Origin of the sequence: Thalassobacterium maritimum (assembly GCF_031127805.1) — a bacterium.
In the GTDB taxonomy this organism is placed as follows: domain Bacteria; phylum Verrucomicrobiota; class Verrucomicrobiia; order Opitutales; family Coraliomargaritaceae; genus Thalassobacterium; species Thalassobacterium maritimum.
Genome location: NZ_JARXHW010000032.1, coordinates 1 through 54,879, shown reverse-complemented (window position 1 = coordinate 54,879; position 54,879 = coordinate 1). Strand labels below are relative to the sequence as shown.

At 53.6% G+C, this 54,879-nt stretch carries 49 protein-coding genes; 40 read left to right on the top strand and 9 right to left on the bottom strand.

Going from position 1 to position 54,879, the window contains the following annotated elements; all coding sequences use genetic code 11:
• The first annotated feature begins 181 nt into the window (after positions 1–181).
• The 3 genes from QEH52_RS20555 to QEH52_RS13400 all read left to right on the top strand — a co-directional run bounded on the left by QEH52_RS20555 (position 182) and on the right by QEH52_RS13400 (position 2,998).
• Positions 182–430, top strand: a complete 249-nt coding sequence (locus tag QEH52_RS20555; RefSeq protein ID WP_345785473.1) for a type II toxin-antitoxin system RelE family toxin — start codon at positions 182–184, stop codon at positions 428–430.
• A gap of 444 nt (positions 431–874) precedes the next feature.
• A complete protein-coding gene (locus QEH52_RS13405) occupies positions 875–1,525 on the top strand; it encodes a hypothetical protein (RefSeq protein ID WP_308951124.1) in 651 nt (216 codons plus the stop codon).
• Positions 1,526–1,813: 288 nt separating this feature from the next.
• Positions 1,814–2,998, top strand: coding sequence for an MFS transporter (locus QEH52_RS13400; RefSeq protein WP_308951123.1), 1,185 nt, complete (start codon positions 1,814–1,816; stop codon positions 2,996–2,998).
• An 89-nt stretch (positions 2,999–3,087) separates the two neighbouring features.
• On the opposite strand, the gene QEH52_RS13395 is transcribed toward QEH52_RS13400, so the two are convergent.
• Positions 3,088–6,186, bottom strand: coding sequence for a response regulator (locus QEH52_RS13395; RefSeq protein ID WP_308951121.1), 3,099 nt, complete (start codon positions 6,184–6,186; stop codon positions 3,088–3,090).
• Positions 6,187–6,340: 154 nt separating this feature from the next.
• On the bottom strand, positions 6,341–6,742 hold the full coding sequence (locus QEH52_RS13390; RefSeq protein WP_308951119.1) for a DUF4112 domain-containing protein: 402 nt from the start codon (positions 6,740–6,742) through the stop codon (positions 6,341–6,343).
• Between the two features lie 245 nt (positions 6,743–6,987).
• Between QEH52_RS13390 and QEH52_RS13385 the strand changes: the two genes are divergently transcribed.
• A complete protein-coding gene (locus tag QEH52_RS13385) occupies positions 6,988–8,175 on the top strand; it encodes a hypothetical protein (RefSeq protein WP_308951117.1) in 1,188 nt (395 codons plus the stop codon).
• Positions 8,176–8,347: 172 nt separating this feature from the next.
• On the opposite strand, the gene QEH52_RS13380 is transcribed toward QEH52_RS13385, so the two are convergent.
• Positions 8,348–8,851: a hypothetical protein gene (locus QEH52_RS13380; protein ID WP_308951116.1), complete on the bottom strand. Its 504-nt coding sequence runs from the start codon at positions 8,849–8,851 to the stop codon at positions 8,348–8,350.
• 51 nt (positions 8,852–8,902) lie between these two features.
• Positions 8,903–11,926 (bottom strand): preprotein translocase subunit SecA, encoded by a 3,024-nt coding sequence (gene secA / locus QEH52_RS13375; protein WP_308951115.1) that lies wholly within the window; start codon positions 11,924–11,926, stop codon positions 8,903–8,905.
• A gap of 172 nt (positions 11,927–12,098) precedes the next feature.
• Here secA and thrH point away from each other — a divergent pair, with 172 nt between their 5' ends.
• The 5 genes from thrH (at position 12,099) to QEH52_RS13350 (ending at position 14,561) form a co-directional block, all read left to right on the top strand.
• Positions 12,099–12,698: a bifunctional phosphoserine phosphatase/homoserine phosphotransferase ThrH gene (thrH, locus tag QEH52_RS13370; protein WP_308951114.1), complete on the top strand. Its 600-nt coding sequence runs from the start codon at positions 12,099–12,101 to the stop codon at positions 12,696–12,698.
• A 21-nt stretch (positions 12,699–12,719) separates the two neighbouring features.
• Positions 12,720–13,019: a Dabb family protein gene (locus tag QEH52_RS13365; protein ID WP_308951113.1), complete on the top strand. Its 300-nt coding sequence runs from the start codon at positions 12,720–12,722 to the stop codon at positions 13,017–13,019.
• 17 nt (positions 13,020–13,036) lie between these two features.
• Positions 13,037–13,657 carry a nicotinamide riboside transporter PnuC gene (gene pnuC, locus QEH52_RS13360; protein ID WP_308951112.1) on the top strand — a complete coding sequence of 207 codons (621 nt, stop codon included), beginning with the start codon at positions 13,037–13,039 and terminating at the stop codon, positions 13,655–13,657.
• Between the two features lie 2 nt (positions 13,658–13,659).
• Positions 13,660–14,175 (top strand): AAA family ATPase, encoded by a 516-nt coding sequence (locus tag QEH52_RS13355; protein ID WP_308951111.1) that lies wholly within the window; start codon positions 13,660–13,662, stop codon positions 14,173–14,175.
• Between the two features lie 65 nt (positions 14,176–14,240).
• Entirely contained in the window at positions 14,241–14,561 is a 321-nt protein-coding gene (locus QEH52_RS13350; protein WP_308951110.1) for a nuclear transport factor 2 family protein, read from the top strand.
• Positions 14,562–14,606: 45 nt separating this feature from the next.
• On the opposite strand, the gene QEH52_RS13345 is transcribed toward QEH52_RS13350, so the two are convergent.
• Together QEH52_RS13345 and QEH52_RS13340 are read right to left on the bottom strand one after the other, a co-directional pair.
• Complete coding sequence (locus QEH52_RS13345; RefSeq protein ID WP_308951109.1) at positions 14,607–17,633, bottom strand: PAS domain S-box protein; 3,027 nt, start codon at positions 17,631–17,633, stop codon at positions 14,607–14,609.
• Positions 17,634–17,830: 197 nt separating this feature from the next.
• Entirely contained in the window at positions 17,831–18,250 is a 420-nt protein-coding gene (locus QEH52_RS13340; RefSeq protein WP_308951108.1) for a secondary thiamine-phosphate synthase enzyme YjbQ, read from the bottom strand.
• A 292-nt stretch (positions 18,251–18,542) separates the two neighbouring features.
• On the opposite strand from QEH52_RS13340, the gene QEH52_RS13335 reads away from it, so the two are divergent.
• From QEH52_RS13335 to QEH52_RS13320, 4 genes are all read left to right on the top strand, one after another.
• Positions 18,543–19,916, top strand: coding sequence for a class II fumarate hydratase (locus QEH52_RS13335; RefSeq protein WP_308951107.1), 1,374 nt, complete (start codon positions 18,543–18,545; stop codon positions 19,914–19,916).
• 67 nt (positions 19,917–19,983) lie between these two features.
• Positions 19,984–20,397 carry a rhodanese-like domain-containing protein gene (locus QEH52_RS13330; RefSeq protein ID WP_308951106.1) on the top strand — a complete coding sequence of 138 codons (414 nt, stop codon included), beginning with the start codon at positions 19,984–19,986 and terminating at the stop codon, positions 20,395–20,397.
• Positions 20,385–20,855 carry a MauE/DoxX family redox-associated membrane protein gene (locus tag QEH52_RS13325; protein WP_308951105.1) on the top strand — a complete coding sequence of 157 codons (471 nt, stop codon included), beginning with the start codon at positions 20,385–20,387 and terminating at the stop codon, positions 20,853–20,855. Before QEH52_RS13330 ends, QEH52_RS13325 begins: the two co-directional genes overlap by 13 nt.
• Before the next feature lie 32 nt (positions 20,856–20,887).
• The gene (locus QEH52_RS13320) at positions 20,888–21,556 is read left to right on the top strand and encodes a DUF1573 domain-containing protein (RefSeq protein WP_308951104.1); all 669 of its coding nucleotides are present in this window, start codon (positions 20,888–20,890) and stop codon (positions 21,554–21,556) included.
• Positions 21,557–21,568: 12 nt separating this feature from the next.
• Here QEH52_RS13320 and QEH52_RS13315 read toward each other — a convergent pair whose 3' ends face one another.
• Together QEH52_RS13315 and QEH52_RS13310 are read right to left on the bottom strand one after the other, a co-directional pair.
• The gene (locus QEH52_RS13315; RefSeq protein WP_308951103.1) at positions 21,569–23,248 is read right to left on the bottom strand and encodes a gamma-glutamyltransferase family protein; all 1,680 of its coding nucleotides are present in this window, start codon (positions 23,246–23,248) and stop codon (positions 21,569–21,571) included.
• Positions 23,249–23,279: 31 nt separating this feature from the next.
• The gene (locus QEH52_RS13310) at positions 23,280–23,963 is read right to left on the bottom strand and encodes a type II secretion system protein (RefSeq protein WP_308951102.1); all 684 of its coding nucleotides are present in this window, start codon (positions 23,961–23,963) and stop codon (positions 23,280–23,282) included.
• 196 nt (positions 23,964–24,159) lie between these two features.
• On the opposite strand from QEH52_RS13310, the gene QEH52_RS13305 reads away from it, so the two are divergent.
• The 26 genes from QEH52_RS13305 to QEH52_RS13180 all read left to right on the top strand — a co-directional run bounded on the left by QEH52_RS13305 (position 24,160) and on the right by QEH52_RS13180 (position 52,500).
• Positions 24,160–25,500 carry a sigma-54-dependent transcriptional regulator gene (locus QEH52_RS13305; protein WP_308951101.1) on the top strand — a complete coding sequence of 447 codons (1,341 nt, stop codon included), beginning with the start codon at positions 24,160–24,162 and terminating at the stop codon, positions 25,498–25,500.
• 269 nt (positions 25,501–25,769) lie between these two features.
• Entirely contained in the window at positions 25,770–26,816 is a 1,047-nt protein-coding gene (locus QEH52_RS13300) for an NAD(P)H-dependent amine dehydrogenase family protein (RefSeq protein WP_308951100.1), read from the top strand.
• A gap of 30 nt (positions 26,817–26,846) precedes the next feature.
• Entirely contained in the window at positions 26,847–27,656 is an 810-nt protein-coding gene (locus QEH52_RS13295) for a hypothetical protein (RefSeq protein ID WP_308951099.1), read from the top strand.
• An 85-nt stretch (positions 27,657–27,741) separates the two neighbouring features.
• Positions 27,742–28,476, top strand: a complete 735-nt coding sequence (locus QEH52_RS13290; protein ID WP_308951098.1) for a hypothetical protein — start codon at positions 27,742–27,744, stop codon at positions 28,474–28,476.
• Between the two features lie 8 nt (positions 28,477–28,484).
• Positions 28,485–30,185: a Na+/H+ antiporter NhaC family protein gene (locus QEH52_RS13285; RefSeq protein WP_308951096.1), complete on the top strand. Its 1,701-nt coding sequence runs from the start codon at positions 28,485–28,487 to the stop codon at positions 30,183–30,185.
• A gap of 50 nt (positions 30,186–30,235) precedes the next feature.
• Positions 30,236–32,080, top strand: a complete 1,845-nt coding sequence (ggt, locus tag QEH52_RS13280) for a gamma-glutamyltransferase (protein ID WP_308951094.1) — start codon at positions 30,236–30,238, stop codon at positions 32,078–32,080.
• A gap of 63 nt (positions 32,081–32,143) precedes the next feature.
• The gene (locus QEH52_RS13275) at positions 32,144–32,530 is read left to right on the top strand and encodes a hypothetical protein (RefSeq protein ID WP_308951093.1); all 387 of its coding nucleotides are present in this window, start codon (positions 32,144–32,146) and stop codon (positions 32,528–32,530) included.
• A 169-nt stretch (positions 32,531–32,699) separates the two neighbouring features.
• On the top strand, positions 32,700–33,809 hold the full coding sequence (locus QEH52_RS13270) for a transporter (RefSeq protein WP_308951092.1): 1,110 nt from the start codon (positions 32,700–32,702) through the stop codon (positions 33,807–33,809).
• A 239-nt stretch (positions 33,810–34,048) separates the two neighbouring features.
• Positions 34,049–34,540, top strand: coding sequence for a hypothetical protein (locus QEH52_RS13265; RefSeq protein WP_308951091.1), 492 nt, complete (start codon positions 34,049–34,051; stop codon positions 34,538–34,540).
• A 23-nt stretch (positions 34,541–34,563) separates the two neighbouring features.
• Positions 34,564–35,061: a DUF5069 domain-containing protein gene (locus QEH52_RS13260; protein ID WP_308951090.1), complete on the top strand. Its 498-nt coding sequence runs from the start codon at positions 34,564–34,566 to the stop codon at positions 35,059–35,061.
• A gap of 163 nt (positions 35,062–35,224) precedes the next feature.
• Positions 35,225–36,817, top strand: a complete 1,593-nt coding sequence (locus QEH52_RS13255; RefSeq protein WP_308951089.1) for a bifunctional GNAT family N-acetyltransferase/carbon-nitrogen hydrolase family protein — start codon at positions 35,225–35,227, stop codon at positions 36,815–36,817.
• 799 nt (positions 36,818–37,616) lie between these two features.
• Positions 37,617–38,936: a cytochrome ubiquinol oxidase subunit I gene (locus QEH52_RS13250; protein ID WP_308951088.1), complete on the top strand. Its 1,320-nt coding sequence runs from the start codon at positions 37,617–37,619 to the stop codon at positions 38,934–38,936.
• Positions 38,937–38,938: 2 nt separating this feature from the next.
• Positions 38,939–39,946: a cytochrome d ubiquinol oxidase subunit II gene (locus tag QEH52_RS13245; protein WP_425607160.1), complete on the top strand. Its 1,008-nt coding sequence runs from the start codon at positions 38,939–38,941 to the stop codon at positions 39,944–39,946.
• Positions 39,947–40,016: 70 nt separating this feature from the next.
• On the top strand, positions 40,017–40,382 hold the full coding sequence (locus QEH52_RS13240) for an ArsR/SmtB family transcription factor (protein ID WP_308951085.1): 366 nt from the start codon (positions 40,017–40,019) through the stop codon (positions 40,380–40,382).
• 38 nt (positions 40,383–40,420) lie between these two features.
• Positions 40,421–42,910, top strand: a complete 2,490-nt coding sequence (locus tag QEH52_RS13235) for an FAD-dependent oxidoreductase (protein ID WP_308951084.1) — start codon at positions 40,421–40,423, stop codon at positions 42,908–42,910.
• Complete coding sequence (locus QEH52_RS13230) at positions 42,891–43,247, top strand: c-type heme family protein (protein ID WP_308951083.1); 357 nt, start codon at positions 42,891–42,893, stop codon at positions 43,245–43,247. The genes QEH52_RS13235 and QEH52_RS13230 overlap by 20 nt, the downstream gene beginning before the upstream one ends.
• A 213-nt stretch (positions 43,248–43,460) precedes the next feature.
• Positions 43,461–43,691: an AbrB/MazE/SpoVT family DNA-binding domain-containing protein gene (locus QEH52_RS13225; RefSeq protein WP_308951082.1), complete on the top strand. Its 231-nt coding sequence runs from the start codon at positions 43,461–43,463 to the stop codon at positions 43,689–43,691.
• Entirely contained in the window at positions 43,688–44,077 is a 390-nt protein-coding gene (locus QEH52_RS13220; protein ID WP_308951081.1) for a type II toxin-antitoxin system death-on-curing family toxin, read from the top strand. The genes QEH52_RS13225 and QEH52_RS13220 overlap by 4 nt, the downstream gene beginning before the upstream one ends.
• A 99-nt stretch (positions 44,078–44,176) precedes the next feature.
• The gene (locus tag QEH52_RS13215; protein WP_308951079.1) at positions 44,177–44,602 is read left to right on the top strand and encodes a hypothetical protein; all 426 of its coding nucleotides are present in this window, start codon (positions 44,177–44,179) and stop codon (positions 44,600–44,602) included.
• Positions 44,603–44,617: 15 nt separating this feature from the next.
• Positions 44,618–45,553, top strand: a complete 936-nt coding sequence (nadC, locus tag QEH52_RS13210; RefSeq protein ID WP_308951077.1) for a carboxylating nicotinate-nucleotide diphosphorylase — start codon at positions 44,618–44,620, stop codon at positions 45,551–45,553.
• A 1-nt stretch (position 45,554) separates the two neighbouring features.
• Positions 45,555–46,571, top strand: coding sequence for a biotin--[acetyl-CoA-carboxylase] ligase (locus QEH52_RS13205; protein ID WP_308951075.1), 1,017 nt, complete (start codon positions 45,555–45,557; stop codon positions 46,569–46,571).
• A 66-nt stretch (positions 46,572–46,637) separates the two neighbouring features.
• Positions 46,638–47,405 carry a type III pantothenate kinase gene (locus QEH52_RS13200; RefSeq protein WP_308951073.1) on the top strand — a complete coding sequence of 256 codons (768 nt, stop codon included), beginning with the start codon at positions 46,638–46,640 and terminating at the stop codon, positions 47,403–47,405.
• A 98-nt stretch (positions 47,406–47,503) separates the two neighbouring features.
• Positions 47,504–48,385 (top strand): NAD(P)-dependent oxidoreductase, encoded by an 882-nt coding sequence (locus QEH52_RS13195; protein ID WP_425609289.1) that lies wholly within the window; start codon positions 47,504–47,506, stop codon positions 48,383–48,385.
• An 84-nt stretch (positions 48,386–48,469) separates the two neighbouring features.
• Entirely contained in the window at positions 48,470–49,216 is a 747-nt protein-coding gene (locus QEH52_RS13190; protein ID WP_308951071.1) for an alpha/beta hydrolase, read from the top strand.
• A gap of 72 nt (positions 49,217–49,288) precedes the next feature.
• Positions 49,289–50,161 carry a formate dehydrogenase accessory sulfurtransferase FdhD gene (gene fdhD, locus QEH52_RS13185; RefSeq protein ID WP_308951070.1) on the top strand — a complete coding sequence of 291 codons (873 nt, stop codon included), beginning with the start codon at positions 49,289–49,291 and terminating at the stop codon, positions 50,159–50,161.
• Positions 50,162–50,229: 68 nt separating this feature from the next.
• Positions 50,230–52,500 carry an FdhF/YdeP family oxidoreductase gene (locus QEH52_RS13180; protein WP_308951068.1) on the top strand — a complete coding sequence of 757 codons (2,271 nt, stop codon included), beginning with the start codon at positions 50,230–50,232 and terminating at the stop codon, positions 52,498–52,500.
• Here QEH52_RS13180 and QEH52_RS13175 read toward each other — a convergent pair whose 3' ends face one another.
• Positions 52,501–53,067, bottom strand: a complete 567-nt coding sequence (locus QEH52_RS13175) for a TetR/AcrR family transcriptional regulator (RefSeq protein ID WP_308951066.1) — start codon at positions 53,065–53,067, stop codon at positions 52,501–52,503.
• A gap of 209 nt (positions 53,068–53,276) precedes the next feature.
• Here QEH52_RS13175 and miaB point away from each other — a divergent pair, with 209 nt between their 5' ends.
• A complete protein-coding gene (miaB, locus tag QEH52_RS13170; protein ID WP_308951065.1) occupies positions 53,277–54,650 on the top strand; it encodes a tRNA (N6-isopentenyl adenosine(37)-C2)-methylthiotransferase MiaB in 1,374 nt (457 codons plus the stop codon).
• Positions 54,651–54,879 lie beyond the last annotated feature (229 nt).

The window sequence follows — 54,879 nt, the reverse complement described above, 5'->3', positions numbered from 1 at the left end:
GCTTGGGTAGTTTTCTCGCATCCAAACTATATGCGAGATTCGAGCACTTTCGTACAGCCCAAATTACGCATTTAAGCTTTTATTGGACGTCCTCTGAGTTAAAGCCGAAGGCGATCAAAGATCTGAAATCGATTCCGCGCAATAGAGGGAGACGAGTTCTTAAAGATCCCGCATTGAGCAAATGGAGGAGGATTTACAGGGTGACGTGAAGAAATTAACCAACCACACCCCGGAATACCGGATGCATTCAGGCAATTATCGAGTGTTATTCGAGGTTGAAGGCGAAAGAATAGTAGTCTACCGTGTCCTACATCGAAAAGGAAGCATACATCCACAAGTCATTGTAAAAGAAGAAAAAAGGAATTTGTCATACTTCCCGATGAAGAGTTTCTGGCCACCAAGGAGAACTTGGAGGATTACGAAGATCTGAAGGACTTGAGAGAAGCGAAAGCTGCGGAGGGCGATGCACCGACGACCCCACTCAACGATATCCGAGCTGAACTGCTCGCTAACTGAGCATAATCGGGTAGACGGGAGCATTAACTCTCCCGTCCCCCGCATCACCCCCGATTCGCTATGCTAATTCCCCTTCGGCGGGACTTGAAACATCAGCTCGCCGGTTGCTATTCTGCGCTGCGCTGGTTGAGGTGTCATCGTGGACTCCTCGGTAGAGCCGCACTGCTTCCGCGCGAAATCTCGCGATTACACACACTTGTGCTTCTCTAGTGATTGATTTGTTATTCAGGTCTTTCACAATGGACTTTAACGATATAAGGTTATCAACATGCCGGGCATACCTAAGGAGTGGTATGAATTCTTTTCGCGCTCCGCGCTTCAGTCTCGATAGTGCTTCACGTTAGCTAAAGCAAAAAATATGAAACTTAATATCAAATACCTAACACTCTTACTAGTCAGTTGCCGCATCGCTCAGGCTAGTCTAATGACAGTCAACATAACCGAGAAATCCAATGATCTATTAGTTTCCTACTCCGGATCAATAGACTTGGGCACAATGATGCCTTCTTTCCCTGGAACGTTCGGAAGCAATAGTGGCGGGATTAATCCTGGATTCCCAAGTTATGGAAGTCCTGGATATGGATACCAGTATCGTATATTTGAGCAAGTTGATGGAGAGTTTGGTCCTTATACTACTGGAAATACGAATGATAACCTTGCATTTCGCCCCGACCAAAGCTCAGGTGACCTTTTTTCATTTTCCTACAGCAGTAGCCGATACATAAGCCTCATTCTGCCGGTAGATTATATCTCTGGTTCAGAACTCTCAGGACTATTGATTTTTGAAAACCGAATAGCACCAGACGTCAATCTGGAGCGCGGAAGATTCGAGTGGGAGTTTCAAATTGAGGGTGCTGTCGATACTCAACGCATAGTGGTTGAAGCCTCAACCGTATCAGTACCCGAAGCGAATCGCGTCGGATTAATTCTTGGTATTTCTAGTTACGTGATCGTCTTCCGTAGACGATATTTGTGTAAAGAGCTAACAATAAAGGTTCACGTCGATTGAGCTCGCGAAAATCGAACTGGAACCATGGTTGAACAAGCCGCTGAATGTCTGTTGCTATCGACCTGATGTGATTTCCATTTTTCGCTTTAGTTTAGATTGAGGGCTGGGGGTGAGCTCGATCTGATCGAAACGAGGATTTTTTCATCTCGGCCAAGCCCACTGGGGTGCATAAAGATGACTTAATCACAGCCTGCTCTCGAAGGCGAGCAATCGCTGGGGCTACTATATATCCACCTTCACCCCTATAAGCACTTGCCGCACACACCGACCAGATCACGTCCGCAGCCAATGCACTTTGGTCGCTACGACTACGCAGCCTTTTTAACTTTCTTCGCTTACGCGGCAGGCTCGGTGATCGTGCCTGTCAGCTTAGTCGAACTGACGCATGATCTGGGTTTCTCGCTCGAAGATGGGGGGATGACTGCAGGCGGCGCACTCCAAATTGGGCGCACGATTCCGATGGTACTCGCGATGCTGGTAGTGGGCTTTATCGCCGGACGCTGGGGCAACCGAACCACACTCGGAACTTCCGTGCTACTAATGAGCTCAGGTATCGCGCTCTGTTCAATCGCTCCAAGCTACGGTATCTTATTTTGCGCACTGGTGCTCGCTGGATTCGGCGAAGGCGTGATTGAAGGGATCGCCACGCCTTTTGTGCAAGACCTACACCCGAAAGAACCTGGGCGCTATATCAATCTGACGCATTCCTTTTGGTCCGTCGGCGTGCTGGCCACCGTCTTACTTTCTGGCGGCCTGTTAAGTCTCGGTGTCTCTTGGCGAATATTAACAGCGGCCGTGGCACTGATCGGTTGTGTCGCCGCAAGCTTGATCTTAATCCCAGCTAAACATGGGGCACATGCCGTCGTCCACCAAACTCTGTCACTAAATAACGTCTGGACACAAGCACTGCAGATACTGAGATTTCCGCTCTTCTGGAGGTTTTATGCCGCCATGTTTCTGGCAGGTGGCGGGGAGTTTTGCCTGACATTTTGGAGCGCCAGTCACATACGCCTACATTTCAACGCCTCGGCATGGGCGAGTGGACTTGGAGTCGCATGTTTCGCCTTGGCCATGGTGATCGGGCGCATGGCGAGCGGCTATTTCGTGCCACAAAATGGCCTGAGAAAACTCATACTAATTGCCGCAGCACTTGGAACGATGGTCTGTATTTTGCTGCCACTCAGCCCCAATATTTGGATCTTCGACGGCCTACTTTTTTTAGCCGGCCTCGCCACGGCCCCCTTCTGGCCCAGTATACAAAGTTATGCCACGCACCGCATGCCAAAGTTGGACAGCACGATGCTATTGATCCTGCTCTCTTGCGCAGGTGTGCCGGGCTGCGGCGTGTTCACCTACTTCATGGGAGCCATGAGCAACCAGTCAGGCAGTTTGACACTGGCATTCTACCTGGTGCCAGTGGCCTACATACTGATAACAGTATTGATAGCAACAGATCGAGCGCGCAAAGGCTAGCGTTGCGAGTCTCTAAAAAAGAAGATCAGACGAAGATGTGGTCACAGTCGATGCAGTCGTCGAGATAAGACGTGGCACTGTAACAAAAACTACAGTTGCGCATCAATGGCCCGCTCGATTGCCTGGGCCAATTCTGGTAAACGCGCGGGCTTGGAAACGTAATCGTCCATGCCGACCTCCAGGCATTTGTCGCGATCATCCTCAAATGCGAAGGCTGTAGCTGCAATGATCCAAACCCGGCGTTCGGCATACACCCCCTCGGCTTCGCGCTGCCGAATTAGTTGAGTCGCCTCATAACCGTCCATCTCGGGCATATTACAGTCCATTAGAATCACATCAAAGACGCTCGCTTCCATGCGTTTTAGCAATTCTTCAGCACTCTCGACCGTAACCACGTTCATGCCAATCGAACGGAATTGCAGTCCGAGAACCATACGATTGGTCTCGTTATCATCGACCATAATCATTCGCAACTCGCGACCATTCAAACGCTTGTTCAGACGCGCCCTAATTTCTACAGCAGAATTTAGTTTCTTTCCCAGGTTAACGGCACCACGAACGAGTTGATCGTTTAAGACTGAGTGCAACTCACGCTGCGAAATCGGCTTGGTCAAATATGCATCGATTCCAGCTGAAGCTCGCTCTTGTTGATCGATCACTACTTGCGAAGAACTCAGCATCACGAGCTTCGCCTTTGTCCCCTCTCGGCTGCGCTTCAAACGACGCGCCAACTCCAGACCATCCACCTCTGGCATCAAATAATCTAAGACTAACAAGTCATAATCTGAATTATTGACGAACTCTAAATAGGCATTATTGGCAGACTCAAAAGTCTTCACCTTAAAGCCCAAATTCGATAGCTGCCCTTGAATCACCAACAAGTTGGTCAAATTATCGTCGACCACTAAGGCGCGCTTACCGACGAAGGAGTTGCGCTCTAGAATCGGACTGTACTGATCTACATTCTTAAAATCAGGTGAAAATGGGATATCGATATAAAATTTAGTCCCCACATCCAGCTCGCTCTCAACGCGAATATTACCATTCATCATTTCGACCAATTGTGTGGTAATGGCGAGCCCCAGCCCGGTGCCACCAAATTTACGCGTGGTGCTAGCATCTGCTTGGATAAAGGGCTGGAAAATCTTTTTCTGAGCGGACTCATCCATGCCAATCCCGGTGTCAGACACCACGAAGTGCACCATGATGACATCCTCGGCCACTCGACTGGATTGTGCAGAAAGGCAGATCTCCCCACCATCTGAAGTAAACTTGACCGCATTCCCGACCAAATTTGAAAGTATCTGAGTGACTCGATGCGAATCCCCCCACAGCGCATAATCAATCATCGGAGCGGTTTGATTGATCAACTCAACGCCACGCGATTCCGCATCCGCGGCGAACAAAGTAAGCGTGTTATCAATTGACTCTCTTAAATCGAAAGAGGCTTCCTCCAGCGCCAAGGCGCCTGCCTCGATCTTGGAAAAATCTAGAATATCATTGATCACGATCATCAAGGAATCGGCACTGCGCACCAAGGTCTCCACCAGCTTGCGTTGCTCCTGACTGAGATCATCCGTCAGCAATAAATTTGCCAGGCCAATCACACCATTCATCGGAGTCCGAATCTCATGGCTCATATTAGCCAAAAACTGAGACTTCATTTTGACTAAGGCTTCCGCATGCTCGCGCGCTTCCAATAGCGCACTTTCTACCTTCTTCTGCTCGCTGATATCTACGACCACTAGGAGATAAGCACTGACTGCGTCCTCTGTATCCCGAATCACAGAGACCGCCGTGATCACGGGAATCTTGCTCCCATCCTTACGTGTAAAAATCCACTCGCGCACGTCACGCCCGGTCGCCGACGACGCAGTAGAAAATACTGCAAAGTCTGGCGCGACTTCTGCCCCCAGATGCTCACCAATTTCTTGTGCACGCTCCTCAAGCTGAAAAGGCTCATAGAAAATAAGCGCCGACTCTTGGTCGACCAACTCCTCCGCATCCCAGCCCGAGAGTAGCTGCGCGAACTCATTAAAGGAGGTAATCTTACCTGTCGGATCCGTTGAGATCACAGCCACTTGAGCATTTTCTAGGATTTTCGTATTTAGCTGATGTAGTGCGTTCAACTTCTTCGTATAGCGCTCACGTAGCACCAAGTAAACGATGACCGCGATACCGAGCAGGATGGGGATCATGCCGAGAATCAGATATTTTGACACAATTGGTTGCAGCATTGCCCGCCATACCTCGCTCTCATAACGCAAGCCCATGGTCCAATACTGCGTGGCGACCTGCTGCCCCGGCCTATACTTAAGCCCTACCGTGTTTTGTATAGGAATCTTACGCCAAAATAAGACACTTCCCTCACTCTCTAACATGCCCGAAGCTTGCGCCAGGATCTGCTGCCAGAACTGAGGATACAACTTAGCCATGGTTTGGGCCGATCCCTCAGTAAACATAAAGCCCCACTCCATCGACGGGTCGGGGTGTAGCAGCCAATAGCCTCCCTCATTGATCAACTCGACATTCGAATCTGCCTCATTCCCCATCAAACGTAGGCGTTCTAATAATTGACGCGCATGGAAGTTGAGTACCATGACACCAAGCCGTCCCCGTTCGGGATCATCAATCGGTAATACAAAACGTATCATCGGTGCACGTGGTTGCTGCACGACACCGTTCTCCACATTCAAATCTACAGGGGATATATAAATCGTGCCCGAAGCCACCTGCATGCCTTCTTTAAAATAGTAGCGGTTCGACTTATTTTGTAGTTGCTCCTCGACGACAGCCTGACCTCCAGAGTCGACTCGAACCCGCTCCTGACCACTGGCATCTAGATAGCGCAATTGCGCATACTCCTTCTTGTGAATAGAGACATTACGCAAATCTTGCAAAAAATTCGAACGCGTCGCATCCGCCGGATTCTCGATATAATCACGCAAAGAACGCGAATTGCTAATAAACAACAAATCCTCAATCACCACACCTAAGTAGGTGCGTATTAATTCATCGGAGAACAATAACACGTCCTCATTCTCACTCTTCAAACGCTCCACATGCGCGGCCCGTTCAGCACGATAGAAGCTAAACACTGAAATACAACCAAGCAGCACCGCGACAACGACGCCAAAAGATTTTAATTTAAAAGAATGCCCCAATGACGTGTTCCGCTTAGCTTGCATAGCAATGATAACTAACCCTCAAGGCGATAGTCACCAATGAGTTATTTCAACATGCAAGAAAGCTACGAGCTGTAAAGCCAAAGAGCCACAGAAGGCCATCATAACGTCTTGATAAATTAAATACGTCTACAAATAGTCAGCAAGTCGCTTAAAATCACGCAGACTCTCCCTCCGCCCGCTTCTTGCGAATGGCCTCGGCGACGAGCTTGGCGTTGCGTAAATTACTCTTAAAGGCGACGTCGAAGAGATCTCCCAGCACGGGGATGGTGCCGACCAACCAGTCAATCAAGACATTCAGCAACATTTTAACCAGAGTCGCGCGGCCCAATTTCAAGCGTAGTGCTTCGAATACTAAATATAGCTGTGGGAGTAAGGTCAGCGTATCGCCGACGCCGGGCAGCAAGCCGATCAGGCCGTCCCAGCCGAAACGAATCTTAGTGCCAGGAATCTCAAAACGAGCATCGAACAGGTGCGCGAGTTTCTCAATTCGCCGCAACTGCGCCGAGTATTCGTCTTCGTAAGGCTCGAGCTCAGGTATGTGATCATTCGAATTCACGCTGCCAACCATACTCAGTTTTGGCTAACTTACAATATGGAAGCATGCTTTCTAAACTGTAAGTTTTGCTGTAGTTGAGCATCCTGCATGGAGGGAGGGGAGCGATACGCCTTGACGAAAGGTGATAAGCTCACGACGGACGCTTGCAGTCGACTCGGCATATGCTATTTCAGGCACAAGATTACTTAACGAAGTAGCCACTTCCCCCTCTGAAGCCAGCCAAAGCCCAAGTAAACGACTCTACATTGAAACAATTAAAGCCCAAAAACTGCCGTTACTGCAATGCGCGACTCCACGACGGAGGCCCGCAATGCCCGGTTTGTGCGCGCCATCAAAGGCGCTGGCCCGAGCTGGCGGCGCTCGTGCTGGCGGCGCTAGTGGTCGGACTGACTATATGGCTCCAAGTGGCAGAGCCCTTTACGCGTGAGCAAGCGGCGGCGGGGGGGGCGACAGCCAGCCAAACAACGGGCCCGGCCCCGCACACGCCGGTAGCAGCCCCACTGGCCGCCTCAGTTAAACATACAGCGCCCATAAACAAGCTAGCTTCCGCACCAGAGCCTGCTCCGATGCCTGCAACGGAGCAGGCACCTAAGATAATGCCTTTCAGCTCCTTCCTCAAGCGGACGAGTGAACGCACGACAGCGACGGAGACTCTCCCCCGTCCACGGGCTCAGCCTAGTAATACACGCTACCAAAACACACGCTTCGAACAGTCCCGGGGAGACTACCCCTTTTATGTCGCCGAAAAGAAATGGGACCCGAGCAAGCAGGCTTACGATTTTTACAGAGTCGGCATGCAGGGTAGCGAACGCGTGATCCAGCACGACCTGCGCCGCTACTTTATCTCTGAGAACCAAAGCGACTATCCCGAACCTGAGGGCGGCTGTGGGCCGACGGCACTACTAAACCTCTACGTCTGGTATTCGAAGTTCGGCTTAATCGACGAATCCATTAAGCACTCGGACCCGCGTGCCTATAAGCTGCTTAAGTTTAAACAGATCGATCGTATCATCAACCACATCCAAGGCCACAGTCGCAGCCGCGCCGATGGCACAAACTCAGTGGAGCAAGTCATCGCAATCGATGAGTTGGTGCGCACTGCGAGCAAGGAGCACACACGCATCCATTTTGAATACAAACAGCCGCCCTTGAGCCGCTCAGACTTTCTCAATATCAGCCGCAACTACAGGGCAGGCATTCTGACGGTGCGCCCGAAAGACCCCACAACGGGCCTACTGCGCGGCTATCATGCAGTGCTGGTGATCCGCAGCGATACCTCCGGTAAAATTACCATCGCCAACTGGGGCGATTTCTCACACGGGCGCATCGTCAACCGCCTAGGCAAACAATGGTTCGTGCCCGACGATGCCGCACAATATGAACTGCAAGTTGAGCGCCTGACCACGCTGATCCCCTTTACGCCCACGAGTTAGGGCGTGAAAGGGCTCTACCAGCAGCACCAACTCCCCCCCGGTTCTGAGAACCGAGGCTACAACTCACCCGGTTCCAAGAACCGAGGCTACAACTCCCCCCGGTTCTGAGAACCGAGGCTACAAGCAATACGACGCGGGCGTGACAACTTGCGTCCCGACGAGAAACAGCCGACTACTCCGCGTCGGGAGCGGGGCCGAAGTGAAAGACGAAGTCTTCCACGTTGCCGTCAGGGCCCGTCAATTGGGCTTCGACTAGGCCGCCGAGTTCTGTCTTGCCGTAAAAGAGAATGTCACGCGATGCGGTCTCGGAGGTCTGCCCGTCAATGCCGAGCGACATCTTCGATGTACCTTTGCCCGTGTAGCTGATGATGCCGTCCTTGAGTATATAACTTAATGTGAAACTGAAACCGACGGGCACAGTTTCATAAATGGTTTCCATTTTAGACACCCCCTCACCGAGGTCAACGCGCTGCTCCCCCACGGGAAATTGCAGCTTGGGGCCGATGTGCATCGAAGCGCTCTCACCGGAGTCCAAAAGCACGGAGGGATAGACGTAGAGGCCGCGGATGGCAGCTCCGTTATCGGCACGGTCTAGCACCTTAGCTGAAATCAATAGTGGTTCCGCGGATACGAATAGCGGCGCAGCCGCAAGACAAGCGATCAGGATTTTTTGCATAATATATATTCGAGGATCCGTTTTCGGGCTCTCCAGCCGGGGCTTTTCGTCTTACTTTTGCACGAGATCCCAACCATCGTTGTGAATCATGGCTTCGGCCTTTTTAAATTTGAGTGTCTTGACTTCGTCTCCCTTACGGATGGTCACGGTGTCATTACGACCGACCTTGGGCAATTCGCGGCGAATGGGCTCTACGCGAGGCAGTTCGACGGCTCGCGGGGCGGCGGCTTGCGGCTGTTGAGCGGCAGCGGCCCCTGCCAGCGCGCCGGCATTGTTGGAACCATTTTCGGTGCCAGGTCCGGCGACCTGCGCCACCTTCGACATGCGAGCGAGCATGTTATTGAATGCTTCGGCACTGGTGGCGCTGCGGAAGACAGAATTACAGATCTCGGTGCGCACGTTGCTCATGAGCTCCTGGAAGAAGCCGTAGGCCTCACTCTTGTATTCGTTGAGCGGATCCTTTTGACCGTAACTACGGAGGTTCACACTGCGGCGCAATTCTTCCATCTCCGTGAGGTGGTCTTGCCAGCGGCGATCGAGTGAGCGAATGATTAAGTAGCGTTCGAGCCCGATGAGGGCTTCTTTTTCTTCAAACTCTTCGCGTTGATCGTAGGCTTCGTTGATCTTACCCAAGATCAACTCGTGCTGCGCCTCGGGGGAGAGTGTTTCGATCTCCTCGGGCTTGAGCGCCACTGGGAAATAAGCGTTGAGCCAACCGATAAAGCGGTCCATCGCCTCGGCATCTGACTTTTCGGCGTCGAGTGCATTTAGCCGCTCTTCGAGCTCTTCATCGATCATTTCGAAGATGATCTCGCGCGGTGTGTCTGAGTGAATGGTGTCGTTACGCAGGCCGTAGATGACTTCACGCTGGGTATTGAGCACATCGTCAAACTGCAACAAGCGCTTACGAATCGAGAAATTTTGCTGCTCGACCTTCTTCTGGGCGTTTTCGATCGACCAATTGAGCGCGGGGTGCTCCAGCTCTTCGCCCTCGGTCATGGACTTTTCGAGGATGCGAGAGATGGGGCCTGCGTTGGCGAAGAGGCGCATGAGGTCGTCTTCCAAGGAGACGAAGAACTTCGACATGCCGGGGTCCCCTTGACGGGCGCAACGACCACGCAACTGGCGGTCGATTCGGCGCGACTCGTGACGCTCGGTGCCGATCACGAAGAGGCCGCCGAGCTCATCGACGCCTGCGCCGAGTTTAATATCCGTACCACGGCCGGCCATATTAGTAGCGATGGTAACGGCTCCCTTTTGCCCTGCATTAGCGACGATCTCGGCTTCTTGCGCGTGGAACTTGGCGTTCAACACACTGTGCACGATCTTGCTGCGCTTGAGCATGCGGGAAAGAACTTCGGAGGCCTCGACCGAAGCGGTGCCCACCAGCACGGGCTGTCCGAGCTTGTTGGCTTCTTTGATCTGATCGATCACAGCATTGAACTTCTCGCGGCGCGTCTTGAAAACGACGTCATTGAGATCCTTGCGAATGTTCGGCTTATTGGTCGGGATGACCATTACCGAGAGACCGTAAATCTCGTGAAACTCAGAAGCTTCGGTTTCCGCGGTGCCCGTCATACCGGCGAGCTTATCATACATACGGAAGTAGTTTTGAATGGTGACCGTCGCGTAGGTCTTTGTCTCCTTCTCAATGGTGCAATTTTCTTTAGCTTCCACGGCTTGGTGCAGACCGTCGGACCAGCGGCGACCGGGCATGACGCGGCCGGTGTTTTGGTCGACGATGTTGACCTTGCCTTCTTGCACCACGTATTCCTTATCCCGCTCATAGAGGCTGTAGGCGCGTAGCAACTGGCTAATGCAGTGAATGCGCTCGCTGGTGGATTGGAAAAAAGTCTCAGCCTCCTGTTTGGCCTGTTGCTTCTCTTCTGGTGTGAGCGATTCCTGTTTGTCGATCTCGATGAATTGAGTCGGCAAATCGGGCAGCATGAAGGCGTCGGGATCGTCGGGGCTCATCAAGCTGCGGCCCTTTTCGGTGAGGTCGGCTTGTTGCTGTTTCTCGTCGATCACATAGTAGAGCGCTTCCTTGAGGGCGTAGCGCTGCTCTTTGTTAAAATCGCTGTTCATCTCGAGGTCGAACTTATCGACGGCGCGGCGAATGGACGGCACCTCGTTGAGACGGTGAAATTGCTTGTTTTTCGGCATGCCGAGCTTCACCTGGTAAAGCTTGGCCACTGCTTCGTGCTTGGCATCTTGGCCTGCGCTGTCGTCTTCCAGCACTTGCTTGGCCTCGGCTACGAGCTTGTTGCAATAGGACTGCTGCTGCGAAAATAGGTTCTGAATGCTGGGCTTGACCTCGTGAAAGGGCAAAGGGTTGTCATCCTGCATGGGGCCGGAAATGATCAGCGGGGTGCGGGCCTCATCCACCAAAATGGAGTCTACTTCGTCAATGATACAGAAATAGTGATCGCGTTGCACCTGGTCTTCCTTGCGGCTGGTCATGCCGTTGTCGCGCAAGTAGTCGAAGCCGAACTCCGATGCGGTGCCGTAGGTGATGTTGCAATTATACATCTCACGGCGCGTCTGCGGATCCATGCTGTTTTGGATACAACCGACTGTTAGACCAAGAAAACGGAAGAGGTGCCCCATCCACTCAGAGTCGCGACGTGCCAGGTAGTCATTGACGGTGATCAACTGACAATTACGCCCCGAGAGGGCATTCAAATACAATGGACAGGTCGATACGAGGGTCTTCCCCTCACCGGTTGCCATTTCTGCGATGCGTTTTTCGTGCAGTGCGATACCACCGATAAACTGCACATCGTAGTGCACCATCTCCCAAGGCAATTGATGCCCGCAAACATCGTAGCTCTGACCACACATGCGACGCGCAGCACTCTTCACCGCAGCGAAGGCTTCTGGCAGGAGCTCGTCAAGGCTCTCGCCCCCCTCTTGGTTGCGCTTCATGAACTCTGCCGTCTTGGCGCGTAACTGCTCATCAGAGAGCGCTTGATACTCAAGCTCGTATTCGTTGATACGCTTGATGATGGGCTGGCACTTTTTTAGGTATTTACCGTAGTGACGACCAGAGAATTTCTTTAGAATAGATGCGATCATGAGACCTAATAGCTGCGTTTGAAATAAGAATTACGCGAAGTTCGAGCTCATAGAGGACACTCGAAATGCGAAAAAGTGGCAAAACTGGTCAAAATCCTGATGGCTTGCAAGAGTGTTATGCCGTACACATAAGGGGATTGACTCTAAGGCCATTTCTAGCGGTTTTGAAGGCATGAATATTGTTTGTCTAGACTTGGAAGGGGTATTGATCCCCGAGATTTGGATCGCCTTCGCTGAGAAGACCGGAATCGAGGCGCTGAAGCGCACGACTCGCGACGAGCCCGACTACGACGTATTGATGCGCTACCGCTTGGATATTCTCGACAAAGAAGGCTTCAAGCTGGCTGACATCGAAGAAGTAATCGGCACACTCGACCCGCTGCCCGGCGCAGTGGAATTTGTAGAATGGGTCACCTCACAGACGCGCCTAGTCATCCTATCCGACACCTTCCGTCAGTTTGCAGGCCCTCTCATGGCCAAGCTCGGCCACCCAACGCTGTTCTGCCACGATCTCGTCATCGACGAGACGGGCCGCATCGCCGACTACCAGCTCCGCCTGAAAGACCACAAGCGCAAGGCGGTGGAAGCCTTCAAGGCACTCAATTTTGAAACTTTTGCTGCGGGCGACTCTTACAACGATCTCTCCATGATCGACGTCGCTCACAACCGCGCGCTCTACTGCCCACCAGAGCGCCTGACCACCGAACGTCCCGAATTGCCCGTCGCTCGCACACACGCCGAGCTGCGCCAAATCATCGAAGGCATCCTGTAAACTCTAAAAAATAGAAACATCATGTTAGTCCACACAGTATTCTTCTGGCTGCGCAAAGACCTCGACGGCTCACAAATCACCGAATTCCGTATGGGGCTCGAAAGTCTGAAAACCATCGAACACGCAGAAGCAGTCTATGTCGGCACCCCAGCCGCAGTCGCCGAGCGACCTGTCTGCGACAGTAGCTATGACTTTTGCCTGACCGTAATCGTCAAAGACGTACCTGCCCACGATGCCTATCAAGCCCACGAAAAGCACCAAGCATTTATCGCCGCACATAAGGAGCACTGGAAAAAAGTCAAAGTCTACGACGCTGACTAGAGCAGCTCCCCCTGCTAATGGATGATTTTGTAGCTCAGCTCCGTGCCATCAGTCTGATTGACTGGTTTGCAATGCTCACAGGCATCGTAGGTGTCTACCTGAGCGTGAAAGAAAAAACGCTCGCATGGATGTTTTTCATCCTGTGCTACGTATCCTACATCTACATCAGCTTCCGCGAGGGCTACTATGCCTTCGGCGGCATGAACATCGTATTCGTCGGCGTGGCTGGCTACGGCTGGTATAAATGGACCCAGCCCCCAAGCGAGACTGGCGACGAAGTCCAGGTCTCCCACATGCCCGCCAAGCGGCGCTGGCAAGTGGCGCTCGCGATCGCAGCTGGCACGCTGGGGATCGGCTGGCTACTGGCTTCGACCGGCGAAGCGCGGCTCCCTTACTTCGACGCTTTTGCCACCTCTTGCGCCTTTGCAGCACAGTGGGCCCTGAGCCGCAAACACATCGAGAACTGGCTATTCTGGATCATATCCGACCTGGTATATCTAGTGTTTTTCTTTAACGATCGCATCTGGCCAAGCGTCCTGCTCTTCACAGTATTCATCATTTTGGCGCTCCAAGGCTGGATGGAGTGGAAAGCAAAAATTGCTGCACGCGCCTCCCATAGCGCACAGACTGACGCTTAAAAATGAAACGTATCGTCCTGACAGGCGCCGAATGCACTGGTAAAAGCACCCTCACCCAGGCGCTCTCTGGCTACTATGGTGAACCTTGGACTAGCGAATTTGTTCGCGAATATGTCGATCAAATACAGCGCGAGCTCACCCGAGACGACCTAGACTCGATAGCCAAGGGGCAAATCGCGACCGAGGAAGCGGGCCTGGATCAAGCGAAGCGCTTAATCCTACACGATACCAATTTGCTCTCTTCTATTATTTACGCCAATCACTACTTCGGCGAGATAACGGACTGGGTCAACGAGCGCTTCCTACAGCGCGATTATACACTCTATCTACTCTGCACACCACACGACATCGAGTGGCAAGACGACCCCGGCCAGCGCGACAGCCCAGCCGCTCGCGATGAACTACAAGCTAAGTTCAAAGAAACACTGGAGCAACTGCAACTGCCCTACGTGGAGCTGAGTGGCGATCCCGCTGCCCGCTTCGGCGAGGCGATTCGCGCCATCGACGCGGTGCTCTAAAGCGAGCAAACGCGCCACCCAAAACCACGAGTTGACTTTCAAGCGACGAATCAAAGGATCACGCCATGAACGCAAAAATCATCGCAGCCTGTGAGGCATTTTCCAAGGGCAAGGCTGAAGCCGCTCTTCCTTTACTCGCCGAAGACATCCAATGGCACATCGTAGGCGACCGCAGCATCGACGGCAGCGCCGCCGTGAAAGAGATGTGCGAAGAGGCTGCCGCGCAAGGTGAGCCAAATTTCGAAAATGGCCGCGTAATCAAGGCCAAGAATCACATCATCGTCGAAGGCGCCGACCACGACACTGGCATGCATTACTGTGATATCTATACCAGCGAAAACGACGAGATTACTGAAATCACCTCCTACAGCCTAGCTGGCGAGTAAGCCACACGTAGCTCGCGGAAGAATCAGTCGTTCATTTTAAACGCATTAGGGGGACGTCGTCTCCGCAATGATCTGATCGATCAGTTTAGCCAGCACCGTAATGCTAACAGGTTTGCGCAAAACAGCGCTTAGCTCGAGCTCACGCAGTCTTCTTTCGACGTTTCCACTCGCCAGCGCAGTCAAGACCACAATCGGAGTCGAATGATCGCTTTCACGTAAGATACGTATCGCCTCCAAGCCACTCATACCAGGCATTTTTATATCCATCAGGATCAAATCGAAACGTTCCTCGGCGCACAAATCAATCGCCGACTGCCCACTTTGAGCATGCGTGACACGGTATTGCTTACGCTGCAAACAAACCATGACTAATTTGGCATTACTCATGTCATCCTCGACCAATAATACGTGTTTTGCCGCCCCAGAGACAGACTTTGCTGGCGTAGTCGGCCGAGCATCTGCGCTAGCCTCATTGACCAAGCCTACATTTTGAGTCGTCTCCGCTGAGGGCAAAGGAGCAGGATAACAAACATGAAACTCGGCCCCCTCTTTATAATTCTCGTCGATCCAAATGCGCCCTCCCATTAGTTCCGCCAGGCGCCTACAAATCGCTAAGCCCAGTCCCGTGCCTTCGTATTCACGAGCATCAGAACTGTCGATTTGCTGAAATTCTTCAAAGACTAGCTTGTGCTGCTCACGAGAAATGCCAGGGCCTTGATCTCTTACGATTATATGCAACTCTTGGCATCCGTCTCGACCTGTCTCAGTGTTATCTAAGCGAACAAAAATCGAGATCTCCCCCTCGGAAGAGAACTTAATCGCATTACCCACAAGATTTAACAGTATTTGTCGTGTCCTCGCTGGGTCGATCAGGCAATGCTCACTTAATTCAGGTGCAATTTTGCAATTTAAAGACAAGCCTTTCTCCCGACTCGTTCGCTCGAAGAAATTTAAAATATCATCTACTATGTCTTGTATCAAAGTCAGCCTGGCTTCAATCGCAAGACGGCCTGCCTCAATGCGGGCAATATTTAAAATATCATCGATCAGAAGTAATAAATCGCTAGATCGCGACTTAGTGATCTGCAACCACTCCAACTGCTCACTCGTCAAATTATCCGCCACTAACATGAGGTCTGTAAAACCTATGATTGGGTTCAAGGGAGTGCGGAGCTCGTGGCTCATCGTCGCCAAAAATACGTTTTTAGCCTGACTAGCCGCCTCAGCGCTCTCTTTAGCCTCTAGCAGCTCAGCTTCCGCTTCTTTTAACTCAGTAATGTCTAGGTGCGTGCCATACGCCCATTCTGGCTGCCCATCGGACAACCAAGTGCCGACTTGTCCGCGGTCTAAAATCCAAACCCAGGAACCGTCTTTGTGCCGCATGCGAAATTCACTGCTATAATACTCTAATTTACCCGAAAAATGATCCTCAACTCGCTGTAAGGCTTTCTCCATATCATCTGGGTGGCACAAGTTCTTCCAGGTAGAAACTGTAAGTGGACTCAACTCCTCCAAGGTATATCCCAGCATCTCAGCCCAGGTTTCATTCAAACATATTTGACCACTAGGCACATGCCACTCCCAAGTACCAGCATTGGTCGCAGAAAGAATATGGCCCAGGCGCATTTGCTCCGCAGCCAACGTTTCTTCAACATCACGCTGTGCAGTCGTATCTCGCACAATTGAAAAAAGCACTGGCTGCTGTTGGCGCTGAATACAGGTAAACAAAACTTCAACTTGCCTCTGCTCTCCATTGCGCAACTGATGTTTCGACTGATAACTCTCGCATTCGCCAGTACGAATACGATCTAGGCGATGATCCATCTTAGCAAAAGTGCCTCCATCGAGTTCCGCGATATTGAGCTCAGTCAACTCTTCCTTCGAATAACCATAATAGACTAAAGCTGCCGGGTTCGCATCGAGAATGCAGCCCTCGTTAGGCTCTATTAAAAGTATAGGCGTGTAACTATTCTCAAAAAGGCTGGCAGTTTGGCCTTCACTTTCTCGTAATTTGCCGAGCAGGCGACCTTGTCGCAGGTACATCAAGCCCAGGATCTGGCCGAAGACCGCCATTAATACAGAGACTACAAAAGCAGTGATACAATAGGTCTTATACTTAGTAAAAAACGAAAGAGGCTTCCCCAGCACAATAGATCCGTGAGGCAACTGACTGGGAGCAATCCCGCAACGTAGCACTTCCTTATAATCGAAGTAATTTATAGCAAAATCCCCCTCCACGAATCGCTGCTTCGGCAATACTCGATCTCTCAAGTAATTTTCAGCTAACTCAATTGCCTTTTGAGCCATCTGAAAATGCGATATCACGCGCCCTCCCAAAAACCCCTGTCCAATGCCATGCTCATAGGGGTGAATCACGGGGATCTGAGTATGTTGTCTCAACCAAAGTACCGACTCTAAAAAATCGAAATGATCGCCGCTAGCATCTAAATATGCAGATAAAAATAAAATGACGTCATCTTCTGGGTATGTGCGCATGCGCGACTCCACTTCTCCAAAAGTACTTAAGCTCAGATCTTCAATGACAATACGTTTCGCAAGATCCGGAGATAACTGGGCCTTTAAAGCTTCTAGATCCGCCTGACCACTAACACTGGCCCCCACCAACACATGTAAATTTCCTAAACTCGGAAATAATTCAAACGCAAGTTTCACATTATCAAGCAGAGATACCTTTTCAATAACCCCCGCATATTCCTCTCGCTCAATGGCTCTCGCTGCGAGTTCCGTATTATTAATACCAAAGAAAATGACAGGCACATCCCCCGCTAACTCTTCTTTAAACTCCAATAAGAACTCTAGCGCATTATCATCTGATGACAAAATCAGATCAAAAGGTCCAAACTCATCTATATTCACTTGAATATGATCATAGGTTTGCGGAAAGCGCAACTCGACAGGCTCACGCTTGGTATCCATATAAACCACCTCCAAATACCGGCCCTCTACTTGTAGTAGATCTGCCACAGCTTCCAAATGATGCGCCGCAGTAGGAAACTCAGAGTGATAGGAACTTAGAAAAAGTATGCGTGTCGCCGCTGCGTGAGAATACACCGCGAAATTCACCAAGAAAAATACACAAAAGAATATCAGTTTAACGGGAATCGAATAGGGCATACACACCTAAACATATAGACAAAATAACGTATCTAAAGACAAGAAAACAAAGCAAACTTATTTTCTTCAACCACAAACCCACTGTAGATACGCTCACAGCGCACACTCGAAGATCAAGCAATACTGCGAATACACTATTCGCCCTGATAACTCAGCACAATGCGTCGCTGATGAGAGCGCTCGCGGTGCTCCCAGAGGAAGACGCCCTGCCAAGTGCCGAGGCAGAGTCGCCCGTGAACGAATGGGATCACTTCTGCCGTGCGCGTGAGCGCCATCTTGATGTGACTGGGCATATCGTCGGGCCCCTCATATGTGTGAGTAAAATGCGGGTCATTTTCCGGCACCAGTCGGTCGATAAAGCCCTCCAGGTCACGTCGCGCGGAAGGATCCGCGTTTTCCATAATCACCAAGCTACAACTGGTATGACAGCAAAACACCGTCACCGTGCCCTCACTCAAGCCTGACTCTCGCAGCGCGGATTCAATTTGTTGTGTAAACTCTGCCGTAGCTTTGCCTGGTGCGGTGACAACGATTTCTTTGGTATATACTGGCATGTGAAGTGAAGCTGTTAGTGTTTCTTGCGCCTGCTGGACTTGGCGCTTTTCCAAGTCGAACCTTGCACGTCCTCGCATAGGTTTCCCATCCGGTCAAAGGCGCGTGGAATGGTGAGCCACAGATTTAAATAAGCACCTAGTGTTAAGGAAACGAAAATCGCAATCATTATAGCCAGCTGGTATTTGATCGCCACGCATTGACCTGCGTATTTATTGTAGCTCTGGCTCCCCAATCGCATCACTAACTGCCGACTTCAATGGATTATTAGCAAAGGTACGTTACAGTGGGTGCATGCGCACAGAAATAGACTCGATGGGCACTATGGAAGTGCCTGAAAATGCTCTCTATGGAGCCTCCACCCAGCGGGCGGTGCTCAATTTCCCTGTCAGCGGGCACTGTATGCCGGCACTTTTTATTCGTAGCTGCGGCTTGTTGAAATACGCCTGCGCTCAGGCCAACCTGGCGCTGGGCCGCTTGGATGCTGACAAAGCCAAGGCCATCAGCATCGCGGCACTGGAAATTTATGAGGGCAAACATTCGGACCAATTCCCTGTCGACATCTTTCAGACCGGCTCTGGCACCTCGACGAATATGAATATCAACGAGGTGATCGCCAACCGCTGCAGTCAATTGAGCGGACAACCGATCGGCTCCAAAATCCCGGTGCATCCCAACGATGACTGCAACCTCGGCCAATCCTCCAACGACACCATGCCCACCGCTCTGCACCTGAGCACAGCCGCCGCCTTGCAGCAACAACTGCGCCCGGCACTCGTGCAGCTCTCCAAAGCACTCGCCCAGAAGGAACGCAGCTTCAATAAAGTGGTCAAAATCGGCCGCACGCACCTAATGGACGCCACACCGATCACGCTGGGACAGGAGTTTTCCGGCTATCTGCGGCAAGTCAAAAAGGGCATCGCTCGCGTGGATCACGCTATCCTCACCTTAAAAGAGCTTGCGATCGGCGGAACCGCCGTAGGCACGGGCATTAATGGCCACCCGGACTTCGCTCAAGCGGTCATTACGATTCTCAACGAAAAGACTCAGCTGCATTTCATCGAAGCGAAGAACCACTTCGAAGCTCAGGCCGGCCGCGACGACTGCGTGGAAGTCGCGGGCCAGTTACAAGCCATCAGCGCCAGCCTGACCAAGATCGCCAACGACATTCGACTGCTCGGCTCGGGGCCACGCTGCGGACTGGGCGAGCTACAGCTGCCCGCCACCCAGCCGGGCTCCTCCATCATGCCCGGCAAAGTCAACCCGGTCATGTGCGAGATGCTGGTCCAAGCCTGTCTCTACGCCAACGGCCAATGCCAGACGGTCACTGCCTGCGGCCGCGACGGACACTTTGAACTGAACGTCACCATTCCCTTGATTGCTTACTCGCTACACGAAGCGATTCAGGTGCTGGCCCGCGGCACGACTCTTTTCACCGAGCGTTGTGTGGCCGGCCTGCAAGTCAATGAGGACGCGATTGCCGATAATCTTGCCAATTCCCTGATGCTGGTCACCGCGCTCAACCCGCACATTGGCTACGATAAGGCTTCACATGTCGCCAAGCGCGCCTTCGCCGAAGGCCGCAGCCTACGTGAAATTGTGCTGGAGGAAAAATTAATGAGCCCCAAAGCCCTCGATAAAGCGCTCAATCCGAAGAAAATGGTCTAACAATCAATAGAGATATGCCTTGAAGATTGAAGCTTTGAATTCAGCCTGTAGTCTGCACCGTCATACAATGCCTTCGCTCTTCAAAGAATTTCTGATCATCATCGCGCTCACACTCATCGGCAGCGCCTACTCACTGGTGCACGAGCTGGCGCCACGCCCTTGGGCGGAGCCCACACTCGCAGCCGGTGAAATACAGCTGGCTGACGCACAAGCAATTGACGTGATTTGGCTGGATGCACGCCCCATTCAGGAATACGAGACAGAACATATTCCAGATGCGCTCTTCTTCGACGAGGGCGATTGGGACTCCGGGCTAATGACACTCATGGATGCCTGGCTGACGCAGCCGCGCCCCATTGTCGTCTATTGTGGCAGCGAGAGCTGCGGCACCAGCCAGCGAGTCGCCGAAAGGCTACGCACCGCTCTACCTGATGCAGAAATTTACAGTTTGAAAGGAGGCTGGGACGCATGGCAGCAATAAATGCAAAGGCATACCTACTCCTGATCGCCCGCCTGGTGCTTTCGGCCGTTTTTTTACTGGCAGCATTTCCCAAAATTCAGGATCCAGTGGCTTTTACGGCATCCATTGAAGGCTTCCGTGTAGTGGGCAACAATGCCGCAACATGGATTGCGCTCGGGCTCCCTTGGCTGGAGCTCGTGACTGGCTTGGGCTTGTTAATCCCGCAAATTCGCCGTGCCAGCGCCATGATCATCGCTCTCTTATTGATCACATTCATCGCCCTGCACGCCAGCGCTTGGATTCGTGATCTCGACATCAATTGCGGCTGCTTCGGCGTCAATGAGGCGCACGAGGCCCCCAATTATCTCTGGCTGATCCTTAGAAATGTGGCTCTGCTCGGCGCTTGCCTCTGCACATTGATCCGAGACTGGAGGAACCCACGCCCCCCAGCCGTGACAGATGAAGTGAGCACTTCTTGATTTCCTGTTCCACTATAATATCTCAACTTGTCATGTTTTCACGATTCATACTCATCTCACTGCTGCTCTCTAGTTGCGCCTCCCTATTAAACGCCTCGAGCCTGGTCTGGGACAGCACCGAGGCGCATGTCAAAATGGAGCCTGAACAAGAGCAAGCACGGGCGACCTTTACGGTAACCAACGAAGGCGAAAAAACAGTCCGCATCGCTCGTATCAAAACCAGCTGCGGCTGCACGGGCTCCATCTTGGACAAAAAAATAATTAAGCCCGGTGAAACGACAGAAATCATTGCCACCTTTAACAAAGGCAAACGACAAGGGCTCAATCGCAACCGCTTACAAGTCTTCATCGATAGCCAAGCGGAAGCTGTGGTGACACTCGCCATGAATGTCGAGATCCCCACACTGATTAAAGCGGCGCCGCAAATTGTTTACTGGAGCCCGAGTAGTTCGAAAACAGAACGGCGCGTGCAACTCAGCCTCGACGAACAATACATGGATAGTATCCAGAGCATTGATTACGATAAGAGCCGTCTCACAATCACAGAAGAACCAGGCGACGCCAACAAAGGCATTGAGCGCGTACTAGTGATCGAGCCCAAAGACTACGACACACTCTATCGCGGCACGATTACTGTTCATGCCAGCGGCCCGAACAATCGCAAAGCGGAAACTCGCATCCATACATTCGTGCAACCGTAAATCACTGCGGCCTCAATTCGAGCCACTGAGTTCAACAGCAACATTCGAACGTCGGGGATCGGCCACAGCAGTCACCTCGCCGCTGTGCGTATCGATCGAAACTGCATTGACGCCTCCAAAATAGTAGCGCGAGGGCTCAACGAAGTGAACATCCCAACCGTAAGCTCGTAGCATGTCCGCTCGGTCTTCTCCGTAACTGGGCTCGATTTCCACGTAGCGATCGGACTCGCTACGCGAGAGAGGCCGCCTCAAATGAAAACGTGGCCCTTTGATCGCATCTTCTAAACTGGAGCCATACACCAGAACCGAACTCAGGATTTGAGCCACCGCGGTCGGAATTCGCTGCCCCCCTGGCGCGCCCAAAGCCAAATAAGGCTGAGCATCCTTCAAAACCATCGTAGTGGAAATGGTACTTCGCGGCCGCTTCCCCTCTGCGATAAAATTAACCGAACGCGTGGAGTTCACAGCAAAATTCTTCATGGTATTATTTAATAAGAAGCCCGTGCCCGGCGCGATCACGGCGGCTCCAAAACGACTGCTGAGCGACTGCGTGATCGAAGCCACATTGCCCGCCGCATCCACCACCACAAAGTGTGTCGTCGAACGAAGCCCCGACAGTTCATCAGCGCTTTGTGGGTGGTCGTACGATACACTGCTCACAGGCAGCGGCTGATCAATCGCACGCTTCAAGTCTCGCAAGGCGCCCGGGCTGAATGTTTCGGCACGCGCATCATCACGTGTTAAATCATCGCCGAAGTGCCGAAAAACACGCGGATAACTCGCGCGCAACACACGCCCCAATAAATCCAAGCGCTCCGCCGAAAAGTTGTCCGTATCATTGCGCACCTGCTCCATTGCCATCATCGACATCAGCACCGTGGCCCCGCCTGCCACCGGCGAGGCGGCAGTATAAATTTCATATTCATTCCAAGGGCTCGACAGTGGCTCAATACGGTGAGCTTGATAAGCTTGCAAGTCGGCCAAAGTAATCCAGCCCCCGCCCTCAGCCATCCCCTTGGCCAGCATGCGAGCCGTGGCACCCGAGCGAAATTCTTCGATCCCATTGTAAGCGAGGCGCTCGAGCGTGGAGGCGAGATCTGCATTCGCCATTCGCGTACCGACTTCCGGCGCAGCACCATCGACCGTATACCATTTGCGTGCCTCTGCGTTCTTACGCAAAGACTGACGGCTACGACTGTAGATGGCCGCCGAATGCGCATCGATCAAATAACCGGCGCGCGCGACTTTAGCAGCAGGCAGCACCAGCTCCGCCCATGGCCGCGTTCCAAATTGTTGATGCAAGTCCCACATACCAGGCACCAGCCCGGGAGTGCCTACCGCTTTGAAAGAGCGCGTCTTAGTTTGATAAGACGCATCGCGATAATCATCCACCGGAAACTGCAGCGGCGCTTGATCCAGACTCTCAATAAAACTCACACGCTCTGTCGCCCTGTCGTAATAAAGAATCACAGCCTTCCCGCCCAAACCAGAGCCAAAGGGTTCCGTAACGCCCAGCGCCATCGATACCGCAACTGCTGCATCCGCCGCATTGCCCCCGGAACGCAAGACCTCAGCACCGATTTCAGAAGACTCCCGACTGCCGGAAACTACCGCAGCCCTCGCAATCGAAGCAGCAGGCGCGAACAGCCTGCTAGCCAATAGCAGGATACAAATATAAGTGAACAAAGGCATGAGCGAATGGAGTAATGAGAGCTAATTTGAATTAATCGCGCGAGGGATACTCACCTTCTTTGATGAACTCGACCCGCGCATCAAAGAAAGCGTAATGACGCCCCTCCCACGGAGTCAGCGCTTCGCCATTAACAAAATACTCACTGCCACCTGTCGCAGCACTACTGTAATTCTGACTATCCACATTGGTGATCATCCAGATGTTCGAAGCAGGCTCCGAATCACCCGAACCGTCGGCAATATTGGCGCGTATACTAACGATGCTGACCGGCTGTGTTATTTTATCCAAGGTGTTGCTTCGACGACCAAAGAAATTGGGCGGCTCCGAATATATTGTATTATTCAACAGGTATCCGTGCCCACTGCCCTCAATTCCGTAATCAACAACTGGCTCCCAAAACGCATCATTAGGCGGCAAATAGTCCATGTCCGCCATCGTCGTTGAAAACCAGCGATCACGCTCGTCATCTTCGACGAAGCTAGGCACACGCATCGCTCGATTAAAACGACCCGGCAATTTCCCGTTGACCGAGTTATACAATAGAACCGCCTGTGCCATAGTGCGAATTTTAGAAACATCCTCTGACTTCAATGCCCTCGACTTAACAGCCCCCACAGTTGGAATCAGGATCGCAGCCAATATGACTATAATACTGATCACCATCAGCATTTCAATGAGCGTAAATGCAGCTATTGTTCTTTTTTTGTGATTCATCACAATCACCTTTAGCACTGGTAATGCCAATTATTCTCAATCGCTCTAAGCCAGAATAAAAATAAATCATAAGCAACTGAACTTATTAGACTTACGAAAGCACATTACAGTCATACCAGTAATATCCACAAATCGAATACTACTTCAAATCGATATAAAACTTGCTCAAAACGGCTACGTTGTCTTTTTAACAACCATGCAGCGCGCACTCATCATTGACGATACTCCCTCTCTCATAAGCGAAATTCGTCACATGTTAAAAGGGGAGTATGCAATCACCTCCGCCCGCAGCCCCATCCGTGGTATACGCCGCGCCATCAGCGAAGAAATTGGCCTAGTCATCACCACCTTAAAAATGCGCGAAATGGGCGGCCTGGATGTAATTCGCCGCCTGCGTAGTCGCGGATACCAAGGCTGCATCGTCATGGTCACCGCATTCGGCGATGCCTCAACCGCGCAGGAAGCGATTCGACTCGGAGCTACCGACTATATCACACGCCCTCTGGTTGCTGCCGAACTCATATCACGTCTAGCCCGTGCGTTAAAGAAAACCGACTCCGACAGCATCCCGCCCTTGCAGTCCATCGAAGAAGACATCTGCACACAAGACCCCGAGATGATCGCGCTCCTTGAGCTCGCACATCTGGCCGCCAATACCGACAGCCGCATACTAATTCTCGGAGAAACTGGCACGGGCAAGGAACTACTCGCGAAAGCGATTCATCGCTACAGCCAACGTGTCAAAAAACCCTTTATAGCAATTAACTGTGCAGCGATCCAGGAAAGCCTGCTTGAGAGTGAACTGTTCGGACACGAACAAGGCGCATTTACCGGAGCACTCAGCCGGCGAATCGGACGCTTCGAACAAGCGGGCACGGGCACGCTTTTTCTAGATGAAATCGGGGAAATCTCCCTAGCTCTACAATCAAAGCTTTTGCGAGTGCTACAGGACGGGGAATACTATCGCGTGGGCGGCAATCAAAAACTAAAATCGCGGGCGCGCATCGTGGCCGCCACCAATCAAACACTCAGGCAAAGAGTGGAAAGTGGTGATTTCCGAGCCGACTTATTTTATCGTCTAAATGTAGTTAGTTTAAAACTACCGCCGCTACGTCAACGCCCTGGAGATGTCAGCTTACTGGCGAATTTCTTCTTTCAGCGTTTCAAAAGCGACACCAGCATCGCAAAGCGCTTTTCAGAGCGGGCACTCGAACAACTTAAACGCTACAACTGGCCGGGTAATATTCGAGAATTAGAACATCTGGTCGAACGATCCAATATTCTCATCCGTAAGCATGTAATCGAACTAGAAGACCTTCCGCAGCATATTCAACAAGCGCCGCAAAAAACCAATGTCCCGCTGGGACTTAATGTTGAAACCGCTCTCAATTTTTCTGATGCTAAGACACGCTTCGAAAAAACCTACTTCAATAATATTCTCGAGCAATCTGGAGGCAATTATGCACTGGCTGCGAGAATGGCTGGAATGGAGCGCACCGTCTTTTATCGCAAAGCTAAGAAGCTTTTAGCGAACTAAAGCAGCCAGTATCTAAAGGTAGACCGCAGCATAGTATTGTTGCTAAAATAGCAACATAGTTGTTTAATTAGCAACAGTGGCACATGCCTATAGCAGCAAAAACATCTAAATCATAATCCACTAAAATAAAAGGACTTAAGCAATAACTTAGCGTTTTATCGAGAGATATTCAAAGGTTGGCACCACACTTGTTAATAGAGGAAACGCATCCTGCAAATATTAACAAACATATAAGCAACAGAATATTCTGCTGATACAGCTAAATTATAATGAGTCTCTCAAAGCCTATTAAAGTCGCCCAATTTGGATTGGGCCCCATTGGAATCTCCAGCCTGCGCCTGCTAGCACAAAAGAACTGGGTCGAAATCGTCGGTGGTATCGACATACGCCCAGAACTGATCGATCAACCACTTTCAGACCTAGTGGGCGATCCATCTGTGGGAACAGCTAAAGTCTACGCATCATTTGAAGAATTAATTCTGACCAATGAAGTCGATGCGGTCGTGCATACCGCTGGGTCCCGCGCCACGGTATCCTTCGAGCAAATACGCCCGATGCTCGAGAAGGGCATCGCCGTCGTCTCTTCATGCGAGGAGCTACTCTACCCGGCACTGCGCGCACCCAAAGAAACTGCTGAAATTGATCAACTCTGCCAAAGCACGGGGGGCCGCGTGCTCGGCACAGGCGTCAACCCTGGCTTTGTGTTGGATGTCATGCCCGCCTTTTTTAGCGGAGTGTGTGCTTCGGTCTCAGGGGTCTATGGTGAACGCGTCGTAGATGCCTCGACTCGTCGACAGCCCCTACAAAAGAAAGTAGGCAGTGGCTTAGACCCGGAAGTATTCAAAGCACTGGCAGCCGAGGGCAAGGCTGGTCACGCGGGCTTCCAAGAATCACTGGCATTACTGGCCAATGCGCTCGGTTGGGAACTGGGGCCAATCACAGAAACGATCCAACCGGTGATTGCGACTAAGCCAATACGCACGGACTACTTCAGTGTCGAACCAGGCCAGACTGCGGGACTCCATCAAATTGTATCTGCCGAAAGTAAAGAGGGCTATCCGATCCACCTGGACTTAAAAATGTACCTCGATGCTGAAAACCCACACGACACTATTCGCCTAGACTCCAATCCTCCCATCGAGGCAACCGTCACCACTGGCGTGGCTGGAGATATCGCCACTGTGGCTGCATTGGTGAATGCGATACCGAGCCTGCTAATTGCAGCGCCGGGCGTACGCTTAATGACAGAACTATGCGTCCCACACTGTCGCGAAAGCTTAACTGGCATGCAACCTGCGTGCGAGCTCACCCATTAACCACTACCTAATAATGATTCGACTACCATTATGAATACAAAGAACAAGCACACCACACATACCATAATCGCAGGCACACTACTCGCTGGCTTACTTGCCGGCAGCCATGCCTCAGCTCAAGTTAGTTATGACACTATTAGCTCCAACTACACGGAAGACTTTAGCTCAGGACTTCCTGCAGGAGCCGCGACACCGACCTGGACCGACAATAGTATCTTCACGGGCTGGTACGCCTATGAAACTGCAAACAGTGCAGCACCCAGCAACTACCGCATCACCAGCACTGGCGACTCTTCAGCTGCTCAATTGTATCAATATCGTTCCAGCGCCTCGTCAGTCGATGGTGCCTTGGGCACACGCCCCTCAGGTACAACTGGCGACATGATGCTAGCCCTGCGCTTAACAAATAATACAGGTTCCACACTCACAGGGTTTACACTGGGATACACGGGCGAGCAATGGTTTGAGAGCGTGACCGAACAAAATAATCAATATGTCGTTTCTTACCAAATCGGCACGATTGCCGACATCTCCTCTGGCTCTTGGACTGAAATCGAGGCACTTGAATTCAACACCCCCAAAGAAACGGGGGCCGACGATACGCTGATCGGATCTGATGCTGAAAATCAAGTGGTACTATCCGCTGAAACCGTCTCTTCAATCGTATGGGAAGATGGAGAAGACCTATGGATTCGCTGGTTCGACTCCAATAGTAGCGGCTTCGACCAAGGCATCGCGATTGACGACGTCTCTTTCAGCGCGATCCCAGAGCCCTCCCACTACGCCACCTTGCTAGGCTTGGGTGCACTAGTGCTCACGGCTTGCAAACGTCGTAAATAAATCAATCGAAAATCATTCCGGCCGGGGGAGCGAACTGAGCGCACCCCGGCCGTTTTTCTATCTTCAACCAAGTACCTTTCAGCAAATGATCTCTAGACGCCTGATATCCATTTTTCTTTCTACCTTCGCAGCCCTGGCACCGATGTGTGCAGACGTTCTTTACGAATGGAACTTCGACGATCTACCAAGCACCAATTTGACCCAAACAGATTCTAACGGAAAGATCAAAGCGGACTGGAATCTCGATTTTGATGACACAATGACCAATGGTTTCGGGCAACTGATCGTCCGGAGAACTCCTGATGGTGCCGCCAATACATATGTCCCAATCAGTGCCAAAGCGTACCGCGAAATTGCAGATGAAGTGTGGATACAAGCCGATATCGATGGCTGGCATTTCAAAGGAAAATCCGCATCAGAAACGATGCGCCTAGGCATCGTTCATATCACCGACGAAGAGCGTCCACATGTTTTAGCGCAAATCATCCTCGAGCGCACGGACAGCCACCAGGTATCCATCGCGGCGGAGGCTTTCGGCGAAGCATCCAAATCCATGGCTGCGTTGCCAATATTCGACAGTGAACAAAACGATGCTGTCAGCTTCGTGCTCTACGTGAACAAGAAATCAAATACTTTTAAACTCCACTACAGAATCGACGAAGGCCCTTATCTCTACCTCGGCGAGGGCACAACCAGCCCTGATCGTGAAATTCGCTATCTGCGCTTGGGCTTTTCTGGCTACTTCAACGCTTCCGATGAAGCGCTCCGGATCAATCGTATCGCTTACCTAAGCCATAACCCTATCGAGAGCGCACAGTGAGTCATTTATTGAAATCGATCCCGCTATGGTTCTTCATGGGCGCATTGGCGCTGTCTTGGTGGGCCGGTCGCCATTCGTCAACGGTCTGGGTCGTTGAGTCTTATTCGCTGGATCGGGCGACCGCAGAGAAGCGAATGCAAAAGGTCGGCGCACCTTCGTTTTTAGCCGTCGAAGATTCGGTGCTGTGGAAGCTTAAAGATGCCTCCATCACACGAGCGCCTGAAGTGACTCAGGAATGGGTGATTGAAAGCAACGACGATGGTGACACCTTCTCTCACCTAGAAGCGCGCTACCACCGTGGCATGTGGTCGCTCTTTCCTGCATTTGTCACGATTGTACTCTGCTTCTTAACTCGCGAACCTGTGACTTCCTTACTCGGCGGCATTCTTTCAGGAGCTTTGCTGCTGGGCGCGTACGACATCATGTCCGAGGTCCTGATCCCCGGACTAACGAGTTCATCCGCAGCACTGATCATTGTGCTCTACCTGGGTCTATTGGGGAGCATGCTGGGTATCTGGTCGCGTAACGGTGCGGCACGGGCCTTTGCTGACTGGGTGACTTTACGCTTTGTGCGTGGCCCCAAGACCGCCAAGCTGACTGCATGGATTCTCGGCGCTTTTTTCTTTCAAGGCGGCACCATTAGCACGCTACTTGTCGGCACAACTGTCAAACCTGTAGCTGACAAGGAAAAGATAAGCCACGAAGAGTTATCCTATATTGTGGATTCGACGGCCTCCCCGATTGCGGTGCTACTCCCTTTCAATGCCTGGCCCTTCTATGTGCAAGGGCTCATTTTTGTGGGCGGCATCTCAGTCTTGGCGACCGAAGAACTGCGTGTCGGTTTCTTTTTCTCTTCGATTCCTCTATTTTTCTATGCGATCCTGGCAGTGCTATTTACATTCCTGCTCAGTATCGACCGTCTCCCTTGGATTGGCCAGTCCTTCAAAAAAGCGATTCGTCGTTCGCGCGAAACGGGTGAACTGGATCGCCCTGGTGCCACTCCGCTGCAAGCATCGGAATCGTTACAAGCATCTGATGTGCCCGAGGGCTACCGTCCGGCCGCCTTTGAATTTGTTTTGCCGCTGGTGCTGATTATAGGAATCGCAGTCGGCACCTACGTGGTGCTTGATTCTCCAAATGTGCTATGGGCTTTTGCCGTTGCGGTCTTGGTCGGCGCGCTCACTAGCCGCCTGCGTGGTATGACACTTAAGCACTTAATCGAAGGCGTCACTGCTGGACTGCAAGGCGTCGTCTACGGCGCAGTCATTCTACTCTTGGCGGTCGTGATCGGTGGACTCAGTCGCGAAACCGGCGGCGGTCTTTTTCTGGTAGATTCTCTGGGGGCCGCCCTTCCTTACCAAATGCTACCGCTCTTACTATTTGTACTCACCATCGGCATCGCCTTTTCGACTGGCACAAGCTGGGGCACCTTCGCAGTCACTTTCCCACTGGCCATGCCACTGGCATGGAGCCTCGCCGAAAGCGGTGGTCTGGAGCATCCTGTGCTTTTCTTGCAAATTTGCTTTGCCGCAGTGATCAACGGTAGCGTATTCGGCGACCAGTGCTCGCCCATTTCCGATACCACGGTTCTTAGCTCGCTGGCGACTGGTTGCGATCTAATGGATCACGTTAAAACTCAAATCATCCCCTCTTCGATCGCCGCCGTGATTGCTGTCATCGCTTGGACTTGCTTGACCTTCTTTGTATAGCAATCAGTCCGACCACCAAAACTGTCACCATTTTTTTGATACACTTTTATATGAACCTGTTCAGCCCACGCACTCTACTCTCTATCAGCGCAATTGGCCTAGCTTCGCATATATACGCGGATACAGTGATCGTCAATGAATCCGATCCGGAAGTCCGTAGGGAGGTCGATGTTCGATTCGGTCCGGGAGCGGATGCTTCCTATTTCGCACGTAATGGAATGGTGACCTCATCCTCCAATCACGCGACTTTTGCGGGACTGGAAATACTTCGTGCGGGCGGCAATGCCTTCGATGCGGCTGCAGCGGTGCAGATGGTGCTCTGTGTCACCGAGCCATACGCCAGTGGGCTCGGTGGCGGACTCTTCGCCATGGGCTACGATGCCGACTCGGGCAAAATCTTTGCATTGGATGGACGCGAAGAATCGCCCAAGGCATTTCATGCGGGCCGCTTTAAAACCGATGCGGGTAAAGTAATGCCCTTCCGCGACCGTATCACCGGAGGCAATGCAGTCGGGGTGCCCGGCACGCTGGCGGCTTTTATTAAATTACAAAACGAACACGGCAGCATGAGCTTGGCCGAAATCTGCGAGCCTGCCATTCGTATCGCGCGTGATGGCTTTCGCGTGCCCGAGACTTTTGCCGCCAACTTAAAACACCATTGGGACCGTATTTCGCTCTTTCCAGAGAGCCGACGTTTATTCAGCCGCCCGGATGGCAGCCCCCTGCAAGCCGGCGACCTCCATACAAACCCGGAGCTGGCAGATACCTTGACACTCATCGCGCAAGAAGGCGCCAATGTCTTCTACCACGGAGCGATCGCCCAAGACATCGTGCGCGCCGTGCAAACAGACCCAGTCCAAGCGGGCGTACTCACGATGGAAGACCTGGCACGTTACCAGCCGCTCGACCGCAGCCCTGTCGCAGTGAGCTTCGATCAATACTCGGTCTATGGCATGCCCATGCCATCCAGTGGTGGTGCCACTCTCGGCCTGATGCTAAACCTGGTGCAAGCCCATGGCCTCGAAAACTTACGATGGGGCGATGCCGATACCTTCAGCCTCTTGCTCAATATTCAAAACCTGGCCTTCGCCGATCGTAATCATTACATGGCGGATGCGGATTTCGTAGATGTGCCAGTGGATGGACTGCTCGATCCTGCGTACGCGAGCGAGCGCGTCGCACTGATTCAATCCACCCAGGCCATCCCCACCCCGATCAAATATGGCAAGCCTGCTGGTGCCGTTGCGCCCCCCCAAGCACAGCAGCTGCAACACGAAAGCCAATCCACCACCCACTTCTCAGTCGTCGATCGTGATCGTAATGTAATCTCCATCACTTCCACCCTCGAGCAACACTTCGGCTCCGGCGTCGCCGTGCCAGGACGCGGATTTTTACTGAATAATGAGTTAACCGATTTCAATTCAACACAACACGACAAGGCAGGCGAACTCGCCGCCAATCGCCCCACACCTGGCTTACTGCCCCGCCGCACTGCCTTAGGCGCGGCGGCCGACACACTCGGCGGCAAGCGTCCACGCTCCAGTATGAGCCCCACTATTATACTCAAAGACGGACAACCTTATCTGGTAATCGGCTCCCCCGGAGGCAGCCGTATCATCGGAGTGGTCTTCAACGCACTGCTCAACACGCTGGTATTCGATTTCGACCTACAAGCCGCCATCAATGCACCTCGCGTGATCGGCCGCAATGGTCGCCCTGAAATGGAATCGCCGCTCTATCGCGATACAACACTACGCCAAGAACTCAAAGAACGTGGTTTCAAAATGGTGGACGCCCAAGCTGCAGGCTCCGTGCAAGCCATCCGCGTGAATCCAAACGGCTGGCTGGAGGGCGCAGCTGACCCACGCCGCGAAGGCCTCGCACTGGGGTATTAAAGGCCAAAAATCCACTTGCTCTCGACGCAGCGTTAACATTCTTTCTGTGCCCGATCTACCAAAATGCTCAGGCACTGCTTCAAAATCCTCTTGCTCCTACTCAGCGGCTGGTTACTTACCGGACCGCTGGCTTTGCTGCAGCTGGGTGCCTGGGGCTGGATGCTAGCGAGCTACTCACAGCAAAGCTCCTTGGAGCAAGCCATCGTAGAAACTTTCGGCGATGAGCGCCCCTGCGACCTTTGCCGTGTGATCGACGCGGTCGAAGAGACGGAATCCAATAGCGACACGGCTCAACGCAGCGATAGTAAAGACATCAAACTGATGCTCGGCCTCAGTCGAGCCATTGAAGTGATCGTGCCCACACAGGCCTATGCGCCCAAGGCAGCGATTGTATGTAAACCTGAGAATGCCCAGCAAAGGGTGCCCACGCCCCCGCCGCGCGTGGCTTAAAGACACACACTAGCATTCTCAAGTTAATTGTCCATCCATGGGGAGACAACGCTCTGTCGTTGCCTGCCAATGGACGGAATGCCGCCCTTTCTGACCGCGGCAATCATCAAGCAGGCCCTGTAATCGATTCAAAACAGGCGCTGCTCAAACATTACAAAACACATACAAAATGAAAACTTCTACCCAATTCATCACACTCGCTCTCACACTCACTGCGGCCACAACCGCGCACGCCGCACCAGCCGCGCCCGTCTTTAGCTGCTGCAGCACTGAGGAACATCAACACATCGCCCGCCCCGATGACCATGCGCCGATCTCCGTGATGGGCGACCACACTCACAGCAAAGACAGCTGGATGCTCTCTTATCGCTACATGAACATGCAGATGGACGGCATGCGCAGCGGCACAGATCGCGTCACATCCGGCGAGGTCTTCGCTGCTGACGGCGGCTACACGGTCACCCCTGAGTGGATGACGATGGACATGCACATGCTCGGCGCCATGTATGCACCGACTGAAAAGCTGACTCTCATGCTGATGGCCAACTACATCGAAACGGAGATGGAGCACAGCATTGTTTCACAGATGGCTGCCAACATGATCAACGGCGGCGAGACCGAGTTCACCACTCAATCCAGCGGCCTAGGCGATCTGAAGCTGAGCGCACTCTACAGATTCTATTTGCAGGACAACCAAAAAGCCCACTTCGGCCTGGGGCTCAGCCTACCGACAGGATCCATCGATGAAAAAGATACACTGCCCGCCATGGGAGGTGCAGTCAGCCAGCAAATGCCAGCCTCCATGCAACTAGGCTCGGGCACTTTCGACCTACTCCCCTCACTGACCTACGTGCAACAATTTACAAACTGGTCATGGGGCGCTCAGGCAAATGGCACGATTCGTCTTCAGGATGAAAATTCCAACGACTACCGACTCGGGCACAAATTCGAGCTATTGAGCTGGGCAGGCTACAATCTCACTGACTGGCTCGGCTTGAATGGCGGCCTCAGCTACGGATATACAGGTAAACTTAAAGGCGACCAAAAGGATGTAAACCTAATGGGGCCCAATGGACGTTCCGTCCCCACCGCCTTCAATGAAAATAGCGGTGGCGAGCGTATCGACGTCCTACTGGGCATCAACCTACTCAAGCCCAGCGGTCGCTTTGCCGGGCATCGCCTCTCACTCGATCTACGCCTACCGCTCTGGCAAGACCTGAACGGCTACCAACTCGAGACCGACTCGACCCTCACACTGGGCTGGTCGAAGGCGTTTTAACCTTAATCCAAAGGTCAGCACCCAAGGCATTATAAGGTCAGAGGTCAGAAGCTAGCCACTGTTTATCAGTTAGTTATAAAAATCACGGCATGCGTCATTTGCGCGAGCTAAGAAGTGCCATAACTGATCGATATTCACCTCTGGCCTCCGACCTCTGTCCTCCGTCCTCCGCCCTCCCTTTCTAGCATCATAGCGCGATAGATTTGACAATTCGCCAAACTGCCACGATGTAGGCAGCTATGTTACGTCGCTATTCCTGCCTGATCAGCACGATCATGGCCTCCATTACTCTAATTCCCCTCGCCGCAGAGGAAGCAATCTCACCTACCCAAATCACTGAACAGGAATCTTGGAATGGCTCGGTCTTTCGCATCGAAGATACCAAAACCCGCGTCAGTATCGCATCGGTCAAGCTATCCGTAAGCGACCTAAAGCCGGAAGACGGTAATCTGGTCGGCGAATACACCATTCAGGTGCCGCTCATGCAGTCGAAAAACGACAAAGGTAAAATCGTGCTGCCACTCGAATTCAGCATGGACGAGCTTGGTGCCCATGGCGGCACTCTACGCGGGCAAGCAATCAGCTACAAAGAAGGCACCACCCCCAACTTGATTATCTGCGAAATCATCCCCAACAAAAATCAACGCGTGCTGCTGGATATCACCACCGACGACCGCACCCTATCCTTTAAGTCTCGCTATTCCATAGTAGAGACCTCCAACGACAGCTAACTCACTGCTCATCTCGACTTAAAATGACAGACACCGACCTCGGCCCTACGGGCGAAATTTGCTTCGACCTGCCCTCTCCTTACGAGCCCCACCCCTGTGGCCTGCTGCACTTGCCGCGCTTCATTGCAAAATGCCGCAAGCACTTGGCAGGCGAACTGCCCAAATCCTATCAGAAAAATTTCTGCCGCGGCTTTGATCGCTTTCTCTGCATGCACCTCGGCATCGACCCGAAAGATGTGCTCGAGGCCGTGCTGCAAGCCGGCGACGACGAAGACCTGCTGGATGAATTACTCGATCAGCTCTTCCCCGAAGACTTGCAAGTCGTGAAATGGAACCGCGAAGTCGTGCACAAGGGCCAAACTGAAGCCGGCCGCGAGTTTCTCGCAGAGTCCCTCACCAATATGGGCACTCCGGAAATGATCGGCAAAGTCGACAGCGTGATGGACATGATCGATTTCGACGAAGGCCGCATCCCAGGCTTCTCCGACCAAAAGCGCAAAGACTGGGAAGCGAAGCAGTGAACGTAGGGGCGCCACTTGTGACGCCCGCGTTGTGATAGCTGCGATGGATCGGCGGGCGTGACAAGTCGCGCCCCTACAATTTGCATTGCAATTTGGCAACGACTCGATCAATTCCAGCACACCATTTGACCTGTTGTGTAAATGGCCTGATCTTTAACACCCTATGCAAGCATTTACCTTCGAAACCTCCAAGGGATCGATCTACATTCGTCAAATCGAAAACGAGGACATCCCTCACTTAATCGAGATGAACAAAAAGGCGTTTCCGCTCATGGCGGAAGAAAACGTCGTTTGGAGCGAGCGCCAGCTACAAAACCACCTGCGCCTCTTTCCTCAGGGACAATTGGCAGCCCTGATCGACGGCGTCATCGTCGGAGCCACCGCGTCGCTGATCGTCAACATCGGCCGCGATCCCTATCGCGCCCACACCTACGCCGGCATCACCGACGGTGGCTATTTCCACAACCACGACAGCAGTGGCGACACGCTCTACGGAGCCGATGTCTACGTCGACCCCGACTACCAGGGGCGCGGCATCGGTGCGGCTCTCTACGAAGCACGCCGCCGCCTGTGCAAAAGCCTCAACCTACAACGCATTCTCGCCGGTGGTCGCCTGTCCAGCTACGACGAAGCGCCCGGTGAGCTCTCCCCGGAGGCCTATGTGCAAAAAGTCATCGACGGTGAGATCCGCGACCGTGTCCTGAGTTTTCAACTGCGTGAAGGCTTCACCGTGCGGGGCATCTTACGCAACTACATCACCGATCCAATGAGCCGCAACTATGCGAGCCTGATCGAGTGGCTGAACCCGAACTACTCACCCGCAGAGCCCTCCTCCAAGGTGCGGATCGCCTGCGTGCAATACAAAGTCCGAAAAATCGACACCTTCGAGGACTTTGCCAATCAAGTAGAGTATTTCGTCGAAACCGCGGCCGACTATCGCGCCGACTTTGTGCTCTTTCCTGAATTTTTCTCGGTGCAACTACTCTCCGTGATCGAGCCACTGCCAGCAATCGACGGCATTCAAAAACTCGCCGACGAGTTCACCGAGCCCTTTGTCGACTTAATGTCACGCATGGCCCGCAAGTACGGAGTCTACATCATCGGCGGCAGCCACCCGATCCGCCACCAAGATAAATTACAAAACGAGTGCCTGATCTTCGATCCAGATGGGCGCTATATCGCCCAGCCGAAACTGCACATCACGCCCGCCGAAAAACGCTACTGGGGCATTTCCGGCGGACACGAACTCATCGTGCTCCCCACACCCAAGGCTAAGATCGCCGTGCAAATTTGCTACGATGTCGAGTTTCCCGAAGCCAGTCGCTACCTAGCCGACCAAGGCGTAGAAATCCTCTTCGTGCCCTACTGCACCGACGACCGCCACGGCCAACTGCGCGTGCGCTACTGTGCCCAGGCCCGCGCCATCGAAAACCAGATCTTCGTAGCGACCGCCGGCATCATCGGTAATCTGCCCAGCGTGCCAGCCATGGACATCCATTACGGCCAGGCAGCCGTCTTCACCCCGTCGGACTTCGAGTTCGCCCGCGACGGCATCCAAGCCATCGCCGATTCCAACGTCGAGACCTTACTCGTCACCGACATCGACACCGAAGACCTCTACCGCTCCCGCGCCAGCGGCTCCGTCACCCCGCGCCTAGACCGCCGCACCGACCTCTTCGAGCTCAAAGTGAAGCTCAAAAACCTCGAAACGCACAGCGAGCTCAACGAAGCCCCCGAATTCGAGTTGCCGAAGTAAAAACGTAGGGGCTTCATTTATGACAATGCCATTGCATATAAAAAATACCTCTGCTTATAGACACCAAGAAAGTTTACGCTTCCCGGGTGCCCCCCTACAATCAGATACAATCAATGCCTTGGATCGGCTTTTTTAGGACAGAATAATTTAGGACAGAATGATTCTTAGGCTCGGTGTGATTAAAACTGCGTGGTCACATGTGGCTTAGCCGCTATTTTTAGGCAGAATCATTTTTAGGCAGAATCATGCCTACACAGCGCAACACCGTAGAGTGGCATGATTCTGCCTCTAATGATTCTGCCTGAATTCTTTTCTTTACTCAAAACTGACTAAGCTGTCCGTTCGACGGGCACTCGATTCGAACTTAATTTAAAATCCACGTAGTTTGAATCACACCCTCTTAGGCTCGGCGCTCGTTCACAGCATTGCTTAAGTTAACATTATTCTATCCTAAATCATTCTGTTCGAATCAGCATCGAGCTACGTCAGCTTGGTAATGATTGTACATAAAGAATGCCCTCCATGAATACGATCGTCATCGCATCAAATAATAATAATGCATAAACAATAATCCTAATATGCAATGGCATTGTCATTTATGAAGCCCGCCGAGCCCAAGCCCACAAGCCCACAAGCCCACAAGCGCTCACTCGTACCCCTAAAACCCACGCCCCCTCCAATCCCAATTCCAATTAGCAACAGCCACCCCAGCCAATAAGCAGGCGTAATCATTGGCCAACTAGGTCGATCTACGCTTCAAACAAGCATAAGATTCAGGCAGCTTAACCGCGCCTTTATCATGGATGCCTTTCTTCTATCACGCCTGCAGTTTGCTGCGAATATCAGTTTTCATATTCTCTTTCCCACCATTACGATTACGCTGGGTTGGTTGCTCTTATTCTTCAAGCTGCGCTTCGCCCGCACGCGTGATCCGAAGTGGATGGAGTTGTATTTCTATTTCACTAAGGTCTTTGCCCTGAGCTTTAGCATCGGGGTGGTCACGGGGGTGACCATGTCCTTCCAATTTGGCACCAACTGGCCGGGCTATATGAATACGGTCGGCAATATCGCGGGCCCTCTGCTGGCTTACGAAGTGCTCACGGCTTTCTTCCTGGAAGCGACTTTTCTGGGCATCATGCTCTACGGCTTTCGCCGCGTGCCGGGCTGGTTTCATACCTTGGCGACTTTTCTGGTCGCGGGCGGCACGACGCTCTCGGCCTTTTGGATTCTGGCGCTGGATAGCTGGATGCAAACGCCGGCCGGCCATGTCATGATCGACGGCGTCGCCCACGCCGAAAGCTGGTGGCATATCGTGATGAACCCGTCCATGCCCTACCGTCTGGTCCATACACTACTGGGCTCGGGGCTGACAGTTGCCTTCCTCGCCGCAGGTCTGCTAGCCTACCGGCGACTCAAAGGCGACGATCGGCCCGCCGTTCGCACGGGGCTGCGTTGCGCACTCTTTCTGGCTGTGGTGCTGGGGCCGCTGCAAGGAATCGTCGGTGATCAACACGGGCTCAACACCCGCGACTATCAACCTGCCAAACTGGCCGCCATGGAAGCGCTGTGGGAAACCACCGAAGGCGCCCCGCTGGCGCTGTTCGCCCTGCCCGATGAAGATGCGCGCGAAAATCACATGGAACTGGCCATCCCCAAACTCGGCAGCTTGATCATTACCCATGATCCCAATGGAAAGATTCTGGGGCTGAATGAATTTGAGGGGCTGCACCCACCGGTCAGTCCAGTCTTTTGGAGCTTTCGTATCATGGTCGGAGTCGGCCTGCTGATGATTGCGGTCGCGAGTCTCGGCAGCTATTTCCTGATTCGCAAACAGGAGCTGCCCAAGTGGCTCTTACGGGTTTTACTAGGCATGACCTTCGCCGGCTGGGTCGGCACTTTGTCCGGCTGGTATGTGACAGAGATCGGACGCCAGCCTTGGTTGGTCTACGGCATCCTGAAGACTGAAGATGCGGTGGCCGACCTGCCGCCCGCGCACGTGGGCCTGACGCTGACGGCCTACTTGGTCACCTATCTAGTGCTGGGGCTCGCCTACGTGGGCTCGCTCTTCTACCTCGCACGCAAGGCCATGAAAGAAGAACCTCAACAAATTCCGGCATGAACATGGAACAACTCACTCAGGGCGAGCCGCTCGCTTTCATCTTCGCATTTTTAATCGGCCTCTCGATGCTGCTCTACGCGATCCTGGATGGCTACGATTTGGGCGTGGGCATCCTCTCTTCCATCGTCGATGAAGCGCATCGCGACCGCATGATCGCCTCCATCGGCCCCTTCTGGGATGCCAACGAGACCTGGCTGGTGCTCGGCGTGGGCCTGCTGCTGGTCGCGTTTCCGGCCGCGCACGGCGTCGTGCTGACCACCCTGTATCTGCCAGTCGCAGTGATGCTGCTGGCCTTAATCTTCCGCGGGGTCTCCTTCGATTTCCGGCGCAAAGTGGCCAAGAAGAAGCAAGCCGCCTGGAATCGTAACTTCTTTATCGGCTCACTCCTGGTCGCTCTCAGCCAGGGCTACATGGTCGGACGCTTCATCATCGGCTTCCAAGAAGGGCTCACCGCTCAACTGTTTGCCTGTTTCTTCGGGCTGCTGGTGGTGGCCGGTTATGTGCTGATGGGGGCTTGCTGGCTGATTCTAAAAGCCGAAGGCGAACTGCAAGAGCGCGCCGTAGGCTGGGCGCGACGTGCGATTTGGACCATGGTACTGGGCGCCATCCTCAGTAGCCTCACCGCCCCCTTCGTGGATACCCGCATCTACGACCGCATGTTTGCCTTTCCGGAAGTCACCCTGTTACTCGCGATGCCGCTGATCTCGATCATGCTGACACTACTCATGCATTTCATCCTAGGGATTCTGCCCATGGAAAACGACCGGCTAGCCTGGATGCCGCTCGCCATTTCCATCGCCATCTTCGTGCTCGGCTTCCTCGGATTGGTCTACAGCTTTTACCCTTACATCATCCCCGGTCAGCTTCTCATCACCGATGCCGCCGCCGCGCCGGAATCGCTCAAAATCATCCTAATCGGCACCGCCGTGGTTTTACCCTTCCTCATCGGCTACACCGCCCTCGCCTATTGGATCTTCAAAGGCAAAGCCAGCGACCTCAGCTACGATTAAGACTGACACATCTCAAAAATCATCACATCCGCCTTGACTTATCGTATATCTACGATATACGATAAATTATATGGCAAGTACCAAACACGCTCTTTTCCCTGAAGAACAAGTCTCGCTGGCGGCCTTTGCGGGTGCGCTGGCACACCCGGCGCGCATTGCCATTATCGGGCTGCTACAGGAGCGCAAAGAGGTATGCTGCGGCGACATCGTGAAGGAGCTCCCACTGGCACAAGCCACGGTCTCACAACATTTGAAAGCGCTGGACAAGGCGGGACTGCTCCACCTCCGCGAATGCGGCCCCAAGGTCTGCTACTCCCTCAATTGCGAGGCGATTCGCAGCTTCTGTCACAGTTTTCAATGCACACTCGGCACCGATCAAGCGGACCACAGTGCAGAACTTGAGCCTGCCGCGGACTGCGCGAACCGCCGCAGCTGATACCTTTCCCTAAAAAACAAACAAAGACAGTCTATATCATGAATACGCAATCGACTCCACAAACCAACACCAACTCTCCCCGCGTGCTCATCATTGGCGGTGTCGCAGGCGGCGCCTCCGCAGCGGCACGCCTCCGCCGTCTGGACGAGCAGGCTTCTATCACGATGATTGAGCGCGGCCCGGACGTCTCTTTTGCCAACTGTGGACTGCCCTATCACATCGGCGGCGAAATCGAAGAACGCGAAAAGCTCTCGCTACAAACACCGGAGACCTTGAAAGCGCAACTCGCGATCGATGTGCAAGCCCGCACCGAAGCGCTCTCCATCGACCGCACAGCCAAAACAGTGCGTGTCCGAAATCTGGATACGCAGGCCGAAGAAACGCTCGCCTATGACAAATTGATCCTCTCCCCCGGCGCAGCTCCGCTAAGACCACCACTGGAAGGCATCGACCTACCGGGAATCTACACCCTGCGCAATTTGCAAGACATGGATCGCATCAAAGCGGCGGCCGCATCCGCTCAAAGTGCACTGGTCATCGGCGCAGGCTTTATCGGGCTGGAAATGGCGGAACAATTAGTTCACCTGCAAAAGGACGTCACCCTGGTCGAACTGGTCGAACAGGTGCTCCCACAAATGGATCCCGAAATGGTTCGCCCTGTTGAGCAGGAACTAATGGATCACGGAGTCAAACTTCGCCTGGGCGACGGCATCTCCGGCTTCAAAGCTGCCGAAGGCGGCGGGCTGATCGCTCAACTAAACTCAGGGCAAAGCATCGCAGCCGACCTCGTCATCCTATCCATCGGTGTCCGCCCCGAAAATCAACTGGCGAAAGAAGCCGGACTGGAACTGGGCGCGCGCGGCCACATCAAGGCCAACCCATACATGCAGACTTCCGACCCCGACATCTACGCAGTCGGCGATGCCAGTGAAACCACCGACCCGATTCTCGGCGCCCCAACCGCCATCGCTCTGGGTGGACTGGCCAATCGACAAGGTCGCACCGCAGCCGACCACATCATCCTCGGCGACCAGGCCAAACCCTACCCTGGTTCGATCGGCACCTCGATCGTGCGGGTGTTCGATGTCGCGGCCGGCGTAACTGGGCACAGCGAAAAGCGCCTCCAGCAGATGGAGGTCGACTACCAAAAGACCATCGTCACCGACTTCAACCATGCCAGCTACTTCCCGGGCGCGACCCACCTCACTGTGAAATTACTCTGGGAAAAGTCGACCGGCCGCATTCTCGGCGGTCAGGCCAATGGCTTCGAAGGGGTGGACAAGCGTCTGGATGTATTGGCCACCGCCATTAAGGGACAACTCACCGTCGACGAATTGGAACACCTCGAACTGGCCTACGCGCCTCCTTTCGGCGCAGCCAAAGACCCGCTCAACACAGCTGGATTTTCCGCCAACAATATCCGCAGCGGTCGCGTAAAGCCGATCTTCAGCCTGTGCGAAGCCGAAGGTACCCAGCTCATCGATACGCGCCCGGCTGCAATGGCGCAGCTCAAACCGATCCCCGGCGCCCGCAACATCCCTTTCCCGGAATTACGCAGTCGTATCAGTGAACTGAATACAGAAAAACCAGTCACCACCATCTGTGCACTCGGCAAGATGAGTTACTTCGCAGCACGCATACTCGCGCAACACGGCTTCGACGTGCAGGCACATGTCGGCGGCTGGAAAGTCGAGCAGCAGCCACAAGCCCCCCAAGCCGACTCAGACAATTCCCCGGACACGAACTCCGCGAGCAACGAGCAAGCCGCAAGGCCCGCCTCCGAAGCAGCCGCGCAGGAAGTCATCCAACTGGACTGCACCGGCATGGCTTGCCCCGGTCCGATCCTGCGCGTCAAAGAAGCGGCTGCACTGCTAGAGGTCGGTCAAGTGCTGGAAGTGCGCGCCTCCGATGCGGGCTTCAAAAACGATCTACCCGCCTTCTGCAAAGCCAATGGCTACGAGTGCCTGAGCGTTGCCAAAGACAAAGGCATTGTCACTGGCCGCCTTGCACGCGGAGCGGCATGCCCGGTCGCCAGCGCCGCACCGGCCAAAGCGGCTAATGGCGCGACGATCGTGGTCTTTTCCTGCGAATTGGACAAAGCCATGGCCGCCTACGTCATCGCCAACGGAGCCGTAGCCATGGGCGGCAAGGCCACCCTCTTCTTCACTTTCTGGGGACTCAATGTCTTGCGTAAAGACCCCGCGCCTCAAATTGCCAACAAGAGTTTCATGGATAAAATGTTCGGCTGGATGCTGCCGCGCGGTGCCAACAAACTCCCGCTGTCTAAAATGCACATGGGCGGCCTCGGCACTTGGATGATGAAAGACCGCATGGCCGGCAAAAACTTGCCTAACCTCCCGGGACTCATGGAAGACGCCCGCAAAGCCGGCATTCGCCTGGTGGCCTGCACCATGTCAATGGAAGCCATGGGCATCCGCGAAGAGGAGCTGATCGACGGAGTCGAGCTCGGCGGCGTCGCCGAATACCTGGGCGCCGCCTCCGAAACCAATGCCAACCTGTTCATCTAATGCAGCGCTCAGCCAAACAACGCCTAGCCCGTTCCCTCGCAGTCGTCGCCCTACTCGGGCTGACGGCCTCTCCGAGAGTATTCTACAAGACTGGCAAACCGCGATGACGGCCGACGGAACCGCGCCCGAACCCGCCGTCAATCACGAAGACGGCCTGACCATCGTGCACCACCCCATCCTCCTGCAAACAGGCTGCCTCGCCTGCCACGGCGATCCCGCCAGCATAGCACCTGAAGTTGCCCAGAAAATCGCCCAACTCTACCCCGCCGACACCGCCACCGGCTTCGCCGTAGGCGAGCTCCGCGGCGCCTTCCGCGTGGTGTTTGAACAAGAATAAATCACAAAAAAACGTAGGGGCGCGACTTGTCACGCCCGCGTCATCCCAAGCCACGTCACGCCGCGTCAGCCCAAGCCACGTCACGCCCGCGTCATCCCAAGCCACGTCACGCCCGCGTCATCCCAAGCCACGTCACGCCGCGTCAGCCCAAGCCACGCCCGCGCCCACGCCCCTAACCTTGACTTCTGTCCGTAATAACATTTGTTATTACACATGGCTATCGAAACAAAAGTTCGCAAAATCGGTAATTCTCTCGGCATCGTTCTGCCCAAGGAAGCGCTACAGACACTCAAAGTGGAAGAAGGTGCGACGGTGTATTTAACCGAAGCCCCCAATTGTTCCCTCAACATCAATCCCGAACGGCCCGGCTTTGAGGAACAGATGCAGATCGCCGAAAGCCTCATGCAGCGCTATCGCAACACCTTTCGCGAACTCGCTAAATGAAGGAACCATTTTGGATCGAAAAAACGACCTGTCTGGCATTCCACTCCGCTCTGGTCGCCCGCTTCGGTGGGACCGACGGAATGCGAGATGAAGGTCGACTGGATAATGCCCTGGATAAACCTAGGAATTTATTCCACTACGATCAACCCACGCACTTCGAACTCGCTGCTGCCTATGCTGCCGGAATCGTAAAAGGGCACCCATTTCTGGACGGTAACAAACGCTCTGGGCTGATGACAGCTGCCGTCTTTTTAGAAATGAACGGCTACGAGTTTTTGCCCAGCGAAGAAGATGCTGCCCTCCAGACCTTAGCACTTGCCGATTTAAGGTTAACCGAAAGCGAATTCGCCGACTGGCTGGCTTTTGTCTGTAAGCCACAGGCATAAGAAACCCTCCCCCGATCCAAGCCATATTTGACTGGAGCGAACCCGACGATTCGCTAGAGTCCGCACATCACCTCTGTTTTTGAATGAAGGAATTATAATATGAAAACTCTAACATTTTGGACCCTCGCACTTTTTGCAGTCTTGTTTACGGGCTGCAGCACCCCCCAAAGCCAACGTATCTCGCAAAACCAGGCAACTTTCGACACCTACACGCCCGGTGAACGGCAAATGATTCGCACGCAACAAATCGCCGTCGGCTTCGACCAAGACATGGTGCGCATGTCCTGGGGCGATCCAACACATGAAAAAACCGTCAGCTCAGCAACCGGCAAACAGATCGTGTGGGAATACCGTCAAATCAAACCGAGCATGGGCATTAGCCTCGGCGGTGGCGTCGGCTCCCGCGGCAGCGGCGTGGGCATCGGCACTGGCGTGAATGTAAACCCAAACAATACCAAGCTTCTCAAGCGCGTCGTCTTCGACCGCCAAACTGGAAAAGTCAGCACCTTCGAATCTTACAACTAATCTAGCACACACTGCATGAGCCATAACGCCCGCTACTCAAAAGAAACCTTTAAGACCCGCCTCACATGGCAGGATCTGGACCCCGACTACCTGCGACAACTGGTCGGCCTCGCCAAGATCGAAGACCTCGCCGGCGCCGGGCTGGCACACCGCCCGGAACGCCTCGGCGATGTCACCACCGCACTCATGCCGGAAGGTGCCAGTGGACGCGCGCAACTGACGGCACGTGAACCGCTGGTAGTCTGCGGTCTCGGCCTGATTCAAGCAGTGCTCGATAGCTATGGTCAGGACTGCAGCTTCGAAGCACAATCGCAGGATGGCGACTTTCTGGACCAAGGCCAAATTATCGGCATCCTGAGCGGCAGTTCCAGCGCATTGCTCCAGGCAGAACGCGTCATTCTCAATTTCCTACAGCACCTCAGCGGCATCGCCACCGAGGCCCGCCTCTATGTCGATGCACTCGGCCCCAGTGAGACTGCGCTGCTCGACACGCGCAAGACCTTGCCCGGCTATCGAGTGCTGCAAAAATACGCCTTCGCTTGCGGCGGCGGCTATAACCACCGCATCGGCCTCTTCGATCGCGTCATGCTCAAAGATAACCACCTCGCCGTCGCCGGCGCTACCGGTGGCAACCGCCTGACCGAAACCGTAGCGCTCGCAGTCAACACCTGCGAATACCTCGCCATCGAAGTGGAAGTGGACTCACTGGAGCAAATCCCCCCAGTCGTCGAAGCGGGCGCCGATATCATTCTACTGGATAATTTCTCCCCCGAGGAACTGAAGCAAGCCGTCGAGATCATCGATGGCCGCGCCTGCACCGAAGCCAGCGGCGGCATTACCCTAAACTCACTCCCCGCGCTCAATGACCTCGGCCTCGATTTCATCTCGACGGGCGCACCCATTCATCAAAGCACTTGGAAAGACGTCGGGCTGGACTGGCTCACAGATTAACATGTCGGAAAACGAATACCGCCAAATACAGCCGAGTCAGGACGCCCTGATTATTCTCAAAGCCCTGCTTGCCACCCCGGATACCTTCGTCTCCGGCAGCCTGCTCGCAGAGCAACTCGGCATGTCACGCCCCGCCATTCATGGTAAATTAGATAAACTGCGCGAGCAGGGCTTCGAGTTTGAAGCCATCCGCAACAAGGGCTACCGCCTGGTCAAAGAGCCCGAAGTCCTGCACCCGGATCTGCTGCGCTACTACACCCAACTCAACGGGTCTAAGCTCGAAGTGCTCTATTTCCCCGTCATCGACAGCACCAACAGCGAAGCAGAACGCCAACTCTCGCATCGTCGCAAAAGCCCCTTCGCCATCGCTTCCAGTTGCCAAACCAAAGGCCGTGGACGCCTCGGGCGCGAGTGGCACAGCGCCACCGCCGACAACCTCTACCTCTCGGTCGGGTTTGAACCCAACATTCCACCACAGGCACTACAACACTTCACCCTCTGGGCCGGCATCCACATCTGCCGCGCCCTGCAAAGTCTGACACCAAATGCGGCCCTAAAAATCAAATGGCCCAACGATCTGCACTGCGATGGTCGCAAGTTCGCGGGCATGCTCACCGAAGCTAAAATGGACGCCGACAGCCTCCGTAGCATTATCTTCGGCATCGGCCTCAACGTGAATAGTAATCCGACAAAATACCCCAGCGAACTGCGTAAATCGGCCACCAGTCTCTACGCCGTCGGAGGCAAAGAGCTTTCGATGAATCAAGTCGCAGCCAAGGTGATCATCGCCATACAGACTGCCTACGACACCTGCATCCTCGACAACGGCTCCGAGAGCTTAGTCGAAGCCTGGGCACCACTCAGCTCACTCTCAGGAAAAACCGTTACCGCGATCATGAATAACCAAGAGATCACCGGCACCGCCAGCGGCATCGACGAAACGGGCGCCCTCATCCTCATCGCCGCCGACGGCAGCGTGCAAAAAGTTCGCGCCGGAGACGTCACTTTAAAAAAGTAGGGGCGCGACTCGTCACGCCCGCGTTGTGATGGCCACTCCTACCTTCTGACTTTAAAACACTCCACCATGAAAACCCTTAGCATCGACGTCGGTAACACCAGCACCCACTACGGGCTGGTCGCAGGCCAATCTGTTCAACTCACCGGTCACTTTCCCACCGCAGAATTCCGCCACGAGCCCTCTCCGGCCTTCGCGCAAAAACTGGCCCCACTGCTCGCAGAAGCAGACAGCATTTCCTTCTGCTCCGTAGTGCCCGACATCAACGACAACCTCCGCGCCAGCCTGGCCGAGTGCCAACAACCGATCTTCCACCTCACCTGTGACAGCTGCGCGGGCCTGGAACTGGTCTACCCCAAACCGCACGAAATCGGTCAAGACCGCATCGCCAACGCCATCGCCGCTCAGGAATTTTACGGCATCCCCGCCATCGTCATCGATATGGGCACCGCCGTCACCTTCGACATCGTCAGCAGCCAAGGCTACGAAGGAGGCATCATCGCCCCCGGCCTCGCTGTAATGACACGCTACCTACACGAACAAACCGCACTGCTCCCCGAACTCAGTGCCGAAGACCTGCTCAACGTCGAAGGCGCCATCGGTAAGTCCACCGTCCACGCCATGAAACTCGGCGTCGCCGTCGGCTTTTCCGGCATGATCGATGCATTGCTACTTAAAGTGACCAATGAACTGCAAAAACGCGGTGAGCCCAAACCGGTCGTCCTCTCCACAGGTGGCAGCATCGCCAACTTAACCAAAGACTGGGCCCACAAAAGCCTCTTCGTCGGCGACCTCACACTGATGGGCCTCGCCGTCGCCGCTAAACGCCAACTCTAGCACCGCACGACGCCATCAGACACTCTCAGCCCTGAAACATAATACACCAATCGCACAAAGCATTTGATCTGACGCAGACCCTAGCTACCTTGCGCGTCATGAAAAATCAAAAAATCGGATTCGTCGGCCTAGGCCGCATGGGCGGCAACATGGCTCGCTGCCTCAATGACAAAGGCTACAAAGTCACCGCGCTCTACGACATCAACGAAAATGTCGCCACCGAACTCGCCCAAGAAATCGACGCGACCGCGTATCAAACGCTCGCCGAAGTCACCGCCCATGCGGACATCATTCTGACCGTCGTCACCAACGATGCCGCAATGGACGCCATATTCTTCGGCGAAGACAACCTCCTCACCGGCGCCGAAGGACGCACCTTCATCAACTGCGCCACCCTCACCCCCGCCCTGCATGGTAAGCTCGAAGCCAACGCCGCACAAGTCGGTGCCAAATGCCTCGAAGCCTGCATGGCCTCCAGCATCCCACAGGCTCGCAAGGGCGAACTCTTCCTCATGGTCGGTGGTGATGAAGCCGAATTCAAAGCCAACAAAACACTGCTCGACGACCTCAGCAAAGCGCTCCACTACGTCGGCCCCGCCGGTAAAGCCTCCGAGGTCAAAGCACTCGTCAACATGGTCATGAACATCAACACCGCCGCCCTCGCCGAAGGCCTCGGCATCGGTGACGCCCTCGGCCTCGACCTCAAAATGCTCTGCGATATCTTTAGCCAGACCGGCGCCAACTCACGCGTGCTCGAGACCGATGCTGAAGACATGATTCTCCGCGATCACGACTGCTACTTCTCCGCCGCACACGCCGCCAAAGACTCCGGCATCGCACTCGGCCTCGCCGCCAATGCCGGCATCAACGCCCCCCTCGCGCAAGCCACCTTCGAGCAATACACCAAGCTCACCGAAATGGGCAAAGGCGAACTCGACAAGTCCGGCATCGCCGAACTCACCTTCAAAGGCCGCATCTAAAAAACGTAGGGGCGCCATTTATGACGCCCGCCGAAGCTAAGCCCAAAATTAAGCCTGCTCAAAAAGGCCGCATTTAGCCTGCCAATGAATCAAACAATCCAAAACTCCCTCGGCGAAACGCTCGACTACAGCTTCGCCCCCGGCAACGCCGACACCGCAAAAAACGACTGGCTGGTCATTCTCGGGCACGGCGTCACCGGCAATAAAGATCGCTCCGTCATTGTCGATACCGCCAAGGCACTCAATGCCGCAGGTTTTGACACCCTACGCTTCTCCTTCGCCGGCAATGGCGACTCACAAGGTGACTTCCGCGACGCCACCATCTCCAAAGAAGTCGGCGACCTCGCATCAATCCTCGACGCAGTCACCAGCTCGTATTCAAAAATCGCCTACATCGGTCATAGCATGGGCGGCGCTGTCGGCGTCATCCAAGCCTCGCGTGATGCACGCATCAACGCACTCGTGTCACTCGCTGGCATGGTCGATACTAAAACTTTTGCGCAAACCGAGTTCGGCCAAGAAACACCGGACCAAGGTCTGATGTGGGACGAATCAAGCTGCCCACTCTCCGCAAAGTTTATGCACGACCTCTGCCATACCATCGACAACGTCGCCCCACTGGCCGAAATGATTCGTGCCCCTTGGCTACTCCTACACGGCACCAGCGACGATGTCGTACGCCCCCAAGATACCGACCTCGTCCAAAGCTTAAAAGGCGACAGCGTCAAAGTCATACGCATCGACGGAGCCGACCACAGTTTCAACCAAGCCGAACATAAAATTCAAATGACTCAAGCCGTCGTCGACTGGCTTTCCCAGCAAGCTTCATAAACACGCGGGGGCAGAGCCCACCCTCCATTTAGTTTGCAGCACTCCCATGCGCACTCAGTCCTATATCGCCCAATGCTACCTTCATCTCGCCGACTACCACGCACCACACGCACCAGCGTGAAGGTCATCAAGCAACGCGTGCAGGGGCAGCATGCCCTGCCCCCCGAGGAAGACTACCTCGCCATCGAAGATCCATTAGAAATCGTCCTCGCCTACGAACGCCACTCCGGAACGGTCGAAAAGAAACTCATAGTGACCATGCGCACGCCCGGCCACGACGAAGATCTCATCCATGGCTTTCTTTACTGCGAAGGTATCATCGGCTCCGCTGCCGACATCGTCGCAATTCAACTCAGTGGTAATAACGCACACGCCGCGCCCACCCGCGCACGCGTACAACTGCGCCCTGGTCTCGACGCCTCCGCCAAAACCTGCGAGCGCAACTTCGCCGTCCATTCCAGTTGCGGCGTCTGCGGTACCACCAGCATCGGACACCTTGAGATACCTAAAGCTCTGAACATTGATGATGATTCAGCCGTAGCTGCAGATTGGATACATTCACTCCCCGCACAGATGCACGACCGCCAGGCCACCTTCCGTCAAACAGGTGGCCTACATGCGTCTGCAATTTTTTCCACTGATAGCTCATTACAAGTTTCGCGCGAAGACATTGGCCGTCACAACGCGCTGGATAAAGCCATCGGCGCCAACCTCATCGCTGCAAGCACCCCCGCAAAAGGACAGGTGCTCTGCGTCAGCGGACGCATGAGCTACGAAATTATTCAAAAGGCCCTGATCGCCCGCATTCCCATTATCACAGGAGTCGGCGCACCTTCCAGCATGGCAGTCGCCCTCGCCAACGACTTCAATATAACGCTCATCGGATTTGTCAGAAACGACAGCTACAACATCTACAGCTGCCCGGAACGCATAAAAAGCTTATAGAGTGGCAAGCTTCTAGCTAGCCCCAACGCCTTCTCACTCGAAGCTCATACGATTACATTTTCTGCACCATGCAACCCGATCCAGAACCACCACGCCAATTACTCGACCTAAAGCGCTCCGCTCCCAAGGACAAAGCAGTCGGCACCAAGGCAGTCACCAACTCACTCAAGCATGTCAACCAACAGGCCGGTGCCAACCGTGGCGCTAAAGCACTCTACCGGCTCAACCAAAAACATGGCTTCGATTGCCCCAGCTGCGCATGGCCAGACCCGGACGGCGAACGTTCAAGTTTTGAATTCTGCGAGAACGGTGCCAAAGCCGTCGCGACTGAAACAACTAAAAAACGTGTCGATGCCGCGTTCTTTGCCCAGTATTCAGTCGCAGAGCTCGCTCAAAAAAGTGACTTTTGGCTCAACGACGCGGGGCGCCTAACCGAGCCCCTACTACTCGATACAGCAGCCTCCCACTATCGCCCGATTTCATGGGACGACGCCTTCGATCTCATCGCCGAAGAGCTCAACGCCGCAGCCTCCCCCAACGAAAGTATCTTTTACACCTCCGGTCGTGCCAGTAATGAAGCCGCCTTTCTCTACCAGTTATTCGTGCGGCAATACGGCACCAACAATCTGCCCGATTGCTCCAACATGTGCCACGAATCCAGTGGTGCCGCTCTCAACGAAACCGTCGGCATCGGTAAAGGGACAGTCACACTGGAAGATATCGAAACCACCGACTGCCTACTGATCATGGGGCAGAATCCCGGCACCAATCATCCACGCATGTTGACCTCATTGGAGAAGACCGTGGAGAACGGAGGCAAAATTATTTCCGTCAACCCGCTCTTTGAAACAGGACTGCGTGCGTTTTCACATCCGCAAAAACTGAAAGGCGTGCTTGGCAAAGCAACACCACTGGCTTCACAACACGTACCAGTTCGCCTCAATGGTGATCTCCCCTTCCTAAAGGGCATGCTGAAATCTGTGATTGAAGCAGACGCAATAGATCCAGCATTCATCGAAACCTACACACATGGTTATGAAAGTTTCCTGGCTAAAATCAACGCCGTCACATGGAAGGAAATCACCCAACAATCCGGCGTTAGCGAAAAAGAAATACGCGCAGCAGCAAATACCTTTATACAAGCAAAGGACGCCATTACCTGCTGGGCGATGGGGCTGACTCAGCATCATAACGCTGTCGCCACCATCCGGGAAGTGGTCAACCTCCACCTCATCACTGGAAAAATAGGCCGCCCTAAAAGTGGACTCTGTCCCGTTCGCGGACACAGTAACGTGCAAGGCGATCGCAGCATGGGAGTGTGGGAAAAAATGCCCGAGTCATTCCTAGCCGCCCTCGATAAAGAATTCGAATTCACATCTCCCCGCAAACACGGCTACGACGCCGTCGATTCAATCGAAGCCATGCTCGCGGGCAAAGCACGCGTATTCATTGGGCTAGGCGGTAACTTTCTGTCCGCCTCCCCCGACACACATGCCACAGCCGCCGCCATGCGCCAGTGCCAATTAACCGCACATATCGCCACCAAATTAAATCGCGGTCACCTCATCACTGGCAAACGAGGACTCATCCTACCTTGCCTCGGTCGTACCGAAGCAGACCTTCAAAAAAGCGGCCCACAATTCGTCACCGTGGAAGACTCAATGGGAGTCGTACATAAATCAGAAGGGCGCCTCGAGCCCGCCTCGCATCAATTAAAAAGTGAAACAGCCATCGTTTGTGGCATCGCACGCGCCACGCTCACAGAGACACGTGTGCCCTGGTTGGCTTTCTCCGAAAACTATGACTTAATCCGCGAATGCATCCAACGTGTGATACCAGGCTTTCAAGATTTTAACGCACGCGTTCGCAAGCCAGGAGGTTTCTATCTACCCAATGGGGTAAAGGAACGCAGCTTTCAAACCGCAACAGGCAAAGCTAATTTCACAATCAACCCACTCAGCCCCATCAGCCTCGAGTCCGGCCAACTGCTGTTACAAACCTTCCGCAGCCACGACCAGTTCAATACCACAATCTACGGCAACAACGACCGCTACCGCGGCATCAAAAACGAACGCCGTGTCATCTTCTTAAACAAAGAAGACATGGCCGAACGCAACATCGCCCCCGAACAACCAGTCGATATCACCAGCCACTTCAAAGGCGAGACCCGCACCGCAAAGCTCTTTCTAGCCATCCCCTACGATACTCCCAAAGGCTGCGCCGCCGCGTACTACCCCGAAGCCAACGTACTCGTCCCCCTCGGCGCACGCGCAGAGACCAGCCAAACACCGATCTCGAAATCCGTCATCATCACCATCGCTCCCAGCAGTCACGCCTGATCATTCGCGAATTCCGCACAACTGCTCCGCCACAGCCAAGCCATCTTCAAACGGCCAAGTCGCTTTAAGATTCTGCGCTTCAGTCATCGCGCCCGAATACACTAAAAACACCGCCGTTCCAAGGCGTTGAGCATCCTTTGCATCCACCAGAGTGCCCACCAATTCAATGAAAAACTTACGCTGAGCACGCTTATATTGATCAATCAAATAAGCCATTTCCGGCTCGGCATCCGCATCAATACAAGCCGCCGTATTCGCAAACTGACACGCACGCCAACCGTTCGCCTCCACCCAGCTGCGCATAGAGAAAAAATACTTTTTTAACCGCCGCTCACGCTCACCAGGGCGCTCCATAAAAGTCTCATGCATAATCCGCATGCGCTTCGTTAAACGCTCCAACCAAGCTTTACCCAAAGCTGATTTATCACTAAAAGCGCGATAAAACTCTGACTTCGGCAATCCACTTGCAGCGATCACCTCCTCCACACTCACCGCACTGTAGCCCTTACGATGAAAAAGTTCGCTAGCTTTCGCTAATATAATTTCGCGTGGAGGAATCTCTGACATCGCACCAACACACAGACACAGTCCAAAGCGGTCAAGACGACAGCTAAGGAACCATTTCTTTTAAAAATTCCTTACATTAAATTAACAAGCATTCATCCTGTCCCAAAGCTCGAATCCCACACACAGCAATCCACTCCATAAACAGCCGCCCAACTGATCAGCTTTCAATATTTACAACACAGCACATCTCAGCATGCTCCGCCCTTCTTATGAACCGAGTCTATATCAAAACCTACGGCTGCCAAATGAACGAACGCGACTCCGATGCGGTCGCAGCGATGCTTCGTGGCAAAGGATATTCACTCGTCGATAACGAATTCGATGCCGACGTCGTGCTCCTCAACACCTGCAGTGTACGCGACCAGGCCGAGCAAAAAGCCATCGGCAAGGCTGGGCACCTGGCCAAGCGAAAACGCAAAGACCCCAACTTTATCCTAGGCATCATGGGCTGCATGGCTCAAAACCGCGGCGACGAACTCGTCGACAAACTACCCGACCTCGACCTCGTCGTCGGCACGCAAAAATTTCACCGCGTACCCGAGCACCTCGATTCCATGATCGCCACGCTCCAAGGCCAAGGCCCGCGCCCCGACACCATTGTCGACCTCGCCGAAGAGCTCGACTCGCAGAACACCATTAAGTCACACGTTGATGACAAGCTGCAAGTCACCGCCTTCGTCAGCATCATGCAAGGCTGCAACATGAAGTGCTCCTACTGCATCGTGCCCAAGACCCGCGGTGCCGAGCGCGCCCGCCCCATGGACGAAATCGTCAAAGAAATCAAAGAACTCGCAGCCAAAGGCACCCGTGAGGTCACCCTACTCGGGCAAATCGTCAATCAATACGGCATCCGCGAATTTCCCTTCGTCGACAAAAAGAGCCCCTTCGTGCAACTCCTAGAGAAAGTGCACGAGATCGAAGGCATCGAGCGCATCCGTTTCACCAGCCCGCACCCAGTCGGCTTCAAAGACGACCTCATCGAGTGCTACGGCCGTCTGCCCAAGCTCTGCGAATATTTACACTTCCCCATGCAAAGTGGCAGCGACCGCATACTCAAAGCCATGCGGCGTCCTTACAGCATCGAAAAATTTCGTAGCATCATCAAAAAGATGCGCGCCGTACGCCCCGACATGTATATTTCCACAGATGTCATCGTCGGCTTCCCCGGCGAGACCGAAGAAGACTTCGAGCTCACCCGCAAGCACTTCGAAGAAATCGGCTTCGACATGGCTTATTTGTTTAAATACAGCGTGCGTCCCGACACCACCGCCGAGCCCCTCGGCGACCCCGTCACCAAAGAGCAAAAAGAAGAGCGCAATCAGATCCTCCTGGAGATCCTCGGTAAACGCTCCCTAGAGCGCAACCAGGCCCTAGTCGGCACCGTCGAAGAAGTCCTCTTTGAAGGCCCCGCCAAAAAAGGCGAGAACATGTTCCTAGGCCGCACCCGCGGCAACCGCGTCGTATTAGTCAAAGCCAGCCCCCGACTAGTCGGGCAATTCGCCCCCGTAAAATTCGAACGCGCCACCGCCAGCACCCTCTTCGGCGAGCTAGTCCTCGAAGGCGTCGAAGCACAAAGCGCCTAAACACCCAAGCCAATAGCCTCCACTCAATACTTCCCAACCCCTATAATATAGTAGACCTGTCCCTTATATTGAGGCTTGTAATTAGATAGTTTAGAGAGCACTATCTTTTTATGCGCACCAAACGAATCACGGCCCAAGGCACGGGGATTTACCATTGTATGTCCCGCACTGTGAATGGGCAGGCGCTTTTTAAACTGAGAGAAATGGAGGTCTTGCGAAAGATGATCCA

What these genes read in the sequence shown, in the direction of transcription:
- QEH52_RS20555 (WP_345785473.1), top strand. Translation starts at nt 182, where the DNA reads ATGGAGGAGGATTTACAGGGTGACGTGAAGAAATTAACCAACCACACC.
- QEH52_RS13405 (WP_308951124.1), top strand. Translation starts at nt 875, where the DNA reads ATGAAACTTAATATCAAATACCTAACACTCTTACTAGTCAGTTGCCGC.
- QEH52_RS13400 (WP_308951123.1), top strand. Translation starts at nt 1,814, where the DNA reads ATGCACTTTGGTCGCTACGACTACGCAGCCTTTTTAACTTTCTTCGCT.
- QEH52_RS13395 (WP_308951121.1), bottom strand. Translation starts at nt 6,186, where the DNA reads ATGCAAGCTAAGCGGAACACGTCATTGGGGCATTCTTTTAAATTAAAA.
- QEH52_RS13380 (WP_308951116.1), bottom strand. Translation starts at nt 8,851, where the DNA reads ATGCAAAAAATCCTGATCGCTTGTCTTGCGGCTGCGCCGCTATTCGTA.
- secA (WP_308951115.1), bottom strand. Translation starts at nt 11,926, where the DNA reads ATGATCGCATCTATTCTAAAGAAATTCTCTGGTCGTCACTACGGTAAA.
- thrH (WP_308951114.1), top strand. Translation starts at nt 12,099, where the DNA reads ATGAATATTGTTTGTCTAGACTTGGAAGGGGTATTGATCCCCGAGATT.
- QEH52_RS13365 (WP_308951113.1), top strand. Translation starts at nt 12,720, where the DNA reads ATGTTAGTCCACACAGTATTCTTCTGGCTGCGCAAAGACCTCGACGGC.
- pnuC (WP_308951112.1), top strand. Translation starts at nt 13,037, where the DNA reads ATGGATGATTTTGTAGCTCAGCTCCGTGCCATCAGTCTGATTGACTGG.
- QEH52_RS13355 (WP_308951111.1), top strand. Translation starts at nt 13,660, where the DNA reads ATGAAACGTATCGTCCTGACAGGCGCCGAATGCACTGGTAAAAGCACC.
- QEH52_RS13350 (WP_308951110.1), top strand. Translation starts at nt 14,241, where the DNA reads ATGAACGCAAAAATCATCGCAGCCTGTGAGGCATTTTCCAAGGGCAAG.
- QEH52_RS13340 (WP_308951108.1), bottom strand. Translation starts at nt 18,250, where the DNA reads ATGCCAGTATATACCAAAGAAATCGTTGTCACCGCACCAGGCAAAGCT.
- QEH52_RS13335 (WP_308951107.1), top strand. Translation starts at nt 18,543, where the DNA reads ATGCGCACAGAAATAGACTCGATGGGCACTATGGAAGTGCCTGAAAAT.
- QEH52_RS13330 (WP_308951106.1), top strand. Translation starts at nt 19,984, where the DNA reads ATGCCTTCGCTCTTCAAAGAATTTCTGATCATCATCGCGCTCACACTC.
- QEH52_RS13325 (WP_308951105.1), top strand. Translation starts at nt 20,385, where the DNA reads ATGGCAGCAATAAATGCAAAGGCATACCTACTCCTGATCGCCCGCCTG.
- QEH52_RS13320 (WP_308951104.1), top strand. Translation starts at nt 20,888, where the DNA reads ATGTTTTCACGATTCATACTCATCTCACTGCTGCTCTCTAGTTGCGCC.
- QEH52_RS13315 (WP_308951103.1), bottom strand. Translation starts at nt 23,248, where the DNA reads ATGCCTTTGTTCACTTATATTTGTATCCTGCTATTGGCTAGCAGGCTG.
- QEH52_RS13310 (WP_308951102.1), bottom strand. Translation starts at nt 23,963, where the DNA reads ATGAATCACAAAAAAAGAACAATAGCTGCATTTACGCTCATTGAAATG.
- QEH52_RS13305 (WP_308951101.1), top strand. Translation starts at nt 24,160, where the DNA reads ATGCAGCGCGCACTCATCATTGACGATACTCCCTCTCTCATAAGCGAA.
- QEH52_RS13300 (WP_308951100.1), top strand. Translation starts at nt 25,770, where the DNA reads ATGAGTCTCTCAAAGCCTATTAAAGTCGCCCAATTTGGATTGGGCCCC.
- QEH52_RS13295 (WP_308951099.1), top strand. Translation starts at nt 26,847, where the DNA reads ATGAATACAAAGAACAAGCACACCACACATACCATAATCGCAGGCACA.
- QEH52_RS13290 (WP_308951098.1), top strand. Translation starts at nt 27,742, where the DNA reads ATGATCTCTAGACGCCTGATATCCATTTTTCTTTCTACCTTCGCAGCC.
- ggt (WP_308951094.1), top strand. Translation starts at nt 30,236, where the DNA reads ATGAACCTGTTCAGCCCACGCACTCTACTCTCTATCAGCGCAATTGGC.
- QEH52_RS13275 (WP_308951093.1), top strand. Translation starts at nt 32,144, where the DNA reads ATGCTCAGGCACTGCTTCAAAATCCTCTTGCTCCTACTCAGCGGCTGG.
- QEH52_RS13270 (WP_308951092.1), top strand. Translation starts at nt 32,700, where the DNA reads ATGAAAACTTCTACCCAATTCATCACACTCGCTCTCACACTCACTGCG.
- QEH52_RS13265 (WP_308951091.1), top strand. Translation starts at nt 34,049, where the DNA reads ATGTTACGTCGCTATTCCTGCCTGATCAGCACGATCATGGCCTCCATT.
- QEH52_RS13260 (WP_308951090.1), top strand. Translation starts at nt 34,564, where the DNA reads ATGACAGACACCGACCTCGGCCCTACGGGCGAAATTTGCTTCGACCTG.
- QEH52_RS13255 (WP_308951089.1), top strand. Translation starts at nt 35,225, where the DNA reads ATGCAAGCATTTACCTTCGAAACCTCCAAGGGATCGATCTACATTCGT.
- QEH52_RS13250 (WP_308951088.1), top strand. Translation starts at nt 37,617, where the DNA reads ATGGATGCCTTTCTTCTATCACGCCTGCAGTTTGCTGCGAATATCAGT.
- QEH52_RS13245 (WP_425607160.1), top strand. Translation starts at nt 38,939, where the DNA reads ATGGAACAACTCACTCAGGGCGAGCCGCTCGCTTTCATCTTCGCATTT.
- QEH52_RS13240 (WP_308951085.1), top strand. Translation starts at nt 40,017, where the DNA reads ATGGCAAGTACCAAACACGCTCTTTTCCCTGAAGAACAAGTCTCGCTG.
- QEH52_RS13235 (WP_308951084.1), top strand. Translation starts at nt 40,421, where the DNA reads ATGAATACGCAATCGACTCCACAAACCAACACCAACTCTCCCCGCGTG.
- QEH52_RS13230 (WP_308951083.1), top strand. Translation starts at nt 42,891, where the DNA reads ATGCCAACCTGTTCATCTAATGCAGCGCTCAGCCAAACAACGCCTAGC.
- QEH52_RS13225 (WP_308951082.1), top strand. Translation starts at nt 43,461, where the DNA reads ATGGCTATCGAAACAAAAGTTCGCAAAATCGGTAATTCTCTCGGCATC.
- QEH52_RS13220 (WP_308951081.1), top strand. Translation starts at nt 43,688, where the DNA reads ATGAAGGAACCATTTTGGATCGAAAAAACGACCTGTCTGGCATTCCAC.
- QEH52_RS13215 (WP_308951079.1), top strand. Translation starts at nt 44,177, where the DNA reads ATGAAAACTCTAACATTTTGGACCCTCGCACTTTTTGCAGTCTTGTTT.
- nadC (WP_308951077.1), top strand. Translation starts at nt 44,618, where the DNA reads ATGAGCCATAACGCCCGCTACTCAAAAGAAACCTTTAAGACCCGCCTC.
- QEH52_RS13205 (WP_308951075.1), top strand. Translation starts at nt 45,555, where the DNA reads ATGTCGGAAAACGAATACCGCCAAATACAGCCGAGTCAGGACGCCCTG.
- QEH52_RS13200 (WP_308951073.1), top strand. Translation starts at nt 46,638, where the DNA reads ATGAAAACCCTTAGCATCGACGTCGGTAACACCAGCACCCACTACGGG.
- QEH52_RS13195 (WP_425609289.1), top strand. Translation starts at nt 47,504, where the DNA reads ATGAAAAATCAAAAAATCGGATTCGTCGGCCTAGGCCGCATGGGCGGC.
- QEH52_RS13190 (WP_308951071.1), top strand. Translation starts at nt 48,470, where the DNA reads ATGAATCAAACAATCCAAAACTCCCTCGGCGAAACGCTCGACTACAGC.
- fdhD (WP_308951070.1), top strand. Translation starts at nt 49,289, where the DNA reads ATGCTACCTTCATCTCGCCGACTACCACGCACCACACGCACCAGCGTG.
- QEH52_RS13180 (WP_308951068.1), top strand. Translation starts at nt 50,230, where the DNA reads ATGCAACCCGATCCAGAACCACCACGCCAATTACTCGACCTAAAGCGC.
- QEH52_RS13175 (WP_308951066.1), bottom strand. Translation starts at nt 53,067, where the DNA reads ATGTCAGAGATTCCTCCACGCGAAATTATATTAGCGAAAGCTAGCGAA.
- miaB (WP_308951065.1), top strand. Translation starts at nt 53,277, where the DNA reads ATGAACCGAGTCTATATCAAAACCTACGGCTGCCAAATGAACGAACGC.